Origin of the sequence: Paenibacillus sp. DMB20 (assembly GCF_000987955.1) — a bacterium.
Classification (GTDB): Bacteria; Bacillota; Bacilli; order Paenibacillales; family Paenibacillaceae; genus Paenibacillus_AQ.
The window spans coordinates 115,343-156,611 of the sequence record NZ_LAZU01000017.1; the positions used below are offsets into that span (position 1 = coordinate 115,343).

The 41,269-nt window shown below is 53.1% G+C and carries 41 protein-coding genes and 2 pseudogenes (1 of these 43 only partly in view); 25 read left to right on the forward strand and 18 right to left on the reverse strand.

Annotation, left to right across the window (positions count from 1 at the left end; translation table 11 throughout):
- From XI25_RS06015 to XI25_RS06050, 9 genes are all read left to right on the forward strand, one after another.
- Positions 1 to 985: the 3' portion of a DUF2264 domain-containing protein gene (locus tag XI25_RS06015; RefSeq protein ID WP_046677812.1), read on the forward strand. It extends 896 nt beyond the left edge of the window; 985 of the gene's 1,881 nt are visible here — the last part of the coding sequence; its start codon lies off the left edge, out of view; it ends in the stop codon at positions 983 to 985.
- A 16-nt stretch (positions 986 to 1,001) separates the two neighbouring features.
- Positions 1,002 to 2,123, forward strand: coding sequence for a glycoside hydrolase family 88 protein (locus XI25_RS06020; protein ID WP_046677813.1), 1,122 nt, complete (start codon positions 1,002 to 1,004; stop codon positions 2,121 to 2,123).
- 169 nt (positions 2,124 to 2,292) lie between these two features.
- Positions 2,293 to 3,948 (forward strand): hypothetical protein, encoded by a 1,656-nt coding sequence (locus XI25_RS06025; protein ID WP_046677814.1) that lies wholly within the window; start codon positions 2,293 to 2,295, stop codon positions 3,946 to 3,948.
- Between the two features lie 29 nt (positions 3,949 to 3,977).
- Positions 3,978 to 4,643, forward strand: coding sequence for a bifunctional 2-keto-4-hydroxyglutarate aldolase/2-keto-3-deoxy-6-phosphogluconate aldolase (locus XI25_RS06030; protein ID WP_046677815.1), 666 nt, complete (start codon positions 3,978 to 3,980; stop codon positions 4,641 to 4,643).
- A gap of 249 nt (positions 4,644 to 4,892) precedes the next feature.
- Entirely contained in the window at positions 4,893 to 6,332 is a 1,440-nt protein-coding gene (locus tag XI25_RS06035) for an alanine/glycine:cation symporter family protein (protein ID WP_046677816.1), read from the forward strand.
- 371 nt (positions 6,333 to 6,703) lie between these two features.
- Positions 6,704 to 7,336 carry a hypothetical protein gene (locus XI25_RS06040; RefSeq protein ID WP_235439684.1) on the forward strand — a complete coding sequence of 211 codons (633 nt, stop codon included), beginning with the start codon at positions 6,704 to 6,706 and terminating at the stop codon, positions 7,334 to 7,336.
- The gene (locus tag XI25_RS34165; protein ID WP_235439685.1) at positions 7,324 to 7,518 is read left to right on the forward strand and encodes a glyoxalase superfamily protein; all 195 of its coding nucleotides are present in this window, start codon (positions 7,324 to 7,326) and stop codon (positions 7,516 to 7,518) included. The genes XI25_RS06040 and XI25_RS34165 overlap by 13 nt, the downstream gene beginning before the upstream one ends.
- Positions 7,515 to 7,679 (forward strand): VOC family protein, encoded by a 165-nt coding sequence (locus XI25_RS36110; protein WP_327204728.1) that lies wholly within the window; start codon positions 7,515 to 7,517, stop codon positions 7,677 to 7,679. The genes XI25_RS34165 and XI25_RS36110 overlap by 4 nt, the downstream gene beginning before the upstream one ends.
- 100 nt (positions 7,680 to 7,779) lie before the next feature.
- Positions 7,780 to 8,472, forward strand: a complete 693-nt coding sequence (locus XI25_RS06050; RefSeq protein ID WP_052759464.1) for a spore coat protein — start codon at positions 7,780 to 7,782, stop codon at positions 8,470 to 8,472.
- Positions 8,473 to 8,509: 37 nt separating this feature from the next.
- Here XI25_RS06050 and XI25_RS06055 read toward each other — a convergent pair whose 3' ends face one another.
- Entirely contained in the window at positions 8,510 to 9,145 is a 636-nt protein-coding gene (locus XI25_RS06055; protein ID WP_046677817.1) for a class I SAM-dependent methyltransferase, read from the reverse strand.
- 290 nt (positions 9,146 to 9,435) lie between these two features.
- Complete coding sequence (locus XI25_RS06060; RefSeq protein WP_046677818.1) at positions 9,436 to 10,851, reverse strand: NAD-dependent malic enzyme; 1,416 nt, start codon at positions 10,849 to 10,851, stop codon at positions 9,436 to 9,438.
- A 210-nt stretch (positions 10,852 to 11,061) separates the two neighbouring features.
- On the opposite strand from XI25_RS06060, the gene XI25_RS06065 reads away from it, so the two are divergent.
- The 4 genes and pseudogenes from XI25_RS06065 (at position 11,062) to XI25_RS35680 (ending at position 15,477) form a co-directional block, all read left to right on the forward strand.
- Positions 11,062 to 11,685 (forward strand): hypothetical protein, encoded by a 624-nt coding sequence (locus XI25_RS06065; protein ID WP_046677819.1) that lies wholly within the window; start codon positions 11,062 to 11,064, stop codon positions 11,683 to 11,685.
- A 181-nt stretch (positions 11,686 to 11,866) separates the two neighbouring features.
- Positions 11,867 to 12,145: a hypothetical protein gene (locus XI25_RS06070; RefSeq protein ID WP_046677820.1), complete on the forward strand. Its 279-nt coding sequence runs from the start codon at positions 11,867 to 11,869 to the stop codon at positions 12,143 to 12,145.
- A gap of 454 nt (positions 12,146 to 12,599) precedes the next feature.
- A complete protein-coding gene (locus XI25_RS06075) occupies positions 12,600 to 14,567 on the forward strand; it encodes a methyl-accepting chemotaxis protein (protein WP_046677821.1) in 1,968 nt (655 codons plus the stop codon).
- Between the two features lie 53 nt (positions 14,568 to 14,620).
- Positions 14,621 to 15,477, forward strand: a pseudogene (locus tag XI25_RS35680) (transporter substrate-binding domain-containing protein).
- A 175-nt stretch (positions 15,478 to 15,652) separates the two neighbouring features.
- Here XI25_RS35680 and XI25_RS06085 read toward each other — a convergent pair.
- From XI25_RS06085 to XI25_RS06095, 3 genes are read right to left on the reverse strand one after another with little or no spacing between them, the layout of a single operon-like run.
- Positions 15,653 to 16,315 (reverse strand): TetR/AcrR family transcriptional regulator, encoded by a 663-nt coding sequence (locus XI25_RS06085; RefSeq protein WP_046677822.1) that lies wholly within the window; start codon positions 16,313 to 16,315, stop codon positions 15,653 to 15,655.
- Positions 16,316 to 16,335: 20 nt separating this feature from the next.
- Entirely contained in the window at positions 16,336 to 17,394 is a 1,059-nt protein-coding gene (locus tag XI25_RS06090) for an ABC transporter permease (protein WP_046677823.1), read from the reverse strand.
- Positions 17,391 to 18,116 carry an ABC transporter ATP-binding protein gene (locus XI25_RS06095; protein WP_046677824.1) on the reverse strand — a complete coding sequence of 242 codons (726 nt, stop codon included), beginning with the start codon at positions 18,114 to 18,116 and terminating at the stop codon, positions 17,391 to 17,393. The genes XI25_RS06090 and XI25_RS06095 overlap by 4 nt, the downstream gene beginning before the upstream one ends.
- A 373-nt stretch (positions 18,117 to 18,489) precedes the next feature.
- On the opposite strand from XI25_RS06095, the gene XI25_RS06100 reads away from it, so the two are divergent.
- From XI25_RS06100 to pepT, 4 genes are all read left to right on the forward strand, one after another.
- Positions 18,490 to 19,392 (forward strand): ROK family protein, encoded by a 903-nt coding sequence (locus XI25_RS06100; RefSeq protein WP_046677825.1) that lies wholly within the window; start codon positions 18,490 to 18,492, stop codon positions 19,390 to 19,392.
- A 22-nt stretch (positions 19,393 to 19,414) separates the two neighbouring features.
- Positions 19,415 to 20,413: a Gfo/Idh/MocA family protein gene (locus XI25_RS06105; protein WP_046677826.1), complete on the forward strand. Its 999-nt coding sequence runs from the start codon at positions 19,415 to 19,417 to the stop codon at positions 20,411 to 20,413.
- Complete coding sequence (locus tag XI25_RS06110; protein WP_046677827.1) at positions 20,410 to 21,405, forward strand: Gfo/Idh/MocA family protein; 996 nt, start codon at positions 20,410 to 20,412, stop codon at positions 21,403 to 21,405. Before XI25_RS06105 ends, XI25_RS06110 begins: the two co-directional genes overlap by 4 nt.
- A 266-nt stretch (positions 21,406 to 21,671) precedes the next feature.
- Positions 21,672 to 22,910, forward strand: coding sequence for a peptidase T (gene pepT / locus XI25_RS06115; protein WP_046677828.1), 1,239 nt, complete (start codon positions 21,672 to 21,674; stop codon positions 22,908 to 22,910).
- Positions 22,911 to 23,105: 195 nt separating this feature from the next.
- Here pepT and XI25_RS06120 read toward each other — a convergent pair whose 3' ends face one another.
- The 9 genes and pseudogenes from XI25_RS06120 to XI25_RS06155 form a co-directional block, all read right to left on the reverse strand.
- Positions 23,106 to 23,942: an undecaprenyl-diphosphate phosphatase gene (locus XI25_RS06120; protein ID WP_046677829.1), complete on the reverse strand. Its 837-nt coding sequence runs from the start codon at positions 23,940 to 23,942 to the stop codon at positions 23,106 to 23,108.
- Between the two features lie 162 nt (positions 23,943 to 24,104).
- The gene (locus XI25_RS06125) at positions 24,105 to 24,716 is read right to left on the reverse strand and encodes a DedA family protein (protein ID WP_046677830.1); all 612 of its coding nucleotides are present in this window, start codon (positions 24,714 to 24,716) and stop codon (positions 24,105 to 24,107) included.
- A 120-nt stretch (positions 24,717 to 24,836) separates the two neighbouring features.
- On the reverse strand, positions 24,837 to 26,297 hold the full coding sequence (locus XI25_RS06130) for an ABC transporter permease (protein ID WP_327204729.1): 1,461 nt from the start codon (positions 26,295 to 26,297) through the stop codon (positions 24,837 to 24,839).
- 20 nt (positions 26,298 to 26,317) lie between these two features.
- Positions 26,318 to 26,779 carry an ABC transporter permease gene (locus XI25_RS36115; RefSeq protein ID WP_327204730.1) on the reverse strand — a complete coding sequence of 154 codons (462 nt, stop codon included), beginning with the start codon at positions 26,777 to 26,779 and terminating at the stop codon, positions 26,318 to 26,320.
- Positions 26,754 to 27,523, reverse strand: a pseudogene (locus XI25_RS06135) (ABC transporter ATP-binding protein). The gene XI25_RS36115 and the pseudogene XI25_RS06135 overlap by 26 nt, the downstream one beginning before the upstream one ends.
- 89 nt (positions 27,524 to 27,612) lie before the next feature.
- Complete coding sequence (locus XI25_RS06140) at positions 27,613 to 28,605, reverse strand: sensor histidine kinase (protein ID WP_046677831.1); 993 nt, start codon at positions 28,603 to 28,605, stop codon at positions 27,613 to 27,615.
- Positions 28,602 to 29,303, reverse strand: a complete 702-nt coding sequence (locus XI25_RS06145; RefSeq protein WP_046677832.1) for a response regulator transcription factor — start codon at positions 29,301 to 29,303, stop codon at positions 28,602 to 28,604. Before XI25_RS06145 ends, XI25_RS06140 begins: the two co-directional genes overlap by 4 nt.
- A 287-nt stretch (positions 29,304 to 29,590) precedes the next feature.
- Positions 29,591 to 31,084 (reverse strand): sensor histidine kinase, encoded by a 1,494-nt coding sequence (locus XI25_RS06150; protein WP_046677833.1) that lies wholly within the window; start codon positions 31,082 to 31,084, stop codon positions 29,591 to 29,593.
- On the reverse strand, positions 31,081 to 31,767 hold the full coding sequence (locus XI25_RS06155) for a response regulator transcription factor (RefSeq protein ID WP_046677834.1): 687 nt from the start codon (positions 31,765 to 31,767) through the stop codon (positions 31,081 to 31,083). The genes XI25_RS06150 and XI25_RS06155 overlap by 4 nt, the downstream gene beginning before the upstream one ends.
- 213 nt (positions 31,768 to 31,980) lie before the next feature.
- Here XI25_RS06155 and XI25_RS06160 point away from each other — a divergent pair, with 213 nt between their 5' ends.
- From XI25_RS06160 to XI25_RS06170, 3 genes are all read left to right on the forward strand, one after another.
- Complete coding sequence (locus tag XI25_RS06160) at positions 31,981 to 32,766, forward strand: pirin family protein (RefSeq protein WP_046677835.1); 786 nt, start codon at positions 31,981 to 31,983, stop codon at positions 32,764 to 32,766.
- A gap of 296 nt (positions 32,767 to 33,062) precedes the next feature.
- Positions 33,063 to 33,842 (forward strand): C40 family peptidase, encoded by a 780-nt coding sequence (locus XI25_RS06165; protein ID WP_235439686.1) that lies wholly within the window; start codon positions 33,063 to 33,065, stop codon positions 33,840 to 33,842.
- A gap of 118 nt (positions 33,843 to 33,960) precedes the next feature.
- Positions 33,961 to 34,158, forward strand: a complete 198-nt coding sequence (locus XI25_RS06170) for a YwbE family protein (RefSeq protein ID WP_046677837.1) — start codon at positions 33,961 to 33,963, stop codon at positions 34,156 to 34,158.
- A gap of 106 nt (positions 34,159 to 34,264) precedes the next feature.
- Here the strand turns inward: XI25_RS06170 and XI25_RS06175 are convergent, their stop codons facing one another.
- The 3 genes from XI25_RS06175 to XI25_RS06185 form a co-directional block, all read right to left on the reverse strand.
- A complete protein-coding gene (locus tag XI25_RS06175; protein WP_327204731.1) occupies positions 34,265 to 35,692 on the reverse strand; it encodes an ArsB/NhaD family transporter in 1,428 nt (475 codons plus the stop codon).
- Positions 35,693 to 35,815: 123 nt separating this feature from the next.
- On the reverse strand, positions 35,816 to 36,163 hold the full coding sequence (locus tag XI25_RS06180; protein WP_046677838.1) for a hypothetical protein: 348 nt from the start codon (positions 36,161 to 36,163) through the stop codon (positions 35,816 to 35,818).
- Positions 36,164 to 36,256: 93 nt separating this feature from the next.
- Complete coding sequence (locus XI25_RS06185; protein ID WP_046677839.1) at positions 36,257 to 36,736, reverse strand: GAF domain-containing protein; 480 nt, start codon at positions 36,734 to 36,736, stop codon at positions 36,257 to 36,259.
- 284 nt (positions 36,737 to 37,020) lie between these two features.
- Here XI25_RS06185 and XI25_RS06190 point away from each other — a divergent pair, with 284 nt between their 5' ends.
- The gene (locus XI25_RS06190; protein ID WP_046677859.1) at positions 37,021 to 37,329 is read left to right on the forward strand and encodes a hypothetical protein; all 309 of its coding nucleotides are present in this window, start codon (positions 37,021 to 37,023) and stop codon (positions 37,327 to 37,329) included.
- 162 nt (positions 37,330 to 37,491) lie between these two features.
- Here XI25_RS06190 and XI25_RS06195 read toward each other — a convergent pair whose 3' ends face one another.
- Complete coding sequence (locus tag XI25_RS06195) at positions 37,492 to 38,484, reverse strand: alpha/beta hydrolase (protein ID WP_046677840.1); 993 nt, start codon at positions 38,482 to 38,484, stop codon at positions 37,492 to 37,494.
- Between the two features lie 270 nt (positions 38,485 to 38,754).
- Between XI25_RS06195 and XI25_RS06200 the strand changes: the two genes are divergently transcribed.
- The 4 genes from XI25_RS06200 to XI25_RS06215 form a co-directional block, all read left to right on the forward strand.
- A complete protein-coding gene (locus tag XI25_RS06200) occupies positions 38,755 to 39,336 on the forward strand; it encodes a GNAT family N-acetyltransferase (protein ID WP_046677841.1) in 582 nt (193 codons plus the stop codon).
- A 28-nt stretch (positions 39,337 to 39,364) separates the two neighbouring features.
- Positions 39,365 to 40,123, forward strand: a complete 759-nt coding sequence (locus tag XI25_RS06205) for an energy-coupling factor transporter transmembrane component T family protein (RefSeq protein ID WP_046677842.1) — start codon at positions 39,365 to 39,367, stop codon at positions 40,121 to 40,123.
- A gap of 132 nt (positions 40,124 to 40,255) precedes the next feature.
- Positions 40,256 to 40,834, forward strand: coding sequence for an ECF transporter S component (locus XI25_RS06210; protein ID WP_046677843.1), 579 nt, complete (start codon positions 40,256 to 40,258; stop codon positions 40,832 to 40,834).
- 6 nt (positions 40,835 to 40,840) lie between these two features.
- Positions 40,841 to 41,269 (forward strand): energy-coupling factor ABC transporter ATP-binding protein (locus XI25_RS06215; protein WP_046677844.1); only part of this gene is annotated, 429 nt, incomplete at its 3' end.

Here is a 41,269-nt window from a genome sequence, read left to right on the forward strand (position 1 = left end):
GTGGTTTGAGCAGCCCATATTTACGCCGGACGGGCTGCTGAGCATCGGGTACGCTTACCCGAATCTGATCATGGGGGAAAGCTACAATGCGCCGGGCTCGCCGTACTGGGCGTTCAAGACGTTCCTGGTGCTGGCTTTGCCGGATGACCATCCTTTCTGGAACGCGGACGAGGAGCCGCTCCCTGCATTGAAGCCGGTGCTTGCCCAGCCCTGGGCCCGAATGCTGCTTTGCCGTCCGGAAGGGGACGGCCATGTGACTGCGCTGGCTTCGGGCCAAATGGCCAATTTCGATATGGCGCACAGCTCGGCGAAATACGCGAAATTCGCGTACTCCACAAGGTTCGGATTCAGCGTGCCCAAGGGTTATTACGGACTGGCCGAGGGCGCGTTCGATTCCATGCTGGCCCTAAGCGAATGCGACGGGCACTACCGCGTCCGGCGTTTCTGCGAGGAGTATCGGATCGAGGAGAAATTCGTTTACTCCAGGTGGCTTCCCTGGAATGACGTCGAGATCCGGACTTGGCTGATTCCGGCGGGGCTTTGGCATGTCCGCATTCACCGGATCGTTTCCAAACGCTGCCTGGATGCGGCCGAAGGCGGCTTCGCCATTGGAAGACCGCCGGGGTTTGAACCTTCCGAGGAGGACGCGGTGGTGCTTGCGGAGAGTACCTCTGCCGCCCTGCTGCCATGGGGAATCAGCGGAATCTGCAGCAGGGAAGGGTTCGCGAATGCCGTCATGATCTACCCCGAGGCCAACACGAATCTTCTCAAGCCGAGAACGATGATTCCGACCCTCACGGTCCGGCTCGAACCCGGGGAACATTGGCTGGTTTCCGCCGTGTTCGGAGGTGCCGATACCGAGGAAAACAGGGAATCGTTATCTCGCCCTCCGCAGGTGAAGCTGGATGGGGAAGGGCAGTGTATCGTATCAAAGGCGGACACCGCCATGGAATACGTCAGCCTAAATTTAAACCATTTTGTCTGAGGAGAGGGTGAGGCGAATGTGGGACCTTTATATTCAAGACGCGCTGCGGAAGCTGAAGCAGAACTTCATCAGCCATCCGGGCAAATTGCCGCACATTACGGAGGGGCAGCGCTATGACTGGGGAGACAACGACGATTGGATCGAAGGCTTTTACACCGGGATGATGTGGCTCGCATATGAGTATGGGGGCGGCGAAGCGTATAAAGACGCGGCGGAGTCCTATCTGGCGAACTTCGAGGACCGCCTGGACCGCCATGTCGCTCTGGATCACCATGACATCGGATTTTTGTTCTCTCTGTCTGCAGTCGCGCAGTGGAGGGTGACGGGCAATTCCCGTGCCCGGGACGTCGCTTTGCGAGCTGCCGAGCTCCTGGCCGGACGCTTTCGTCCGAACATCGGAATCATACAGGCATGGGGCAAGGAGAATGATCCGGAAAACGGGGGCCGCATGATCATCGACTGCCTGCTGAACCTGCCGCTCCTGTTCTGGGCGCACGAACAGACCGGGAACTCCGCTTATTACAACATCGCCATGGGGCATGCCCTCATGAGCCTAAAATTTCTGGTACGGGGGGACGGCTCTTCCTACCATACGTTTTACTTCGATCCCGAAAACGGAAACGCGCTTCGCGGCGGTACCCATCAGGGCTACCGTGACGGGTCGACCTGGACCCGCGGGCAGGCTTGGGGCATTTACGGTTTTGCGCTGGCATACCGGTATACGCGGCATGACGCCTTTTTGGATGCGTCGAAACGTTTGGCCCGGTATTTTATCGAGCGGCTGCCCGAGGATTCCGTGGCGTATTGGGATTTCGACGTGCCGGTGGATTCCGGAACTCCCCGGGACAGTTCCGCTTCCGCGATTGCCGCTTGCGGGCTGCTTGAACTGCTTGAGCTGATGGAAGACGCCGATCCGGACCGCGACCGGTTCTCGTCGGCTTTAAGCGCCAGCATGAAATCATTGGCGGAGAACTATGCCACGACGGATCTTCCGGATGCCGAAGGGCTTCTGAAACACGGCTCTTACCATGTAAGGGGAGATCGTGCTCCGGATGACTACATGATCTGGGGAGATTATTATTATCTCGAAGCGCTGGTTCGCATGGAAAAGGGAATCAAAGGATATTGGTACGAATAAGCGCCTTTACCCCTTCGGATACGATTTTGTGTCCGGAGGGATTTTTGTTTTAGGGAACAAAGGGATTTGGTAGCGGTACATGAAAGTTCATGATTTAAAGATGTCCAACGGGTTCATTTAGGTTTATAATGTTCATATGCGTTTATCTAGTCGAGAGGAAGGAGAAAAAATGAACGAGCACGAGAATCGAAAAAGGGAAATTGTCCGGAAAGTGGCGGAGAAAGCGTGGAACCGGCCTCTGCTGTCCAGCGGGCTGTGGTTCCACGGGGACATTCGCGACAACTTTTACTACGCTTCTTATTTGTTTGCCGCGGCGGTTGACCCGGATGAAGCTCCGCCGTTTGGCCGCAGGGAGGCGAAACAGCTCGCGGAGCGGGTGCTCAGCCGGGTGCTCCGTCTTCAGGACGGAAATCCGGACAGTCCCATGTACGGGCACTGGCCGCTGAATTTGGGCGAGGCACCCGACGAGGCGGCGCCGCATGAGTTGCCGGCCGAGCTGATGTCCAGTCTGATGGCCTATTTTCATCAAGCCTTCGGCGGACAGATGAGCGAAACATTGGCGGCAGAGTTTGAAGCTGCGCTCCAGCATGTGTATCGAGGCGAATTTTACCGAAAGCCGCTGACGCTGTGCAATCATCACGAGGCCAAGTATACGGCGGCGAAGCTCATTTTTGGCGAGCTTTTCGGCGATAAGGCCATCCTGGAAGACGGGGCGCGTAGTCTTGAGCTGACGATTGAACGGCTCCGCCTTGAGGGAATGGCCGAATACGGCTGCCTGCCCTGGTTCTGGCACTGGATTCAGGCTTTCACCTGCGCGCTGGAGTTCGCAGAGGAGCCCGGCCTGAAGCGGATGCTTACGGATTTGCTGGATGGACTGTGGACCTTGCGTGCGTCCAATTATTTAAAAGGAGCATGGACGGGAGCCCATTCCCGGGGCTGGCCGCATGATGCGCCCAGAGATGCAAACGTGCTGTTTGATTATGTCCAGTTCGGCGATTTTGAACTTCCGGACGAAATGCCGCGTACGGAGTACGCCGGATTTCTGTTTCATGCCGCGCCGGAAGCGGCTCGCGGGCTCGCCTTGGACCGAAAAGCGCCGGCCGAGCTGCGCAGGGCTTTGATGAAATCCGTAGATGGCGAAAAGCGGGAGCTGCATGCCTACTCGTACATTGCGGCGGATTATGCCGTCGGCGGCCTTTGGGAGCGGGTGCGCGAGTTTGACAACGAACAGCTGCGCTGGCTGTTCAGTCTCCCGGTTCGCGGCAACGGACAAGGGAACCAGCTCTACTTTTTCCATCCCGGCGAAGGATATGATCCTTCCGGCAGCGATCCCCGGCATCAAAGCGGATGGACGGAAGTTCTGTATCATAAAAATGCGGTCATGGCACTTTATCCGCTGCCGGAACAGGATCCCGTAATTAAGGAAATCATCGGCGTGCTTCCTGCCGGAGAATGGATTTTTGAGCCGGAAGCCATGTTTGGAAGAGCAGAGGGCGTCTATTTTGCGGTTTACGTTGGCGGAGGGACCTATGAAGTCCGGCCGAAGTCCGGATACAGTTTGGCGGTTTGCAGCGGTTCACGGATCGGTATTGTGGTCGAAGCCGTGTCTGCCGGGGAAGCAGAAGAGAAGGGAGCCGCCACCTTGAAGGATTTTGCGGAAATGATGGCCGGCCGCAGGCCGGTATTCCGAACGGACGGCGGAGGGGCTGCCGAGTATACCGGGTTGGTTTCGGGCGATGCCATGAGCCTGACGCTCCTGTCTTCCGGTTCGTATGAACCCTGCGTAAACGGCAATCGAATTTCGCTTGACCATTATGAAATTTAATCCAATACCGTGTGGAAAGAGGCGTTGACATGAAAAAGCTTCAGCTTATTCAAAAAATGACGGAAGAAGGCGTTGTTGCCGTTCTGCGCGGCGAGACGCCAGAGCAAGTGGTGGAGATGGCGGAGCAGGCGATCGCCGGAGGTATCAAGGTCATTGAATTGACGATGACCGTGCCGTTTGCCCTGCGTGCGATCGAAACGTTGTCCCGTAAATACAGCTGGGATTCGCAGGACCCTTCGACGTATGCCATCATCGGCGTGGGAACGGTGCTTGATCCCGAAACCGCAAGGGCGGGGATTCTAAGCGGAGCGCAGTTCGTGGTCGGGCCGTCCTTGAACCGGGAAACCGTCATGCTCTGCAACCGTTACCGGGTTCCGGTCATGCCGGGAGCGATGACGATCAAGGAAATTCAGGAAGCGCTGGAACTTGGCGCGGACATCGTCAAGCTCTTTCCGGGCAATATGTACGATCCCTCCATGATCAAGGCGATCAAGGGACCGCTCCCTCAGGCCAATATCATGCCGACCGGCGGGGTGTCGCTGGATAACCTCGGCGAGTGGATCAAGGCTGGAGCGGTGGCTGTAGGCATCGGCTCCGACCTTACGAAAGAAGCGGTCCTCCGGCAGGATTTCTCCCTGATCGCAAAAAAAGCGGCCGCATACAAAGAAGCCTTCCTTCAAGCGAAGGCACGATAAGACTGGGAAAAAGTCCGTCTGTCGTATAAGGGCAGACCGCTAATCAAAGAGATATTCGGCCACCGAAAACATGACTATTCATTCATCGACTGCAGCTTGAACTCCATATTTTCGGCGTTGCATTGGCCCTATCTTGCTTCAGCCGGCGTGTACCATGATTTACCGCCTGTTTCGAAGTTATGGGTGTAGGGTATAATATGACGTTGAATACACCATTCACAACTAGACTACTATAGAAGGGGTCATGATATGGAGCAAGCAATGCAGTCTATTATCGATATAATCAATGACTTTCTATGGTCGAAGCTGCTGATCGTTTTGCTGATCGGCGGAGGCTTGTATTTTACGTTCAGAAGCCGCTTTCTCCAGTTTCGGTTGTTCGGGGAGATGCTCCGCGTCATCCGGGAGTCCAAGAGCAGCGAGCAGGGCAGCATTTCGCCGTTTCAGGCGTTTGCGATCAGCATGGCTGCACGGGTCGGAACCGGCAACATCACGGGCGTAGCCTTGGCTATATCGCTCGGAGGTCCGGGTTCGGTGTTCTGGATGTGGATTATCGCGATCATCGGATCGGCGTCCAGCTTCATTGAAAGCACGCTGGCGCAGATCTACAAGATCAAGGACCGGAAGACAGGCGGCTTCCGGGGAGGCCCGGCTTATTACATGGAGCTCGGTCTGAAAAAGCGCTGGATGGGCGCCGTGTTCGCCATCCTTATTACGCTTTCCTTCGGTCTTGTATTTAACTCGGTTCAATCGAATACGATTACGGTTGCGTTTGAAAATTCGTTTGGGTTCGACCGATTGAATACCGGCATTGTCATGGCACTCATTTTTGCCGTCATCATTTTCGGCGGGGTAAAACGGATCGCCAAATGGTCCGAACTTATCGTTGTTGTACTGGCGGTTCTTTATGTAGGCGCGGCGCTGTTTATCATGTTGGCCAACATTGCTCAGCTGCCGGAGGTCATCTCGGTTATCGTAAAAAGCGCATTCGGCTATGAGCAGGCTGCCGGAGGAGCCCTCGGCGCCGCTTTAATGAACGGGATCAAGCGCGGCCTGTTCTCCAACGAGGCGGGCATGGGCAGCGCGCCGAACGCGGCGGCTACGGCCACGACAAGCCATCCGGCAAAGCAGGGGCTCATTCAAGCGCTGGGCGTTCTCATCGATACCCTGGTGATCTGCACGAGTACGGCGTTTATTATTTTGTTTACGGGCGCTTACAAACAGACGGGGCTTGATGGGATTGAACTGACCCAGGCGGCGCTCGGCATGCAGATGGGCCCATGGGCATCCGATTTTCTGGCCATTATGATCCTGCTGTTTGCTTTTAGCACGCTGCTCGGCAACTATTATTACGGGGAAACCAATATCGAATTTTTGAACTCCCGCCGGATCTGGATCTGGATTTATCGCATATGCGTGCTTGGGATGGTTTTATTCGGCTCCGTGACGAGCGTGAAACTCGTGTGGGATATGGCGGATGTGTTTATGGGACTCATGGCTATCGTCAACCTGATCGCCATCATGCTGCTGTCCCGGATCGCCTTTGCGGCGCTCAAGGATTACACGGCCCAGAAGAAAGCCGGCAAGGATCCGGTATTTACGAAGGATTCCATCGCGGGACTGGACAATGTGGAATGCTGGGATGAAAGCCCTGACCGAACGAGCCCTGACCGAACGAAGACGGCCTAATTCGATACTTTTTACAATCGCTGTATTTGGGGCTGAACAGCCGACAAATACAGCGTTTTTTTATAGAAATAGAATTTATAAGTTATCGGCAGGGCTGATGGAATTCGATATCGCAAGAAAACCTGCCTTAAAAACGCGGTCGTTCATCTTGAAATGCCTCGATAGGGTTTTCTTTTACGCTTGCCATGGATTTTGGGCTCGAGTCCCCCGAAAGAGTATCGGAGCTCATACTTGTTTGGTTCTGCCTAGCCTGGCTATAATTATTCAGAGGAGTTTCATGAATGGACCAAAGCATTCGCGAATTCTGCCAATCATTCGGCACTAACTGACTCTGCCGGAGTGGCGATCAATGAAGAGGGGGGAATCGGGTGATGGCCATGACTTATGATGAATTGTTGAACCGGCAGCATGAACTTCAGGCTGAGGCTAAAGAAGTCGCCAAGCAATTGGAACTTGATGACCTTTTAACGTCGGCGGGCGAACCGGTACGCGTTGGCAGCGCCGCTCTCGGGCTGATGGCGTGGAGGGATCTGGATATTACCGTGGTATGTCCCAAACTCCATTTAAATACGGCATCCCGGATCGGTGCGGAGTTCATGGTTCGGGAAGGAGTGCGGGAGGTCCGGTTTCTCAATGACTCCGGAGCTTGGAACGTTGACCCTGAGTATCCTGACGGGTTATATCTGGGAATCAAGTACCGGCTGCGGGAAGGCCATGATTGGAACCTTGATATCTGGTTCGTCGACGAACCGGAAAGGCAGCCCGACCTTGCGCATCTTAAGAGCATGCCCGAACGGCTTCGTCCGGAATTGCGGGCATCCATCCTGAACATCAAGCATAGCTGGGTCTCGCGTCCCGAGTACGGGAAAACGGTAAGGAGCTACGACATTTACAAGTCGGTGCTGGATGACGGGGTGCGGTCACCGGATCAGTTTCAGGAGTGGCTGGCCTGCAGAGGGAAGGGAAAAGTAAATGATGATGGAGGTTCCATATGCAAAAAGTGATCCCGGCATTCCGCATAACCGATTATGCAAAGAGCAAAGCGTTTTACGTGGAGGGAATGGGTTTTCAAATCGATTGGGAACATCGCTTTGAACCGCATTTTCCCGTTTTTGTCCAGATCACCAGGGATGACATGACGATTTATTTGACGGAACATGCTGAGACTGCCAAGCCGGCGGATTGATACACCTTTTTGTCCCCAATGTTGACGACTGGTACAGCGAGTTAAAAAACAAAAAAGAAATTCGTATGATCGAGCCGCCGAATGAAGATATCGAAGGGCTTCGCATGATGACAATCACAGATCCAGACGGCAATCAGCTGCGCATATGTACTCGTTGTTAAGCTTGGTTTTTGGAAATAGTTCATGACGGTTGAATAATCCCGGCTAAGGTCGGAAAGATTATCCTTGGTTGAATCTATATGCCAAAGGAGTGTTTTTCTGATGAAGTTTGGTGCTCATGAAGTCATGGATACCCATGAAGTTCTGGCTGAAAAAATGAATGCGATGAACCACTTCGGCTTATATGCCGCCCAGGCTAAAAATCCGCAGCTCAAGAACATGATCCAGCGTCACCAGCAGGAGGGCATCCGTTCCTACAATGAAATTGTGGCGTTAACCCGAGGGAGCGGAACCAATGCCAATACCCGGCCCAATCCTCTCATGCCTTCGGCGGGAGTGCAAGGAATGCCGCAGGAAGTTCAGTACGGAATTAACCGCCCTCAAACCGTTACCCCGCATCCGGATGCGGTTTTGACCGACAACGAAATTGCTTCGGCCCTGCTCATTACGCATAAAAACGGCGCCAAAAACTGTACCTATGCCGCTCTGGAATGTACGGACGTCAACCTGCGCCGTGCCTTGACGAACAGCTCCGTCAGCTGCATCAACCAGGCTTACGAAGTGTTTCTGTTCATGAACGATCAGGGACAGTATCCGGTTCCTACCTTGGAGCAGGGAACCGCCCAGGCGTTTTTGAACACTTACCAGCCTGCGCCGGAATCCGCGATGTCCGGTTTCTACGCGCAGAGCGGCGCTGCGGAAGCCCGAGGACCTTTCATGGCCGGACCCGCGAACCCTGAAAGCTATGGAAGCATGGCGAACCCGGGCGGGTTGAACCCGACTTCCAGAATGTAACAAAAGGTAAATGCAAAGGAGCTGTCCACAAGCGGATTTATCTGCCGGGGACCGCTCCTTTTTCCAAATGCACGGCTCTCGCCCAAATAAGATGGATCATGCCTCCCCAAAATCGTTCGGTTTTAACCACCTCGACGTCCGAATCATGAACGATCTGAAGCATATCCCTGTTAAAGTGACAGCCGGATATGAGGCGTGCCGCCGGATTCACGATATGCTGCGTCAGGCCGAGCAGCTTGTTATGGCTGATTCCGTGCTCCAGCAGATAAATGCCGCCGCCGGGCCGGCACCACCGGTTCATCTGGTTCAAAACGGCAACCGGATCGTCGTAACCGCATAGGGACAGGGTGGACACGACACAGTCGAAAGAGTTTTCCGTCAGCTCAAGCTTTTCAATGTCCTGTTCGTGGAACGAGACATTGAGATTCAACCCGGCCGCCATCCGGCGAGCGCTGTTCAGCATCTCCGGGCTGAAATCCACCGCCGTCAGTTCAACCGTATCCCGGTTGTAATAAGGGAAATTGGCTCCTGCTCCAACGGCAACCTCCAGCACTTTTCCCTGTACATCCTGAAGAAGACGGCTCCTCCACGTCCCGAGGGTACGCTGCCTGCTGTTTCTTTCATAGGTGGCTGCCTGCTTGTTGAATTTTCGAATAAGCTTCTTTTTGTTCATGTACAACTCCTTACAATCCCCTTTTTTTGCAAAAAAGGCCCGGCCAGCCTGCCTGATTTTTTCTCAGGACGGTTTGGCTTCGCCAAAAGGTCCCAGCCAAGTATAAATGAAAACTCATGCTTTCTTATAGTTGAATAAGAAAAACTTCCATCGACGTACTTTCTCAGAAGACAGACCGTATATAGCGGAAGTTTTTCTTGCGAGATAAGGATGGCTAACCTCTGAAGTTTATACTTTCTTATCTCGTAAAAACCGGATGCCCGAAGGCATCCGGTCCGCCGAACGCTAATCTACTCTCTTGGAATTTTTCTGGCAACGCCCGACTGGATGGCCGCCTTGACCACGAGCTCTCGGATCGCCTTGACCACGTTCTGGTTGAACACGCTGGGGATGATGTACGAAGGGTTCAATTCTTCCTCCGTGACGGCTGAAGCGATGGCTTCCGCGGCAGCCAATTTCATCTCCTCGTTGATGGTGGTGGCCCGGCAGTCCAAAGCCGCCCGGAAAATGCCCGGAAAACACAGGACGTTGTTGATCTGGTTCGGATAATCCGAACGTCCGGTAGCAATGACCCCGACGACATCCTCAACCTCTTCTGGCCGGATTTCCGGCGTCGGATTGGCCATGGCGAAGACGATCGGTTTATCGGCCATGGACAAAACGTCTTCCCGTTTGAGCAGACCGCCCGCGGACAGGCCGATGAATACATCCGCCCCCTGGATCACTTCTTTCAGCGAGCCCCGAACCCGGTTAGGGTTCGTGTTCTCGGCATACCACTGCCACATCGGGTGATCGTAAGAATTGCCCGACACGAGCGCACCCGTACGGTCCACGCCGATGATCTCCTTAACGCCGGCGGATAACAGGATTTTGCTGCATGCCACGCCTGCGGCGCCTATGCCGCAAACGACGACCTTCACCTGATCGATGGCTTTGCCTACGATTTTGAGCGCATTGATCAAAGCGGCATACAGCACGACAGCCGTGCCGTGCTGGTCGTCATGGAAGACCGGAACGTCCAGCTCGTCCCGCAGCCGTTGTTCGATCTCGAAGCAGCGCGGAGAGGCGATATCCTCCAGGTTGATGCCCCCGAAGGCGGGAGCTATGGCCTTGATGCAGGCTATGATTTCTTCCGTATCCTGGGTATCCAGGCAGATGGGAAAAGAATCGACGCCGGCAAATTGCTTAAACAGCATGGACTTGCCTTCCATGACCGGCATCGCGGCATAGGGGCCGACGTTGCCGAGACCCAGGACAGCGCTTCCATCGGAAATGACGGCAACCGTGTTTCTTTTGATCGTAAGGGTATGTGCTTTTTTGGGATCTTCCTGTATAGCGGTGCAGACGCGGGCTACGTCAGGCGTATATACACGTGACAAGTCATCGCGGTTTTGTATTGGAACTTTGGGCTGCGTCTCGATTTTCCCCCCCAGATGCATCAGGAAGGTACGGTCTGAAACGTTGACGAGGCGAACGCCCTGCAGGCTTTTCACCCTGTTCGTGATTTTGTCGATATCGATGCTGTCCGTGACCGTAATGGTGATATCCCGGACGGTAAAATGGCCGCTGGCCTGAATGACGTCGATCGCCACCATATCGCCCCCGGCTTCAAAAATAGCGGAAGCAACCTGACCAAACTTGATTTCCTGCGTGTTCATTTCAAGCCTGAGAATAATGCTTTTTCCCCCGAGTCCAGTGTTTTCCATCGTTACCTCCATTGTATAAAATCAGATAACTTACGATATAGAGTTCGCGGAAGAGGCATGCAATTCCTTTTTTTTTCGTGTAGAAAGTGTATTCCAATGATTTCCTCTAAGACAGTTCGATAAAGGTAATTGGTGTAGCTCCCAGATCATGGAACTTTATAAAAGTTCAAACGTTTATACCTTAAAGTAAATTTTGAGGTGATATAAAAGATGGAGTATTTAGTGCCTTTTTTAATTGGACTGGCTCTGTTGTTTTTAACCGCAGCTGCAAGTTACCCGTTATTCACTAGCTTGTCTTGGGTACGCAAAGTCTTGAAAAAACCCTATAAAAAATTCAAAAAAAAATTTGTTCCTCCTCCAGAGGCAGCCAATAGATCCTATCAACTTTCTGATGGAGCCAAATCATTTTTAGATTATTACATGAGTTTTGATAAACCATCACTCTTAGATCTCCTTTTCGAATTAAAGTTAAAGTCCCAAGCCCAAAATGAAGGCAAATATCTGGTTAATTATCTGACATTAGGTTGCGTACCGCTCTTTTCCATACTCATCGCAGCCTTTGCTTTATTTACTGATGTGGTACCGCCTGACCGGATCATAAATGTATTTGGGTTTACTGTTCCTATTATCTTAGCTATTATCATAGTCGTTTTTCTGGATTTTACGTCAAATCTCTACGTCCAAGGCCCAATAGCACAGCACTTGATCGCAATTGAAAAAGCATTGAGTCTCAAGAATGAAGATGAATTGTCCGTTTTTAAGATTAACGATAATCCAAGCCCCAAAAAAGTAAAACCTGAGCGCAAAAAACACCAAAATAAGAAAAATGCCTGAATGAAATAGAAAGGAAAATAAAGCTTCAGCCAATCCATTTATACTGATAAAATTTATATTTGCTTAACCGCCGTAGTCGTAACCAGTGGCTAAATGGCGATACCACAATCAGGATTTTTTTTGCGATGCCATGGCTTGTGTTACAATAACGCTACAATACGGATCAGGAGATGATAGACTCATGGATAAAACAGTGAACGAGCAGGAGCTTGTTGAATATATCGCAGGCCAAACAAAGGCCGGGGCGCAGGACATCCGTCTTGTCCTGAAGCACGAGGAAGCGTACATTAGTGACGCGCATAAAAAAGCCAAGGGCGAAGTGGATATCGACGGCGACGATTTGGTCGATTACGTGATGAGCCGCAAAGACGTCAAGCTGGACGAGCTGACCGTGGAAAATATATTGGATGCGGAAATGGATTATTTGATCAAAAAAGGGATCGCGGGATATATGGATTAAATCCCGTTCCATACCTAAGAAAAAGCCCATATTCTCCCGCGATAACAGGGAGGATATGAGCTTTTTTTGCGCGTCCGGGAGCAGGGGGGCGAACCCGGTACGCCTGTCTTCGGCTGGAAAGCTGCTGTTAGATTTTCCGACAAATGGGGTGAATATATATTCCACACGGACGGCCGGAAACCTTCGAAAGCAAACGGACGGAACCCTTGGCGTGTGTTCATATCAACCGAGCCTAGTCTTTAAGTCATGATATAGGACCAACAGAGGGCAAGCGACAGGGGGGTATCTTTTTTTTCCTTTTTCTTAATTAGTTACAGGGGGCTGCCGATAACAAAATAGATGGAGTCGTGCCAATCCATTTGTTCCCATATAGAAGGTGCATCAGAGAGTCGCACGAAGGTGGATAGTGGCACAGATGGGGCTAAGGAACTATATTTAGGGAGGATTTACTGCGATGCTTAAAAGTCTTAAGCAAAAAATGATTTTCATGATTTGCCTGCTTTTGCTGCTCAGCCTGGCTTCCGTCTCGATCGCAAGCTTTAACAGCGCTTCCGGTCTGCTGGAGGACAGCATCGATAAAGAGGCGCAGCTTAGTGCCATGAATTTGGCGTCCACCATCAATGAATTCGTAGATGCCAAAATCGCCAAATTGGAGTCCATCGGAAAACTAATGACCGGGAACAAGACCCAGGACTTGAGTTTGATCCAAAAAGCGCAGGAACAAAACGAGGAGTATGAAACCTTCTTTTTCTCTTACGACTTGACCGGCAAAAACGTGATCAACTTCCTGGGCGAGACGACGGATGTATCGGATCGCGCCCACTATCAGGAAGCCGGAAAAGGGGAAGGGAAGATTATCGTTTCCGAGCCGGTCACGTCCAAGCGCACGGGCAACAACATCGTGACCTTGATTCTTCCGTTGATGAAAGACGGCAAGCAGTATGGTTATATGGGGGCCACGCTGCCGATCAACGAGGTGCAAAAAAGCGTAGCCGACCTGACCTTCGGCAAAACCGGCTATGCCTTTTTGGTAAGCAAATCGGGTAAGTTCATGTGGCATCCGGATAAGGAATTGGTGCTGCAAAAAACGGTAAAAGACATCGGTATTCAAGAGGTGTCGAAGGCCTATACGGAAGCGGCTATGGGGAAAACCGGAGTGTTTGATTACGTAAAAGAGAACACGAATTACACTTCGGCATATGCGCCGTCGTCCTATAACTGGGGGGTGTTCGTTGCAGGCCCGACCCTAGAGCTGTACGCTCCGATCACAAAACTTACCAATACGCTAATGATCATTTCGATCATTGCGCTTATCGTTGCGGTTGTCATTGCTTATCTCTTCACGGCACGCCTTGTCCGTCCCATCCGGAAGTTGAACCAGGCCGTGAAGGAAGTGGCTCAGGGCGACTTGACGAAGACCATTCAGGTGGAGGGAAAAGACGAAGTGGCCGTGCTCTCCGGCGACTTCAACCAGACGGTCTCCCATCTCAAAGACTTGATCGAGGGCGTAACCGAATCCTCCAACCAGGTGATGAACGTAACGAAGATCGTATCCGACGGGGTCGATAAAACGAAAAACAGCGTCAACATCATCGGCTCCTCGATCCGCCAAATTGCCGACGGTGCGACCACCCATGCCTCCAGCTCCGAAGAAATCGCCGTTTCGATGAGCGATATGGCGGGCGGCGTCATGAAAATCGCCGAAACGTCCTCCATGGTGTCCGAGGCGGCGCAGGAAGCGGCGAGCCATGCAGAGGCGGGCACGTCGGTCGTCGAGCAGGCCGTTCTTCAGATCGGCAGCATCGGCAAGGGAACCGCCAAGGTAGGGAACGCGATTGAGCGGTTGAACGCTCGTTCCGAACAAATTGAGGAAATTTTGAGTTTCATAACGGAAATAACTTCCCGAATTCGTCTGTTGTCGCTGAATGCTTCCATTGAGGCGGCAAGGGCGGGCGAACATGGACGCGGATTCGCCGTCGTTGCCGAAGAGGTGAAGAAGCTGGCGGGCCAATCCGAGGATTCGACCGATCAAATCGCGCGGCTGATTACGGAAATCCGCGAAGATACGTTGAATGCGGTGCAGGTCATGGATGTCAGCCGGAAAGACGTTGAGGAAGGCATTACGCTGATCGAGGAGGTTCGGGAGAAGTTCACGAACATTCTTTACGCTTCCCGAACCGTGGCCGAGCATATTTTGGAGGTATCCGCCGCTTCCGAGGAAATGTCGGCCGGATCCGAGCAGGTAAGCGCTTCTGTGGAAGAGCTGAAATCCATTGCAAGCCTGACTTCAAATGATGCAAGAAACGCGGCAAAAGCAGCCGAGGAGCAAATCGAATCGATTCAGGAGATCGCTTCATCCGTACAGAATCTCGAAACGGTTGTGGACGAGCTGCGCAAAGAGCTGGCCAAATTTAAAGTGTAGCGTAAAATTTCGATGGTTTTCAAAAACAGAGAAGAAGATGGAGGAAATCAAAAATGTCTAAGAATTGGAAAAAAATATTGCTGGCTGGGGTCGTCAGCTTATCTCTCGTAGGAACCGGCTTTGCGGCCAACGAACTGCTTACCAGCCCGACGGCTTCGGCTAAATCCGCTTCCGAGGTTGCGCCGGGTCAGCAAAAGAAAGCCGCATCCAAGCTGGATGAAATTATTGAAAGAGGATATATTCGGGTAGGCATGACAGGAGACTACAAGCCGTTTACGTATTTGAACCCAGAAACGAAACAGTATGAAGGCTATGATGTCGATGCGGCAAAAGAATTGGGTAAAGATCTGGGCGTGGAAGTCCGTTTCGTGAACACGACATGGTCCACGATGATGAAAGACCTGCAGGATGACAAGTTTGATATCGCGGTAGGCGGCGTTACCCGTAACACGGCAAGACAAAAAACCGCATATGTATCCCAGGGCTACGTTTCTTTCGGCAAAGCGCCTCTGATCCGTCTGGAAGACAAGGACAAGTACCGTTCGATCGAGGACATCAACAAGCCAACCGTCCGCATCGGCGTGAACCCCGGAGGCACCAATGAAGTATTCGTTCGCCAGCATCTGACGAAAGCGAAGGTCACCGTCGTTCCCAACAACCTGGACATTCCTCACCTGGTAGCCGACGGCACTATGACGTGATGATTACCGATACCGTAGAAGCCATCACGTACGCCAAAGCCGACTCCCGGCTGTATGCGGCTTTGACCGACAAACCTTTCACAAACAGCGAAAAAGGATACATGATCCCTCGCGGGGACTTCGAATATGCAAGCTACCTCGAAATGTGGATGGACGAAATGAAATTGCAGGGCAAGTTTGACGCTTTGGACAAGAAATGGTTGAAGTAGTTGGATACGGTGATTTTTTGTAATCATATAAATTCATAGTTAATATATCAAAGGCTTCCCGCCAAGGCGGGGAGCCTTTGATGCGTTCTTCGAATATTTCGAAGGTTCGTAATCCGACGGATCAATGCATAGAGTCTTTTGGGTCTGTAAAAACCGGAGTTTCCGGCTGTTTATTCTATTTCGGCATTTCGGCGATTCCATATAAAATGGTATCCACAAGCAGGTCTACTCCTTTTTCGGTGCGTTCCCGGTCCGGATCGGGCGATAAAATATACTGCGTGACCAAATGCCCCAGGACGTTGACGAGCATCGTTTTAAAGATGATTTCATTGGGAATGTTTTTAAGCTGCCCTTTGCCCTTGAAATACTCGATCACTTCGCTGATCCGGGGAAAGGCTTGATCCCGAAAAAAAGGAACGAACTGATTTCGGATGTCTTCCCGGTAGACCAGTTCTTTGATGAATACGGTAAAGATCTCTTTGTTCTCATCGATAAAAGCCAGGCGGTTTAAAATCAGCGCCTTCAGGAAATGGGCAAAGGTGGGCTGTTTTTGCGGCTGAATGGCATGAAACAAATCATCGGCGAGCGTAGGGATGGAATCTTTAAGGAATGGAACGACAATGGCAATCAGCAGATTTTCTTTCGTCCCATAGTGGCGGAAAATGGTCGCCTCCGCTACTCCCGCCGCTTTCGCAATTTCGCTCGTGGAGGTATTGGCGTATCCCTTCGTCGCAAATAACATGGTCGCGTTTTCGATTATTTTTTGCTCTTTGGCCGTTGTTTTTTTCGTCAATTTCACTTGGGCCAGCATTTCGTCCAATAAGTTGTTCGCTTTCATTCTTACGGGTCTCCTTTTAATTATAATGCACGATGTCTCTTTAATCCCAAAATATTAAGCACGATAAACAGGAGGGCAAAAAGAGAGAGAATCACGACATCAAGCCAGATATCGGCCAAGGTAAACCCTTGGTACATAACCCCTTTCAGCGCTTCCGACGCATAATACAAGGGCATGATTTTGCCAATGAGCCGAAGCCATTCAGCCATCCCGTCCAGCGGAAATATCCCGGTGAAAAAGATCTGGGGAACAACCACTAATGGAATGAACTGGATCATTTGAAACTCCGATGAGGCAAAAGTGGACAATAGGATGCCGAGTGTCAGGGCTACAAGGGCAACCAGCAGGTTGACCAGCAGAACATTGCCGATGGAACCGGCGACGGTAAGGTCAAATACGGTTATGGAGTAGAAGATGATGACAAGCGTTTGCAGCACGGCAAACATCCCGTAACCGATCAGGTAACCGAGAACAACTTCGCTTCGGCGTATAGGAGTGGACAAAAGCCGCTCCAGCGTACCCGTCGTCCGTTCACGCAGCAGTCCGACGCCGGAGATCAGAAAAACAAACAAAAAGGCGAAGAAACCGATCAGGACCGGGCTTAGCACATCAAATAAACGCGTGTCCGCATTGCCGTAAACATAAGTGGTATCTACCGGCATTGATTTTTCGGGGATATCCTTCGTTTGAGACGGATTCGGCATCATCTTCTGCTGCTGGAAGGCGCCTATTCCTTGATTGACAAGGACATGGAGCTGATTGGATTTTGCCGGGTCTCCATTTTCCAAAATAAGATGATAACCGTCGCTCTCCATGATTAAAGCGCCATCCAGCCGTTCATCCTTGATCATGTCATGGGTTATTTTATCATAAGGGATAACTTCCAGGTCTTCACCTAAAATGCCGGAGAGGCCTTCATCGATCCCGACAACAGCCAGCCGCGGTTTTGCGGCATCCGCATTGAATATGACAAACATTAAGGATAGCACAAGAACGGGTGCTATGAATAACATCGCAAGCGTTCGCTTGTCTCGCAGCAGCTGTCTGCATATTCGCTTCACCAGCGCAAATACTCTCATCGTTCATGCCTCCCCGCTTTGAGAAAGACTTCCTCTAATGAGTTTGCCTGATACATGTTTTTCAGGGCGTGAGGGGAACCCTCTGCCAGAATCCTTCCATCCCGAACCATAGCCAGCTGGTCGCAACGATCGGCTTCATCCATGACGTGAGTCGTTACGATAATCGTTTTCCGCTCCGCTTTTTTGAGCCGGCTTAACTCATTCCAGATTCCGAGCCTAAGTTCGGGATCGATCCCTACGGTCGGCTCATCCAAAATGAGAATATCCGGGTCCTGAACAAGCGCAATGGCCAGGGATAGCCTTCTTTTCATGCCGCCAGAGTAGGCGGATACCTTCTTGTTAAGTTCCTCCTGGAGATGGACAAGACGGGCGGCATAAGCAATGCGTTCCTTTTGCTTGGCTTTGGGCATGGTATAAAGCTCGGCGAAAAATTGAATGTTTTCCATGCCGGTGAGCTCCGGGTAAAGCGCATCCGACTGGGCCATGTACCCGATTTTCGGCAAAATATTCAAGCTCGGCATTTTCTCATCCAGGATATGGACTTCGCCGCAATCAGGCGTATCCATGCCAACCATCATTTTGACAAGGGTTGTTTTTCCAGCTCCGGAAGGACCAATGAATCCATAAATCTGACCTTGGGACATGGAGAGACTGACGTCGGTTAACACGGTTTTGGAGCCGAAATGTTTACTGATGCTCGTGATTTTGACGGTTTCCAAAATAAAACCCCTTTCTCAAAAAAGTGAGTGATCACTCACAAATATAATATACCCGGTTTTCCTTGACGTCAATGGGGATTCATGAACAACTGCATGATGAAAAAAAGAGTCCGATATAAAACAGCCGAAAAACTATGTCCGATCGGCAGGTTATTCTGTATTCGGGAGAGAATATCTATGACAACATCATCCATAGAGAAGCGATCAATCCGTTTATAGATGAGCCCTCGACTCATATCGTGATTAGCAAGTTAGCAAGTTAGCAAGGGCGGGTGCAGCACGGCAATGCCAGCCTTCCGCCGAATGCACGGATGATGAAGTGTCGGTCCATTAATTCACCAATCACACCACATGAAGAAAAGAGGGTAACTGATCGATGAAACATTGGATTGGGCTCGATATCGGAGGTACCGAAATCAAGGGAGCCCTGGTTGATGCGGACGGTCATATGACCGAACCGCTAGCGGTAACGACTCCCGCCAAAGAGGGCAGGGACCGGATCATGGAGGCGGCGTCAGGACTGATCGGTTCGCTGATACAGAACGCGCCGGGCGAGGAAATTGCCGGGATCGGCATCGGAACGGCGGGCCGGGTAGACCGTCCTTCCGGCCGGATTGCATACGCTACGGACAATATGCCGGGATGGACGGGAACCGAGATTAAAGGCGAGATCGAGAAGCGGTTTCCTTACCGCGTTTCGGTAGAGAACGACGTTAACGCGGCGGCATGGGGCGAAGCCTGGCTTGGAGCGGGCAAAGATACGCAGTCGTTCGTGCTTGTCGCGCTGGGCACGGGAATCGGCGGGGCCTTCATGTATGAGGGCAGCGTGCTGCCCGGCCTGCGAGGCGGATTTGCGGAGATCGGCCACCTGATCGTGGACCCCGATGGTGAGGCCTGCACATGCGGCCAGCGCGGCTGTTGGGAGACCAAATGCTCCGGAACGGCGCTGAGCAGGATCGCAAGGTCGGTTCAACCCGAATGGACCAGCCGTTATCTGGTTCAGGCATATGCCGACGGCAACGAGCAAGCGACCGAGGCCATGGATGCTTACCTGTCCGACCTGGCCAGAGGCTTGATTTCGGTACAACAGGCTTATGATCCGGAAGTGATCGTCATGGGCGGCGGCGTATCGGACGGATACCCGCTGTGGAGCAGGCAGCTTCAGAACAAGCTCCGTCAGATGTGCGTGCTGCCCGTCCGTCTGGCCAAGGCGGAGCTGGGGAATCGTGCGGGCATCATCGGTGCGGTCAAATGGGCCATGAAAGATCAATCAAGCTAACGATAAAAGTGGAGGGGATTACATGAACATAGCCATTATAGGCTGCGGAACGATGGGCTTGACCTACGCATATAATCTCGGAAAAATGCCGGGGGTTACGGTGTCAGGCACTGCGGATTTGATTCCGGAGCGCGCAGAGAAGGCCGCCAAGGCCAGCGGAGCGAAGGCTTATGCGGATTGGAAACAAATGCTGGAGACGGAACGGCCCGAGACGGTGGCGGTATGCCTGCCGACCTACCTGCACAAGGTGTTTGTGCTTGAGCTTGCCAAGCGCGGACTCCATATCATCTGCGAAAAACCGACGGCCCTAACGCTGGAGGACGCGAGGGAGATGGAAGCGGTCTGCAAAGAGCAGGGGGTCCGTTTGTTCATCGGCCACGTCGTCCGGTTCTTTCCGAATTACCGCGATGCGGTGGATCAGGTTCGGGCAGGGCAGATCGGGGAGGCTAAGATGGCGCATTTCAAACGCCACGGCTCATACCCTCAAGGAGCGGATCTTTGGTATCACGATCACGCGAAGAGCGGCGGGGTCATTTTGGATATGATGATCCACGATATCGACTATGCCCGCTGGCTGTTCGGTGAGGTGGAGTCCGTATATGCCTCCGTCACGGATCCTTCCCTGTCGGGGATGGAGTACGCGCAGGCGACGCTGAAATTCAAGAGCGGAGCCATCGCCAATCTGACGGGATTCTGGGGTTACCCCGGACCGTTTACGACCCAGTTTGAAATTGCCGGAGACCAGGGCATTATCCGTTATGACAGCACCCAGGTGCAGTCGCTTGATTTGAAGACGGCGGTCCAAGAGGATACGGCGGAGGATGCGGTTCAAGTTCCGTCCAGCCCTACCGTTCATGATCCGTATTATATCGAGATACAGCATTTCATCGAATGCATTCAGCGGGGAACCGAACCGCTTGTAAGCGTGGAGGACGCCTGCCGGGCGGTTGAAATCGCCTTGGCCTGCGATCGTTCCGCGAAGACGGGACAGCCCGTCCGGATGGGAGGTGCAGCATCATGAATAAGCTGAAGGTAGGTTTTATAAGTTTTGCGCATATGCATGCGGTCAGTTACTTGAATTCGATGCTGAAACGGGAAGACGTCGAAGTCGTCGGCATTGCGGACGAAAATGAGGAACGGGTGGCGCCGTTTACGGCCGAACACGGAATTGCCTACTATGGCGATGTCAACGAGCTGCTTGTACAGGAAATCGACGCGGTCGTGATCTGCTCGGAAAATGCCCGCCATGCGGAGCTAACCCGCAAGGCGGCCGAGGCCGGCAAGCACGTGCTGTGCGAGAAGCCGCTCGGTATGTCGGAAGAAGAGATGCTCGGCATGATCCAGGTATGCCGGGATCGCGGAGTGCAGTTGATGACGGCTTTCCCTTGCCGCTATTTGACGGCGGTGCAGCAGGCCAAGCAGGCCGTAGACGAAGGGAAGATCGGCGACATCGTGGCCATGAAGGGAACGAATCGGGGCACGATGCCCGGCGGCTGGTTCCTGGAGAAAGAGCTTTCCGGCGGCGGCGCCGTTTTTGATCATACCGTGCATGTGATGGATTTGATGCACTGGTTTACGGGCAGCGTGGCGGAGGAAGTATACGCCCATGCGGAAACGCTGTTTCATGATACGGACATCGACGATGCGGGCATGGTCCACGTGAAATTCGCGAACGGCGCGTTTGCCGTGCTGGATCCAAGCTGGTCGCGTTCCCGGAGCTTCCCGACCTGGGGAGACGTTACGCTGGAGATTATCGGCACCAAGGGCACGTTGTTCATCGATTCCTTTGCCCAGAAGAACGATGTGTACAGCGACGCAGCCGGTAAAGCCGCCTGGAGCTATTGGGGCGACAACATGGATGAAGGGCTGGTCAACAGCTTTGTGGACAGCATCATCGCGGGCACCCCGGTTGCGATCAGCGGCGAGGACGGCTATTATTCCGCCCGCGTGGGGATAGCCGCCTACGACTCGGCGCGTACGGGGAAACCCGTCTCGCTGAAGCCAAGGGGCTGATTGGGAGGCAAGGCCGGGTCCGCCGAAGTTGCCGGTTCGATCCGCAGGCCCTCCAAACATCCTGCAAAAGCTGCAGGGTGAAATTGAACTCCAAGGCCCTAAGTGCAAGAGCAAGGGAGGACCGCATGAAGCTTAGCTTCATACGGTCCTCTTTTTGCTCTGGGAAGGGCAGTGGGCGGCATTCCCGGTCTAACCGCAGGAGTAAGGCCATCCTGATTGTGGTAAGATGGGGATATGCGAATCGATACTTTTCAGAGGTGAGTATGATGAAAAACGAACTGATTAAACGCTTTACGTCTTATGTTAAAGTAAACACGCAATCAAGCGACGACAGCGATACATGCCCTTCCACGCCCGGCCAGCTGGAGCTTGCGCGCCTGCTTGAAGACGAGCTGAAAGCCATCGGCATGGAAGAAGTGACCATGGACGAGAACGGCTACGTGATGGCTACCCTTCCTGCCAATACGGACAAGGATGTCCCGACGATCGGATTTTTGGCCCATATCGACACGGCTACGGAGTTTACGGGAGAAGGCGTGAACCCTCGGCTGGTCGAGAATTATGACGGTCAGGATATTATTCTGAATGAAGCCCAAGGCATCGTTCTGTCTCCGAAAGACTTTCCCGAGTTGAACAATTACATAGGACACACGCTCGTGACGACAGACGGAACGACGCTGCTTGGCGCGGACGATAAGGCAGGCATGGCGGAAATCATGACGGCCATGGCGCATCTGATTCGCAATCCGGAGATCAAGCACGGGAAAGTGCGCGTTGCCTTCACGCCGGACGAGGAGATTGGCAGAGGGCCTGAACGCTTCGACGTGAAGAATTTTAATGCCCGTTACGCATACACCATGGACGGCGGCCCGCTTGGCGAGCTTGAATATGAGAGCTTCAACGCAGCTCAGGCTACGCTCATATTCAAGGGCAAGAACGTTCACCCCGGCACGGCGAAGAATAAAATGGTCAACGCCGCCAAGATCGCCATGGAATTCAACAGCCGATTGCCTGTGGCAGAAGCTCCTGAATCAACCGAAGGTTATGAAGGATTCTATCATTTGTCTTCCATCAGCGGGGATGTGGAGCTGACGAAGCTGCGCTACATCATTCGCGACTTCGACAGGGAGAGCTTCAATGCCCGCAAGCAGAACATGGAGAACATCGTGAAAGACTTGCAGGCGAAGTACGGAGCGGAGCGCATTAGCCTTGAACTTAAAGATCAATATTACAACATGCGCGAGAAGATTGAGCCGGTGAAGCATATCGTCGATATCGCCCATCAAGCCATACGGAACGTTGGCGTCGAGCCGGTCATTAAGCCGATTCGCGGAGGTACGGACGGTTCGCAGCTATCCTACATGGGACTGCCGACGCCGAATATTTTCACGGGCGGCGAGAACTATCACGGGCGTTATGAGTATGTGTCGGTTGACAACATGCAGAAGGCGACGGAAGTCATCGTTGAAATCGTGAAGCTGTTCGAGCAGCAAGCGTCGAAATAACGTGCAGCAGCGAATTCCATAGGAACCGGATTAAACACAGGCATAAACCCTAAAAAAGCAGGGGCTGTCCAAAAGTGGCATCTACCACCGGACAGCCCCTGTTCCCGTTATGCTATGCAATGAATGCTGCCTCTCCATCCCATAGACGCGATAAGCCTGTTCTTTGGTCAAAGAACACGGATGGGGCGGCTTCCCTTAAAACCAAACCAAATAAATGACGACGGCAAGCACGATGCGGTAAATTGCAAACGGAACAAGCTTGATTTTGTTGATCAGCTTCAGGAAGAAGCGGATCGAGATCAGAGCGAAGACGAAGGCGCTGACGAAACCGGCGATAAAGAACGGCAGCGCATCCATCGTAAAGTATTCAAGGTTTTTCACCAGAGACAGGAAGCTTGCTCCGAACATGATCGGCACTGCCATAATAAAGGTGAAATCGGCAGCGGCACGGTGGCTCATCCCCAGCAAAACGCCGCCGGAGATCGTGGAGCCCGAACGGGAGAAGCCCGGCCACAAGGACAGGCACTGGACCAAACCGACGCTGAGGGCCTGCTTGTAAGTAATCTGGTCAACCGTTACGACCTTCGGCTGTTTGCTGCTGAATTTGTCCGCGATGATCATGAGAATGGCGCCGGCAACAAGGCCGATCAAAACGGTTTCCGTCGAGAACAAATACTCATCGACATAATCCTCGAACAGTACGCCCAGCACCCCTGCAGGGATCAAACCGACAATGACCTGGCCAAGCTTCAAACGCCCGGTTCCTGCCGGAGCCCCCTGCTCCGGCTTTTTGCGCTTGATGTGCAGTAGGTCCATAAAACGTTCCCAGAACACGACAACGACCGCAAGAATGGAGCCAAGCTGAATAACGACCTTAAAGGTATTGGCTACGTACTTTGTCAGGAACTCCTCCGATTGGAGCCACATATCATCGACAATGATCATGTGACCGGTGGAGGATACCGGCGCGAATTCGGTCAAGCCTTCCACCAAGCCGAGAATAATAGCTTTCATAAACATAATAAAATCCATAAACTGAGTACCTCTCCCTTATTTAAGATATAAGAAAAGCATAGAAATACGTATTATCGCTTCCTTATAGCGCAAGAATAACTACCTCTTAAAGTGTTCTTGCTTTCTCTCGCTTACGCCGAAAAAGACGTTTTTCTTACGAATGAGTGACGGTTGCTGAATTCACGCGGACTTTTTGCGCTTACGGATGAGAAGGACGATAAACACGACGGCAGCTACGGCGATAACGGCATAGGCTATATTAGAGTATACATCCATAAAGGCCAGAATGTCTTCCCAAGAATCGCCGAGGAGTGCGCCGAGCATGACAAGCACCACGTTCCAGATGAGCGTTCCAAGCGTCGTAAACAGCAGGAACATCCCGAATTTCATGTTGGACATGCCCGCGGGAATGGAAATCAGGCTGCGGATGAGCGGAACCATGCGGCAGAAGAGAACCGTCCAGTACCCGTATTTGTCAAACCAGGCGTCCGCTCTGCGGATATCTTCTTTTTTGACCCGGAGGATATGCCCCCACCGGTCCACGATTTTCTCCAGCTTTTCCACATCGAGCAATAAGCCGATCCCATACAGTATGACGGCTCCGAGGACCGAGCCTACGGTGGCAGCCGCCACGACGCCCGGAATCGTAAGATCCGTATAGGTCGTCATGAATCCGCCGAAAGTCAGAATGACTTCGGACGGTATAGGCGGGAACACGTTTTCCAACGCAATCATCAGAAAAATCCCCAAATACCCAAATTGTTCCATGATATCCGTAATCCAATTTTGCAAGCTTTGCCACCTCATCTTTTGATCAGCGCCTCAGCGCGGAGTTTTTTACTAATGTCATGCATATATCGTGAAAAACGCTATCGTCCTTGAGAAGGACGATGGGGACGTTTTTGTTTTGTCCTATATAAGAGCCGTTTTAAGCTTCCGCAAATACTGGCTTCGAATAAACAGGAAGTATAACGCCTGGGCAATGAAAAAACCGATCAACACGAAACCCATCTCCGAGGCAATGGACAAGAAAAAGATGCTCTGCAGCGCAATAAAAGCAAACAGGCTGTGCAGGATAGCGACTCCGATCGGCACGAAAAACATCAGCGCCAGCTGTCCTGTGACGATTCGCCGGAATTCCTTGTCCGTCAAGCCGATTTTGGAGATCGTGTCGTAAAACCGGAGATCGTAATCCAGATCGGCGTAAAGCCGGAAGTACAGAAAGCTGCCCGCAGCGATGAAAAATACCGTGCCGACCAGCAGGGCAGCGAACAGCATCATGCTGTACAGGCTGCTTCGCAGGGAAAACAGCGTTCCGCTGATCATGATCGCATAGGGTTCGTTCATTTCATAACGTACCGCTCCCCTTTCGGCCAGATTGGAAGCGATTCCTTCCGTTTTGCGGAAATCTTCCACATAAAAGCCGGTGTAACGTTCCGTCTTGAGCGGAGTTTCGATCTCTCCAAACAGGGTATCGCTAAGGACGAGCCCGCCGAACAGGGACCGATCATCCAGCTCGGGCAGCAAAAACTCCGGGATCGCCACATGGTCCGTATAACCGATTTCCTTTACCGGCTCCTTGAACCTATGCAGCCGATAGGAAGCCAAGCCTCGCTCCCGAATATGGATCCGGTTGTTCTGCGAATTGACGAGCACGAGCGCGTCGCTGCCGGTTACCGGCTTTTCGGTGACGGCAAAGCCGGCCATCCGGATGGCCTTACGGTAGTCGGAGAACGATATGACAGGCACTTCTTCCGGCAGGCCGCGTTTCGCCTCTGCATCGACGCGCACATACTTGACCGGAATCGAGAGGGCCTGATAAGGAAGCGATGCCGCATCAAGCTCATGCCCGATTTCCTGAAGATGCTCCTTTTCCATGGAATCGCCGGCTTTCGCCATATAACTTACGGCGGCCGGGTAATCCTCGTTGAACTGCCGGGCGAGCACGGGAAGGGATGCAAACACCCCGACGGAGCAAAAGGATACCGCAAGCACGGTGGTCACCATGAACAGCATCTGCGCATTATCCTTTAGCCGGTAATTCAGGCTGGACAGGAAGATCATTCGGGTCCGGCTCCGGACGAACGGAAGGCGCCGCTTAAGCCGCCGCACCAGAAAAATGCTGAGCTGCGTATACAGCAGGTAGGTGCCGAAAATCGTCATCAGGGTGACCGGAGCCATACGGTATTTCAAGGTGACCGCCGTTGTCGTTGCGGCAAGAAAGTAGCTGATCGATAGGAGCACGGCCGCGAGCAGGGACAGAACCGGCGATACGCGCGCCTCCTTTTTCGGCTTTAGGCCGGAACGGAACAGATCGATCAAGGCGTCCTGCCGCAGAAACATGGACGTAAAAAACGAAATCATCAGGAACAACAGGAGGTATCCGCCTGTTGTCAGCCCCAAGCCTGCGGCGACAGGTGAAAGGGCAGCGGCGGAATCCCCAGAAAGGCGGAGCCTGCCATCAGGAACAGCTTGCCGCTGAGGATGCCGGATAGGATTCCGGTCAGGATGGAGCCTGCGCCGATCATCATATTTTCAAGAAAAACCATCCCGTTGAACTGTTTCTGGGTCATCCCGTGCATGAACAGCACGCCGAATTCCTTCTTTCGCGTTTTCAGAAAGGAACCGACCGAGTACAGCACGAAGAAAAAAGAAAACACGTACATGATCAGCACAGCCGCCGTCATGGCCTGAACCACGACAGGGTAGAACATTTCGTCCCGGATTCCGGGATTAAAAATAAACAGGGTGCATACGAAAAAAATCAAGACCGAAAAGGAGCTGCTCAGAAAATAGGCCGCATACGTGCGCTTGTTTCGGACGACGTTTCTAAAAACGAACTGTCGAAAGTTCATGGGTTCCTCCCCCAAGCAGCGCAAGCATGTCGATGATCTTTTGGAAAAACGCCTGGCGGTTGTCCCCGCTGTACATTTCATTGTAAAGCCGCCCGTCCTTGATGAACAGCACCCGGTCGCAATAGCTCGCGGCAGCGGGATCATGCGTCACCATAAGTACGGTCGCGCCGGCCTCCTTGCTCATGCCCGACAAGGCTTGCAGCACATCCTTCGACGCCTTGGAGTCCAGATTCCCTGTCGGCTCGTCGGCCAGGATCAGGGACGGTTCCTGAATGAGCGCCCTGGCGATGGCCGTACGCTGAGCCTGGCGCCCGAAATTTCATACGTCCGCTTGTCGAGAATGGACGCCAGCCCCAGCTTTTCCGCCATATCCCGAAGCTTGCGGTCCATTTCCTTGAGCGGTATTCCCTCCAGCGTTAAGGGGAGGACGATATTCTCCTCCACGGTAAGCGTATCGAGCAGATTGAAGTGCTGGAATACGAAGCCCAACTCGCGGCGGCGAAACAGGGCGGTCTCGTTCCGGTCCAAAAGATGGGGATTTCGTCCGTTGATGACCACCTCCCCCGCGGTCGGCTGATCGATGGTAGCGATCAGGTTGAGCAGCGTTGTTTTTCCGCTTCCGGAGGGACCCATAATGCCGACGAATTGCCCGCGCTCGGCGGAAAAGTGAATGTCATAGAGCGCCTGATGCGCCACCCGGCCTTCGTATATTTTGGACAGATGCTTGACGGTCAGAATCGGCAAAATGCTTCCCTCCTTTCTTTATCATTGTAGGCCGGGCGGACCACCCATGCCATCTCGTTAACTTACAGTTACCTTACAACTCTGTAAGGTTACGGGCCGCGAAACGTAATGGTGACGGTTGTCCCTTTTCCGGGACTGGATTGGATGTCCAGACCGTGCCCCAGCTTGCCGCAAATCTGTTGAACGAGATATAAGCCCATGCCTGTCGATTCCTGATAACGTCTGCCGTTTTCACCCGTGAAGTAAGGCTCGAACACCCGGGGAAGATCGCCTGGGGGAATGCCGATGCCCTCGTCCCGGATTTCGAGGATGACGTCGGTGCCCCGCCGGCAGCCGTGAAAAAACACTTTTCCCTGTTCTCCGGGCGTATAGCGGACCGCATTCGTCATCAGCTGGGACAGGACGAAGGAGAGCCATTTCTCGTCGGACGTCACGGACAGGCCTGTTTGGATGTCAACGGCCGGGAAAATCCGCCGTCGAATAAACAGGCGTTTTTGTTCCGAGGCGGCTGAACGCACCACCTGCTCCAGGGACAGCGATTCCACGTAAAAGTCGTGCTCGAACGTATCGAGTCGGGCGGTATGCAGCATCAGCTCAAGGCCCTTTTTCAGCCGGTCCAGCTCATCGCCGATAGCCATGGAATCGGGATCGTCCTTTTTTTGCAAGATGAGATGCATGACCGAGACGGGCGTCTTCATCTGATGCGCCCATTGGTTGATAAACTGAAGGTGGGACTCGATTCTGTGCTTATAGTTATGTAGTTCGGTCGAATACTGCCGGAATTGGTTTCGCAGCACCTGTTGCAGCGCCTCCGCCAGCGGCGTTTGCGAAGACCCTCCGGAAAACGGCTCCCCTTGGGGATCCGCAGAAACGAAAGGCTGCTCCAGACGCTTGTAGAACGGCCTGTTGGCTACATAGCGGAAGACGAGATAGCCGATCAAGAGACAGCCGCTGACCATGCCCGCGTACAGGCTGATCTCCATATTCCGAAAGCCGGCAAGACGGTAGATCAGGGTGATTACGAGCAGCTGGGCGACATAGACGAAAATAAGCGGGCGCTGCTCGCGCAAGAACAGCCTCATGCTTCTTCTCCCCTCCAGACCGGGAGCAGGCGGTAGCCACGTCCGCGGATCGTCTGAACGCCGTCCTCGATGCCCAGAACGGCCAGCTTTTTGCGAACCCGGGTAACATAGACGTTTAGCGTATTGTCATCGACGAAAGCCTGGTCGTCCCATATTTTCTCGAGCAGCCGGTCCCGGCTGACGACCTGGCCGGAGCGCTGCATCAGCTCGTCCAGGATTTTGGCCTCCGTGTAGCTGAGGTCGGTGCGCAGGCTGCCGAGGGATAAAGACAGGCGGTCGACGTCCAGGGTCAGTCCGGCAACGCTCACGCTGCGTTCGTTGGAAGCCGCATAGGAGCCGTACGCCCGGCGGAGCTGGCTTTTGATCTTGGCCATGGCGATTTCGTAATCAAAAGGCTTGGTAATATAGTCGTCGGCCCCGTTTTCGAGGGCCATTACCTGGTCCATCTTGCCGTTTCGAGCGGAGATGAAAATGATCGGGCAGGTCGAAACGCTCCGGAACTGCCGACACCAGTAGTAGCCGTCGTATTTGGGAAGATTGACGTCAAGCAGGACAAGATGCGGCTCGTATTGTCCAAATTGGTTTCGGACATTTTCGAAATCCTCCACGGCTTGCACGGCATAGCCGAACTTGTGGAGATGCTCTTCCAGAAGACGAACCAAATGGCGGTCGTCCTCGACGATCAATATTTTGAACATAGGAATAAGACCCCTTCATTTGACTTCAAGCCTGCCCTGTCATTGTACCAAATTGTCGGTTGCATGGGAAAAGGAGGTGAAATGGAAGGAGATTCATAAAGTAAAGGGCCCGTGACACCGAGCAGATTAAAAGCTCAACGTTTCCCGATATAGGCAAAGGACTGCTCCAAGATCCTTGGATACAGTCCTTTTCGATTAGCTATGAGATGAAAGTCTTCATTGAATGGTTTGTTTGACGCCAATGAACGGCGGCCGCATACCTTCTGGTACGCTGACAGCTTGGCTAACTAAAGAGCGGGCAGCTCCACGCGGAAAGCGGAACCCTTTCCCGGCTGGCTGATGACGGCGATCGTTCCCCCGTGCGCCTCCACGATGGAATGCGTGATGGCAAGACCGAGTCCGGATCCGCCGGACTTGCGCGTCCGAGATACGTCGATCCGGTAAAAACGCTCGAACAGATGGGGAAGGTGCTCCGCCGGGATGCCCGGACCGTTGTCGCTGATCGTAAGCACGGCTTTTTGGCCTTGGAGGTTCAGTCCGACCTCGATGGCTCCCTCTGTCGGATCGGTATGCTGCACGGCATTCTGAAACAGATTGAGCACAACCTGCTTCAGCTTGTCCGGCTCGCATAAACATCGCATGCCATCTTCCAGTTGAAGGGAGACGAGCCGTTCTCCGGCAAGCATTCTTAAATGGGGCTCCATTTCGATGACGAGTTTATCCGGCGAAGCTTCCTGCAGCTGAAGTTCCGGCGCCCGGTCCAGCTTCGCCAGAAGCAGCAAGTCCTCAATGAGCCTTTTCATGCGCGTGGATTCCCCGTGCATGCTGCGCAGCGCGGCCTCAAGCTGTTCGGGCCTGCCGGCGGCTCCGCGCAGAAGCACCTCCAGAAAGCCGTGGATGGAGGTCAGCGGCGTACGCAGCTCATGCGACGCATCGGCAATGAAGCGGCGCATCAGTTCCTTGGACTCCCGTTCCGCTTGGAAGGAGTTATCCAACCGCTCCAGCATGCCGTTAAACGATTCCGCCAGCCGGTCGATCTCCGATTGGCCTTGCTTCACGGAAAACCTTTCGTCCAAATTGCCGGCATCGGTCCGCTGCACGGCTTTCACCATCGCGTTCAGCGGCGCAAGGGATTTATTGAGCAGCGGAAGGTAGAGCAGAAGCCCGCCGGCCAAAGCGAGAAGGGCGAGAGCCGTAAAGGTGGTCAATTGACGGAGGATCACGTCATGGAGCGGGGCCGTGTCTATTCCCATCTGCAGCAGCCCGTGCGGATTAGCCTGATTTCCGACCGGACGGAATACCATGAGCTGCGTGGTGCCGTCGGTGCTGTCCATGATCCGGTAATCGACAGGTTTGCGCTCCTTGATCGCGCCCAGTATGGAACGGTATTCATCCGCCGCCAGCTGCGGCGGCAAGTTATCGCTGCCTTCCCGAATATCGGTAAGGCTTCCTTCGGGGTCAATGAAGGCAAACGACATGTCGGGGAGAAAAAAGAACGGTCGATTTTCCGGGTCCCCAGGGGACATGCCTTTGACGGTTCCCCGATCCGGCCGGTGCCTGTCTCCCATCGAGGACGCCGCGTCCCATACTTCCCTCGGAACCGAGCGAAGCTGGGCGGCCATGGCATCCGCCTGGCTCCGGTACATGACGTTTTTCATTAGAACATACTGCAGAGAGCCGATAAGAACGAGAAGCACAGCCAGTACGAGCAGGGAGCGGGACAGCAGCTGGGCGCGAAGGGAGCCTGACCTCGTGGACAGGCCTGCCATAAGTTTTTTCATGGCAGATCAACACGGTATCCGGCGCCCCGGAGGGTTCGGATAACCACATGCTCCTTATCTCCAAGCTTTTCCCTCAGGGATCGGATATAGACCTCCACGATATTATCCTCCCCGCCAAAATCATAACCCCAAACGATGTTTAAAATCTTGCTTTTGCTGAGCACCGTGCCGTGTTTGGTTACGAGCAGCTTCAGCAAGCCATATTCCGTCGGCGACAGGACGAGGGCCTGTCCGCGATAAGCAATTTCCCGTTTCCGGTCGTCGATCCGGAACGGTCCGTGGCAGACCTCTCCGAGCAATAACGGAAACTGATTGCGGAGTCTGGCGTTAATCCGGGCAAGAAGCTCATCGAAGCTGAAAGGCTTGATCATATAGTCGTCGGCCCCTATCGCCAGTCCCCTGACCCGGTCGGTTATTTCATCCTTGGCCGTAAGCATGATGATGGCGGCGTCGGAGCCGCTTTGTTTAAGCTGTCGGCACACCTCGATCCCGTCCATCCCCGGCATCATGACGTCCAGCACAATGACGTGAGGCCGAGTCCGTTCGGCTGCCCGGATCGCGCCGGCTCCGTCCGAAGCGCATTCGACTTCAAAACCCTCGCCTTGAAGGCCAAGCTCCAAAAACTGGAGGATGTGAGGTTCGTCATCCACAAGCATGATTTTGATCCCGTTAAAAGAATCCATTTTTGTCCATCCGTCCTTCCCTACGGAACGATGATCATTCCTGTTTATGATATCTTACGCCGCAAAGCTGAACGTCAGCTGAAAGCATTCTGAAAATAAACTGAAAACAAAAATGAAACCAACTTGTAAACAATGCGGGGCGTACTCGTGTTGATATCGTCTTAATGTTAAGATACTATGAATGCGAGTAACAAAATAAAGGAGGAGACTGATATGAAAGGGGCGATTTACTCACCTGAGATGCAGGGCAGAGGCGTATTTGACGGGGGCAAGATTTCGGAAGTAAAGCCGATCGGCTTCTCAGGGGAAGGTTCTGCCGTAACCCGGATAGGACCGCTGTTTTACTGGTCCTGGTTTCATTCACCTCTTGACGGATATATAGGTTTGCACCCGCACCAAGGCTTTGAGATCATCACCTATATGATTCAAGGCAAAACGGTTCATGGCGATACCCTGGGTACCAAAAGCGAAGTGGAGGCCGGCGGCCTGCAGCTGATGCGTACGGGATCCGGCGTTCAGCATGAAGAGCGTTTTATCGGACCGGATGCCGAAGGATTTCAGATCTGGTTTGAGCCTCATCTCCGGGATTCGCTAAAGCTGAATCCTTCTTACCGGCAGTATGCCCACAGGGATTTCCACATGGAAAGCGAGGATGGCGTTGTTCGCAAGACGGTGATCGGTGACAGATCACCGGCCGATCTCACGGTGGATGTGCGCATGTATGACATCCAATTGCATGCCGACAAAAGCATGACGTATACTCTGGAGGAAGGCCGGGTATTAACCGGTCTTGCCGTAAGGGGGGCGGGAAACTGGAGCGGACAAGCAGATGCTTCCCGGGCCGAAGCCGAAATCCTGAATTTTAGGCATCGGGATTTCATGGTTATGAACGCTCAAGGCCGAGAAACGCTTATCTTGACGGCAGCTGAACCTTTGCGGATGATTCTGGTCGACGTTCGCGAAAATCCGGGTTATCCCCTGTATCCAAAGAGACCTTAAAATGAATTAGGGATGTCCCGTAAGCAAATGCATAAGGATTTCCGGACCGTTTTGGTTCGGAAATTTTTATTTTGCGGTCGCTCATCCTTGAAAAGGTCTTGATAGAGGTTTTCTTTTAGGACCAATATTAGGTATAAACCAAGACTATAGTCCTTTATTTTAGTAAAAATTGGATTGTGTATTTGTGAAAATGGGTGCATGTAGTCCCGGATTAAGCCTGTCTATAATGGGGGGCGGGGAGACGGAGAAGGGAAAACCGGAATCCCGATTCTAGACATCTGGGAGGTATGCTTCACATGCACATGAATTGGAAAAAAATAATGGCCGGAGCGCTCTTGTCGGTTACGGTAATGGGATCTTACGTTTACGGCTCCGCTGCATATGCGGCCGCGGCTTCCGCTCCGCAGTCCAATCTGCAGCAGGGACAGGCCAAGGGGAATGTCTACCTTCGAAGCGCACCTACGGCTTCCGGAAAAATTGCCGGGAAAATCCGTAAAGGCGAGAAGGTTCAAATCATGGATAAATCCGGCAGCGGCTGGTATGCCGTGAAGACAAGCGCCGGAGTAAAAGGGTATGCATCTTCGAAATATATCGCTTATAAAGGCAGCACGGGAAGCAGCAGCAGTTCGCTCACTGCCTCGGCAAGCGTCGAGAAGGTGATTCGGGCCGGCATGAAATATCTTGGAACACCGTACGAATTTTCCTCCGACCGCAGCACGACCGCCACGTTCGACTGCTCCGATTTTATTCGCCAGGTCTTCATGGAGGGAGCGGGGATCAAGCTGCCGGGCAGCTCGCGGACACAGGGCGATTGGATTCGGGAAAAAGGTACGGACATCAGCCGGATCAGCGACTTGAAGCGCGGGGATCTTATATTTTTCATGAGCTACAAAGGCTCCTCCGCTTCAAATTATGCCGGGCTGGACAAGTCCAAGCAGCGGATTACCCACGTGGCTATTTACCTGGGGGACAATAAGCTTCTGCATACATATTCCCAAAAGTCGGGAGGCGTGCTGGTCGGCAGCTTCAGCGATTCATGGAAAAACCGTTTCCTGTTTGGCGGCAGCGTGCTGTAAATTCCGCGCTTCAAAAATGCTAGCTGTTTCACATTTGCTTTTTTACCGGAATTTCCGTATCGTAAGCTGATGATGAGCCGGGTGCGCATCGAAGAGAGAGTGATAAGGAGTGGCGTCAATGAACGGACAAAACCGGTCGGACATCAAACCCGGTCTTGAAGTCGATATCGTCCTGAAACAGGATCAGCGTACGGGCAAAGTGACCCGGGGCATTGTGAAGGATATTCTGACAAAATCGCCGAACCATCCGCACGGAATCAAGGTCCGGCTTCAGGATGGGCAAGTGGGTCGCGTAAAATCGGTATACGGAAGCTAGCACGTTTGAAGGAAGAGGCGCCCTATACCCTAAAAAAAAAGCTGCCGGGATTATTTCTCGGCAGCTTTTTTGGAATACCCGGTCAAGACGATGCGGATGTTTCATCCTATATCAAATAACGGAGAAAAACATAGACCGAAGCGAGAGCAATGGACAGAATCATCAGCGGAAATCCGTATTTCAAATACTCCATGAACCGGATCGGGTGCCCTTCCTTGGCTGAAAGGCCGGCCGTTACCAGATTGGCGCTTGCGCCGATCAGCGTCCCGTTTCCTCCAAGACAAGCCCCCAGGGACAGGCTCCACCAGAGCGGTTCGAGGTTGCTAATGCCCCCGTGGCCCATATCTTGAATCAACGGAATCATGGTGGCCACAAACGGAATGTTGTCGACAAAAGCGGAAGCAATGCCGCTAAGCCACAGGATCAGCATGGACGCAGCCGTCACGTTTCCTCCGGTCCATTCCAGCGCCTTTTCAGCCAGCAGGGCGATGACGCCGGTCTCCACGAGACCCGAGACGAGCACGAACAGCCCGATAAAGAAAAAGATGGTTGTCCATTCCACTTGGCTGATCGTCCGCTCCATAATCTTTTCGCCGGTCATCAGGAGGAGCAAAAATGCGCCGGTAAGCGCGACGGTGGCCGATTCCAAATGAACGAGCTGGTGCAAAAAGAATCCGGCAATGGTAAGGATCAGAACGGTTAACGACTTCACGAGCAGTTTGCGGTCGGTAATCATCAGCTTTTCGTCCATTTCCGTAACCTGGCGCATCAACTCGGGTGTCGTTTTGATCCGTTTACGGAACATCAGAACAAGCAACGGCAGGATCACGGCCATGATCAGAATGACTATGGGCGTCAGATTTTGAATGAAAGACATAAAGGTCAGCTCGGGAACGCGGCTGCCGATCATAATGTTGGGCGGATCGCCGATCATCGTCGCCGTCCCGCCGGTGTTGGAAGAAATGATGATGGCGATCATATAGGGAATCGGATCGACGCGGAGCTGACGCGTAATGCTGTATGTGACGGGAACCATCAGCAGAACGGTCGTTACGTTGTCGAGAAAGGCGGAGCCCACAGCCGTAATGACCGATAAATAAACGAGAATCCGGATCGGACGGCCTCCCGCTTTTTTGGCTGACCAGACGGCCATGTATTTGAACAGCCCGGTTTCGGCCGTGATATTGACAATGATCATCATGCCGATCAGCAGCCCGAGCGTGTTAAAGTCGATATGGTGCAAAGCCGTACCCTGATCCACGATCCCGAACAGAATCATGAGCGCTCCGCCCAACACGGCTGCAATCGTTCGGTGAATTTTTTCACTAATGATTAGCCCGTAAACGATCAGAAATATGGCGATGGCCAGTATAGCTTGCTGTTCCATATTGTTGCCTCCCAAGGATATTGTGTTCCGATTATACGTCCAAGTTTTTTCTTTGTAAAGGAACCGCGAGGGTCGGCTGATCAGAAAAATTTGGGAAATGGAAGGCATAATGCTGAATTCAATCGGCGGGTGTTTCCTTTCCTTCATTCCCTAAGTATTTTTCCGGCTGAATGGTTAGGCGATGCAAACAAAAGCCGCCCGTTACGGAGCGGCTTTTGCCATCGGAAACAGCGTTCAAGCCATTAATAGTGAACAGGGTTTCCGGAATGTTTACTGGAATCTTTGTTGAAATCCCTGGCCGTAAGAAGGCTGGAAGGTATTTTGGTTGTGGGACTGGTTATGCGCATACACCGACTGCTCTACCTGTTTTACAAGCTGGGAAATTTGATGGTACTGCTGGATGGCCTGTTGGTGGCCCTGGATCGCCGATTGAATCATTTGGGAAGCCTGCCGCTCACGCTGCGACAGTTCCTCAAGACGCGCCGCGTTTTGCTGCTCCTGCTGCAGCATTTGCTGGTACATGGCCGTAGCCTGTTGGGTCTGCTGGGTCAACTGCTGAAGCATTTGCTCGCATTGGCGGATTTGCTGGGACACCTGAATATTGCTGGATGGATACATTTTTACATTCCTCCTTCGACTGATAGGGCCTTAAAACCCTTATCTAGTGTGCGGAAGAACGGACAATTTATTCGGCCGAGTTAAAACCTGGGATCAGATACGGCTTTCCAAAATTTTCGCGAATTTCTCCAGATAAGTTCGATCCACCTGGTCGAAGCGGTTTTTCATAGGGCTGTCGATATCCAATACCCCAAACAATTGGCCGTCCTTCACAATCGGCACCACGATTTCGCTGTTGGATGCCGCATCGCAGGCGATGTGGCCCGGAAACGCATGCACGTCTTCGACCACGAGCGTCTTCAGTTCGGCTGCGGCGGCACCGCATACCCCGCGGTCAAGAGGAATGCGGATGCAGGCCGGGAGACCTTGGAACGGTCCCAGCACCAACTCCTTGCCGTCGTAAATATAGAAGCCGACCCAATTGATATCTTTCAGAAAATGATTCAAAAGGGCAGAGGCGTTCGCGAGATTGGCGACAACATTTGGCTCGTCATGGATAAGCGCTTTTAATTGGCTCAGGACCTGCTCATACTGTTCGCTGCGGGTACCTTCGTAGGTTGTATTTTGAAACATGGGCTCCACCTTTCCTGGACGGTCTGTCTTCGCCGAATGTACGTCGATAGACGTTTTTCTTTGATCGGCTTATATCTTCTTCCGAAAAACCCATCGTCTTTTGGAAAAGAACGACGGAGTCGGTTTCTACTTGAAAAGATAGTACACGGCAGCCGAACACGTCAAGCCTCGGGGCTTTTCCCGCCTTCTTCCCGAACGGAGGTCTGCTGATTATTTCGCGGGAACATGGGGTAATGAATGATGATACCAGGCTGCTGCCTGAAGAAGTGGAGGGAGAATCGCAAATGCGTGCAGATGTACAAAACTTGTTTATCGGCATCCATATGCTCTATCACGCCCATCAGGGGGAACTGACGATCAGTGGCATGCAGCCCGAATTGGAACGCCACGGTTACAAGGTTGGGGACCGGGAGGTAAAGGCTGAACTGGAGCGGTTGACCCAAGAGAACTTCTTGACCTCCCACGGCGAGAGTTACAGCATCACCGGAGCGGGGATCGAGGAATTCAAGGAAATCCAGAGCAAGCTTAAAGAACTGTGCGGCGAGGTACTCAAACCCGTCAAGCAGGGAGAGGCGGCGGATACCTTGGCTTAACGGCATGATGCTGGCAGCGATTCGGGCCTGCAGCAAAATAGCCTTCGAAGACGCGGCTGCGCGCTTCGAAGGCTATTTTTCGAAATATTAAGAAGTATAAGATTCATATTATACTTGGCCTTATTTTTCTCTTGAAAAAGCGGCATCGTCCTTTGCGTTGCTTTATACCGTTTTCACGGACGATTTATCCTGAAAAAGGGGCCGCCGGGTCGGCTCGCTTTCCGCCTGGGACGCGGGCTTTCCCATATAATCATGAAGGAAAGAGCGAACCTCCCGCCGGTACTGATCCATTCCGACATGATAGGCGTTGGCATGAGTGGCGCCTTCGATGAGCACTAGTTTTTTGGGCTCCGGTTTTTCCTCGTACATTTTCAAGCTCATATGCGTAGGAACATACGTATCGTGAGTTCCGTGGATAAACATGACCGGAAGCCGGCTTTCCCGGACGGCACGGATCGGGCTGACCTGTTCAAAGCTGAAGCCGGCCTTTTTGCGGATGCGGTTGTTCACCCAGCGGAAAAAAGGCACGGACGGCACCTTGTTCAAGGTCGTCAACTGGTGTTTCATCAGCTCCGACAGATCGGAGTACGGGCAATCGGCAATGACGAGCTTGACCTGGGGCGCGGAAATGGACAGGTATTCCAAAACCGTTCCGCCGCCGAGCGATTGGCCGTGAAGACCGATTTCTATATCCTCGCCGTGCTGCTGTACAAGCCAGTTTACCCAAGTTTGGATATCGAATTTTTCATAAAAACCGTAAGTCGTATACCGCCCTTCGCTTCGTCCGTGACGGCGCTGGTCGATGAGCAGTACATTGAATCCCTCATCGGTAAACATATCGATAAATTGCGCGGAGACCGCTCGGGATCCGGTATAACCGTGAACGATGATCATCCAGCGCTTGGAGTCGGGATAAGGTTCGATGGCCGCGCCGCTAAGCTTAAGCCCGTCGACGCTGGAAATGACGACCTCTTTTTTAACGAGCGCTTCGTAGCGCTCCCTGCTGTAGAGTCCGAGATTTTCCAATATGGCAAACAGGCTGGGGTCATTTTTCACTTTCATCCGCGTAATCTGCAGATATCCGAACTGGGTAATCCCGGCAGCGATAATGACCAGAAGCAGTATGATCGTAGCCGCGATAAACATCAGAATCATAAACCTCCTTTTTTTGCGTGTTGAAACTCAAGAGGCGAAAGGATCATATTGACGGGAACGTGCCGCTTGACTCAATATAGAAGCATCCCTCCGGGTGACTTTACCAACTGAACCGGCATAACATTTAGCTGCCATATGTTGATTCTTACAATGAATATAGTATCACCGAAAAGAGGAAGGACAAGTCAAAATTTTTATAAACATGGGGACTTCTTTCGAACCAGCAAGCTGGCGGGCTATGATGCCAGAAAAGACGAGGGAGGGTGAAGAATGTACAGCTGCAATGGATTCATCCCGGATATCGCAGGAGCCGGCGTAAGGCTCAGAAAGCTCACTCCCGGCGATGCGGAGGATATGCACCGCTGCTGGACCGATGAAGAAACCTCCCGCTATTTGTTTCTTCCGTCCTTGGCATCCGCGGCTGACGCGGAGGACTTGATCCTTCTGCTGAACGAGCTGTCCCGAACCGAGGATTCGCTTCGTTGGGGGGTGGAGCGGCTAGACGGGGGCGAAGTGATCGGAAGCTGCGGCTTCAATAGCTGGCAGCTGCAGGGAGCCTACCGGGGGGAGTTCGGCTGCGAGCTGGCCAGTCCTTTCTGGGGCAGGGGATACATGGGAGAAGCGGCGGCTCTGGCGCTCGACTTTGGTTTTCGCGTGATGGGGCTCAATCGTGTGGAGGCATTCTCCGATGTCAGGAATACACGGGCTGCGGCATTTTTTAATAGCCTGGGCTTTGCGATCGAGGGGACGCTGCGGGAGTACCGGCATTCGGCCGAGGGCTTCATGGATGTCCGCGTGTTTGCCCTGCTGAAGAGGGAATGGGAAGGGAAAGCCGCTAATTGGAGAAAATGATCGACAACGGAAGGGATGACATAAAAGCATGTTGATTCAATATGAACCGGGAGACTCGCTGCTGCATCGGTGGGATCCGCTCAGCAAGCTTGCCGTATTGATGTGTTTGGCCGTAACGGCCATGCTGTGGGACGGAACCGCGATACAGGGTCTATTGCTGGTCTTGTGCATCATCGCGGCAAGATGGGGCGGGGGCATGTCGTGGAACCGGATGTTCCGGGGAATAAAGCTGATTGCGGCCGTAGCCGTTCCGTATTTCGTATTGACGGCTTTGACCGTGCCGGGGCATACCGTGTGGCTGCAATGGGGACCTCTGAGATTGACGGGAGAAGCCGCGGATCAGGCCGGAGAGATGAGCATCCGGATGATAACCTTGTTTCTGTCTTCGCTGGCCTATATCGCAACGACCGATCCCCAAGAGCTGGTTGCCGAGCTGGTGCGGAAGCTTCGCGTTCCTTACCGATTCGCGTTTGGAATATCGGCAGCGCTGACCTTCCTTCCCCTGCTGGAAGAAGAGGGAAAAGGGATTCGGGCAGCCCAACAGGTTCGGGGCCACCGTCCTCCAAAAGGTATCAACGGCCGGCTTTCCTGGTGGGGCAAATTCATCGCGGCCGTGCTGTTAAACAGTCTGCGGAGGGTGCAGCAGACGGCGGGCGCCATGGAGTCGAAAGGTTTTGGAGCTTACCCCGGAAGGACCTTTCGAAAGAAGACCAAAGTTCCCTGGTGGGGCCCTGCGGCAGCCGTGTCGGCGGTCATTGTAACCGTTGCATCGGGGTGGATTGCATGAATTGTCAACCACAACTAAAAATATAATGGTTGACGAATTGGCGTGAGGAAGGCAAAATACTTACCAGGGCGGTTATATCCCTAAGAATAGGACGTCCGCATCTATTTTTGCCGAAGGAAAGAGAGGTTTACCATGAAATCATCATCCATCCGCAGGTTTACGACTCAGGATATCGTCCTGATGGCAATGCTCGCCGCGGTGAACGCGGTTCTGACCGTATACCTGGGTCCGGTGAACAAGCTGCTTACGGGCTTGGGCGGTCCCGTCGCCACTTCCGTGACTACAGGGCTGTATATCGTTTACGGTCTTCTTGCTTATTACATTATCCGCAAGCCGGGAACGGCCGCCATTACTTACGGGATCGGCGGAACGATTCAGGCGCTGACCGGACCGGTTTACGGGATCGCCGCTTGTTTCGTCGCCGCTGCTTGTTATATGGCGGTAGCCGAGGCGCTGTTCGCCCTGTTCCGTTATAAGCGGTGGGGAAACGGAGTCATGATGCTGGTCGGGGGAGCCATGGTTCCGCTATGGTTTGTGTTCGCGGCCAATATGTTCGGATACACGGCATGGCCGACCGGCGTGCTCGCCGCTGCGCTCGTTGTCCGGATTTTGAGCGGCATTATTCTGTGCGGCCTGCTGACCAAGCTGCTGGGCGACGCTTTGGAGCGTACCGGTTTGCTGCGCAGGTTTGCCGTCGGAGCGAAAGGTTAGCCGGCGATGACGGAAGCAGCCGCAGTCGTATGCGAACAGCTTACATACTGCTATGAGGGAGAAGAGCGCCCTGCCCTGAAAGGCGTCAGCCTCACGATTCCGGAGGGCCAACGGATTGCCGTTCTCGGCGTCAGCGGGAGCGGCAAATCAACGCTGTGCCAGCTCCTGAACGGTCATCTTCCCCGCAGCGGCGGCGGAAGGCGGGAGGGCCCGCTGCTTTTGGCCGGCATGGATCCGGCAGAAGCGCCGCTGGCCGAAGTGACGGCTTGCGCCGGTGTCCTGTTTCAAGACCCGGATGCGCAGCTGGTCCGGGGCACGGTTGAGGATGAGGCCGCTTTCGGGCCCGAAAACATGTGCGTGCCGCCGGCGGAAATCGAACGGCGGGTTGCCGCCTCGCTGGCGGCCGTCGGTCTTTCCGGCCGCCGGCACGATCCC

What these genes read in the sequence shown, in the direction of transcription:
- XI25_RS06020 (WP_046677813.1), top strand. Translation starts at nt 1,002, where the DNA reads ATGTGGGACCTTTATATTCAAGACGCGCTGCGGAAGCTGAAGCAGAAC.
- XI25_RS06025 (WP_046677814.1), top strand. Translation starts at nt 2,293, where the DNA reads ATGAACGAGCACGAGAATCGAAAAAGGGAAATTGTCCGGAAAGTGGCG.
- XI25_RS06030 (WP_046677815.1), top strand. Translation starts at nt 3,978, where the DNA reads ATGAAAAAGCTTCAGCTTATTCAAAAAATGACGGAAGAAGGCGTTGTT.
- XI25_RS06035 (WP_046677816.1), top strand. Translation starts at nt 4,893, where the DNA reads ATGGAGCAAGCAATGCAGTCTATTATCGATATAATCAATGACTTTCTA.
- XI25_RS06040 (WP_235439684.1), top strand. Translation starts at nt 6,704, where the DNA reads ATGGCCATGACTTATGATGAATTGTTGAACCGGCAGCATGAACTTCAG.
- XI25_RS34165 (WP_235439685.1), top strand. Translation starts at nt 7,324, where the DNA reads ATGCAAAAAGTGATCCCGGCATTCCGCATAACCGATTATGCAAAGAGC.
- XI25_RS06050 (WP_052759464.1), top strand. Translation starts at nt 7,780, where the DNA reads ATGAAGTTTGGTGCTCATGAAGTCATGGATACCCATGAAGTTCTGGCT.
- XI25_RS06055 (WP_046677817.1), bottom strand. Translation starts at nt 9,145, where the DNA reads ATGAACAAAAAGAAGCTTATTCGAAAATTCAACAAGCAGGCAGCCACC.
- XI25_RS06060 (WP_046677818.1), bottom strand. Translation starts at nt 10,851, where the DNA reads ATGGAAAACACTGGACTCGGGGGAAAAAGCATTATTCTCAGGCTTGAA.
- XI25_RS06065 (WP_046677819.1), top strand. Translation starts at nt 11,062, where the DNA reads ATGGAGTATTTAGTGCCTTTTTTAATTGGACTGGCTCTGTTGTTTTTA.
- XI25_RS06070 (WP_046677820.1), top strand. Translation starts at nt 11,867, where the DNA reads ATGGATAAAACAGTGAACGAGCAGGAGCTTGTTGAATATATCGCAGGC.
- XI25_RS06075 (WP_046677821.1), top strand. Translation starts at nt 12,600, where the DNA reads ATGCTTAAAAGTCTTAAGCAAAAAATGATTTTCATGATTTGCCTGCTT.
- XI25_RS06085 (WP_046677822.1), bottom strand. Translation starts at nt 16,315, where the DNA reads ATGAAAGCGAACAACTTATTGGACGAAATGCTGGCCCAAGTGAAATTG.
- XI25_RS06090 (WP_046677823.1), bottom strand. Translation starts at nt 17,394, where the DNA reads ATGAGAGTATTTGCGCTGGTGAAGCGAATATGCAGACAGCTGCTGCGA.
- XI25_RS06100 (WP_046677825.1), top strand. Translation starts at nt 18,490, where the DNA reads ATGAAACATTGGATTGGGCTCGATATCGGAGGTACCGAAATCAAGGGA.
- XI25_RS06105 (WP_046677826.1), top strand. Translation starts at nt 19,415, where the DNA reads ATGAACATAGCCATTATAGGCTGCGGAACGATGGGCTTGACCTACGCA.
- XI25_RS06110 (WP_046677827.1), top strand. Translation starts at nt 20,410, where the DNA reads ATGAATAAGCTGAAGGTAGGTTTTATAAGTTTTGCGCATATGCATGCG.
- pepT (WP_046677828.1), top strand. Translation starts at nt 21,672, where the DNA reads ATGAAAAACGAACTGATTAAACGCTTTACGTCTTATGTTAAAGTAAAC.
- XI25_RS06120 (WP_046677829.1), bottom strand. Translation starts at nt 23,942, where the DNA reads ATGGATTTTATTATGTTTATGAAAGCTATTATTCTCGGCTTGGTGGAA.
- XI25_RS36115 (WP_327204730.1), bottom strand. Translation starts at nt 26,779, where the DNA reads ATGAACTTTCGACAGTTCGTTTTTAGAAACGTCGTCCGAAACAAGCGC.
- XI25_RS06140 (WP_046677831.1), bottom strand. Translation starts at nt 28,605, where the DNA reads ATGAGGCTGTTCTTGCGCGAGCAGCGCCCGCTTATTTTCGTCTATGTC.
- XI25_RS06145 (WP_046677832.1), bottom strand. Translation starts at nt 29,303, where the DNA reads ATGTTCAAAATATTGATCGTCGAGGACGACCGCCATTTGGTTCGTCTT.
- XI25_RS06150 (WP_046677833.1), bottom strand. Translation starts at nt 31,084, where the DNA reads ATGAAAAAACTTATGGCAGGCCTGTCCACGAGGTCAGGCTCCCTTCGC.
- XI25_RS06155 (WP_046677834.1), bottom strand. Translation starts at nt 31,767, where the DNA reads ATGGATTCTTTTAACGGGATCAAAATCATGCTTGTGGATGACGAACCT.
- XI25_RS06160 (WP_046677835.1), top strand. Translation starts at nt 31,981, where the DNA reads ATGAAAGGGGCGATTTACTCACCTGAGATGCAGGGCAGAGGCGTATTT.
- XI25_RS06165 (WP_235439686.1), top strand. Translation starts at nt 33,063, where the DNA reads ATGCACATGAATTGGAAAAAAATAATGGCCGGAGCGCTCTTGTCGGTT.
- XI25_RS06170 (WP_046677837.1), top strand. Translation starts at nt 33,961, where the DNA reads ATGAACGGACAAAACCGGTCGGACATCAAACCCGGTCTTGAAGTCGAT.
- XI25_RS06175 (WP_327204731.1), bottom strand. Translation starts at nt 35,692, where the DNA reads ATGAAGGAAAGGAAACACCCGCCGATTGAATTCAGCATTATGCCTTCC.
- XI25_RS06180 (WP_046677838.1), bottom strand. Translation starts at nt 36,163, where the DNA reads ATGTATCCATCCAGCAATATTCAGGTGTCCCAGCAAATCCGCCAATGC.
- XI25_RS06185 (WP_046677839.1), bottom strand. Translation starts at nt 36,736, where the DNA reads ATGTTTCAAAATACAACCTACGAAGGTACCCGCAGCGAACAGTATGAG.
- XI25_RS06190 (WP_046677859.1), top strand. Translation starts at nt 37,021, where the DNA reads ATGCGTGCAGATGTACAAAACTTGTTTATCGGCATCCATATGCTCTAT.
- XI25_RS06195 (WP_046677840.1), bottom strand. Translation starts at nt 38,484, where the DNA reads ATGATTCTGATGTTTATCGCGGCTACGATCATACTGCTTCTGGTCATT.
- XI25_RS06200 (WP_046677841.1), top strand. Translation starts at nt 38,755, where the DNA reads ATGTACAGCTGCAATGGATTCATCCCGGATATCGCAGGAGCCGGCGTA.
- XI25_RS06205 (WP_046677842.1), top strand. Translation starts at nt 39,365, where the DNA reads ATGTTGATTCAATATGAACCGGGAGACTCGCTGCTGCATCGGTGGGAT.
- XI25_RS06210 (WP_046677843.1), top strand. Translation starts at nt 40,256, where the DNA reads ATGAAATCATCATCCATCCGCAGGTTTACGACTCAGGATATCGTCCTG.